General features: G+C 68.3%; 40 protein-coding genes and 1 pseudogene (2 of these 41 cut by a window edge). 27 read left to right on the top strand and 14 right to left on the bottom strand.

Going from position 1 to position 57671, the window contains the following annotated elements:
- Window positions 1–339, bottom strand: the beginning of a protein-coding gene (locus tag OG390_RS17860; RefSeq protein WP_406169105.1) for an ATP-dependent nuclease. The gene continues 1335 nt to the left of window position 1, outside the view; only the first 339 of its 1674 coding nucleotides appear in the window; its start codon is at window positions 337–339; its stop codon lies beyond the left edge, outside the window.
- A 353-nt stretch (window positions 340–692) separates the two neighbouring features.
- Between OG390_RS17860 and OG390_RS17855 the strand changes: the two genes are divergently transcribed.
- Window positions 693–1607, top strand: a complete 915-nt coding sequence (locus OG390_RS17855) for an aminoglycoside phosphotransferase family protein (protein ID WP_406169104.1) — start codon at window positions 693–695, stop codon at window positions 1605–1607.
- Window positions 1608–1610: 3 nt separating this feature from the next.
- On the opposite strand, the gene OG390_RS17850 is transcribed toward OG390_RS17855, so the two are convergent.
- A complete protein-coding gene (locus OG390_RS17850; protein WP_406169102.1) occupies window positions 1611–2987 on the bottom strand; it encodes a sporulation protein in 1377 nt (458 codons plus the stop codon).
- 206 nt (window positions 2988–3193) lie between these two features.
- On the opposite strand from OG390_RS17850, the gene OG390_RS17845 reads away from it, so the two are divergent.
- Window positions 3194–3751, top strand: a complete 558-nt coding sequence (locus OG390_RS17845) for an ATP-binding protein (RefSeq protein ID WP_406169100.1) — start codon at window positions 3194–3196, stop codon at window positions 3749–3751.
- Window positions 3752–4074: 323 nt separating this feature from the next.
- Window positions 4075–4371, top strand: coding sequence for a hypothetical protein (locus OG390_RS17840; RefSeq protein WP_406169098.1), 297 nt, complete (start codon window positions 4075–4077; stop codon window positions 4369–4371).
- A gap of 407 nt (window positions 4372–4778) precedes the next feature.
- Here the strand turns inward: OG390_RS17840 and OG390_RS17835 are convergent, their stop codons facing one another.
- Complete coding sequence (locus OG390_RS17835) at window positions 4779–5558, bottom strand: GntR family transcriptional regulator (protein WP_406169096.1); 780 nt, start codon at window positions 5556–5558, stop codon at window positions 4779–4781.
- Between the two features lie 165 nt (window positions 5559–5723).
- On the opposite strand from OG390_RS17835, the gene OG390_RS17830 reads away from it, so the two are divergent.
- The 4 genes from OG390_RS17830 (at window position 5724) to OG390_RS17815 (ending at window position 9219) form a co-directional block, all read left to right on the top strand.
- Window positions 5724–6071 (top strand): hypothetical protein, encoded by a 348-nt coding sequence (locus OG390_RS17830; protein WP_406169094.1) that lies wholly within the window; start codon window positions 5724–5726, stop codon window positions 6069–6071.
- The gene (locus OG390_RS17825; protein ID WP_406177723.1) at window positions 6071–7372 is read left to right on the top strand and encodes an FtsK/SpoIIIE domain-containing protein; all 1302 of its coding nucleotides are present in this window, start codon (window positions 6071–6073) and stop codon (window positions 7370–7372) included. The genes OG390_RS17830 and OG390_RS17825 overlap by 1 nt, the downstream gene beginning before the upstream one ends.
- The gene (locus OG390_RS17820; protein ID WP_031486518.1) at window positions 7369–7566 is read left to right on the top strand and encodes a hypothetical protein; all 198 of its coding nucleotides are present in this window, start codon (window positions 7369–7371) and stop codon (window positions 7564–7566) included. Before OG390_RS17825 ends, OG390_RS17820 begins: the two co-directional genes overlap by 4 nt.
- Window positions 7567–7863: 297 nt before the next feature.
- Entirely contained in the window at window positions 7864–9219 is a 1356-nt protein-coding gene (locus tag OG390_RS17815; protein WP_406177721.1) for a replication initiator, read from the top strand.
- A gap of 222 nt (window positions 9220–9441) precedes the next feature.
- Here OG390_RS17815 and OG390_RS17810 read toward each other — a convergent pair whose 3' ends face one another.
- Window positions 9442–11055, bottom strand: coding sequence for a recombinase family protein (locus OG390_RS17810; RefSeq protein ID WP_406169091.1), 1614 nt, complete (start codon window positions 11053–11055; stop codon window positions 9442–9444).
- A gap of 1020 nt (window positions 11056–12075) precedes the next feature.
- Here OG390_RS17810 and OG390_RS17805 point away from each other — a divergent pair.
- The 3 genes from OG390_RS17805 to OG390_RS17795 all read left to right on the top strand — a co-directional run bounded on the left by OG390_RS17805 (window position 12076) and on the right by OG390_RS17795 (window position 15470).
- The gene (locus OG390_RS17805; RefSeq protein WP_406169089.1) at window positions 12076–12582 is read left to right on the top strand and encodes a hypothetical protein; all 507 of its coding nucleotides are present in this window, start codon (window positions 12076–12078) and stop codon (window positions 12580–12582) included.
- 208 nt (window positions 12583–12790) lie between these two features.
- Window positions 12791–14368, top strand: a complete 1578-nt coding sequence (locus OG390_RS17800; protein ID WP_406169087.1) for a SulP family inorganic anion transporter — start codon at window positions 12791–12793, stop codon at window positions 14366–14368.
- 106 nt (window positions 14369–14474) lie between these two features.
- Entirely contained in the window at window positions 14475–15470 is a 996-nt protein-coding gene (locus OG390_RS17795; protein ID WP_406169085.1) for a formylglycine-generating enzyme family protein, read from the top strand.
- A 38-nt stretch (window positions 15471–15508) separates the two neighbouring features.
- Here OG390_RS17795 and OG390_RS17790 read toward each other — a convergent pair whose 3' ends face one another.
- Window positions 15509–17860 (bottom strand): sulfatase-like hydrolase/transferase, encoded by a 2352-nt coding sequence (locus OG390_RS17790; RefSeq protein WP_406169083.1) that lies wholly within the window; start codon window positions 17858–17860, stop codon window positions 15509–15511.
- 223 nt (window positions 17861–18083) lie between these two features.
- Between OG390_RS17790 and OG390_RS17785 the strand changes: the two genes are divergently transcribed.
- The 3 genes from OG390_RS17785 to OG390_RS17775 all read left to right on the top strand — a co-directional run bounded on the left by OG390_RS17785 (window position 18084) and on the right by OG390_RS17775 (window position 20147).
- Window positions 18084–18575 (top strand): SRPBCC family protein, encoded by a 492-nt coding sequence (locus tag OG390_RS17785; protein WP_406169081.1) that lies wholly within the window; start codon window positions 18084–18086, stop codon window positions 18573–18575.
- Between the two features lie 399 nt (window positions 18576–18974).
- Window positions 18975–19445, top strand: coding sequence for a hypothetical protein (locus OG390_RS17780; RefSeq protein ID WP_406169079.1), 471 nt, complete (start codon window positions 18975–18977; stop codon window positions 19443–19445).
- A 183-nt stretch (window positions 19446–19628) separates the two neighbouring features.
- Window positions 19629–20147 carry a DUF3471 domain-containing protein gene (locus tag OG390_RS17775; RefSeq protein WP_406169077.1) on the top strand — a complete coding sequence of 173 codons (519 nt, stop codon included), beginning with the start codon at window positions 19629–19631 and terminating at the stop codon, window positions 20145–20147.
- Window positions 20148–20702: 555 nt separating this feature from the next.
- Here OG390_RS17775 and OG390_RS17770 read toward each other — a convergent pair.
- Window positions 20703–21398, bottom strand: a complete 696-nt coding sequence (locus OG390_RS17770; protein WP_406169075.1) for a DUF899 domain-containing protein — start codon at window positions 21396–21398, stop codon at window positions 20703–20705.
- A 693-nt stretch (window positions 21399–22091) separates the two neighbouring features.
- Here OG390_RS17770 and OG390_RS17765 point away from each other — a divergent pair.
- The 3 genes from OG390_RS17765 to OG390_RS17755 all read left to right on the top strand — a co-directional run bounded on the left by OG390_RS17765 (window position 22092) and on the right by OG390_RS17755 (window position 26577).
- A complete protein-coding gene (locus OG390_RS17765; RefSeq protein WP_406169073.1) occupies window positions 22092–22499 on the top strand; it encodes a YciI family protein in 408 nt (135 codons plus the stop codon).
- An 8-nt stretch (window positions 22500–22507) separates the two neighbouring features.
- Window positions 22508–23653: an RNA polymerase sigma factor gene (locus OG390_RS17760; RefSeq protein ID WP_406177719.1), complete on the top strand. Its 1146-nt coding sequence runs from the start codon at window positions 22508–22510 to the stop codon at window positions 23651–23653.
- 287 nt (window positions 23654–23940) lie between these two features.
- Window positions 23941–26577 carry an amino acid permease gene (locus OG390_RS17755; RefSeq protein ID WP_406169071.1) on the top strand — a complete coding sequence of 879 codons (2637 nt, stop codon included), beginning with the start codon at window positions 23941–23943 and terminating at the stop codon, window positions 26575–26577.
- A 422-nt stretch (window positions 26578–26999) separates the two neighbouring features.
- Here OG390_RS17755 and OG390_RS17750 read toward each other — a convergent pair whose 3' ends face one another.
- On the bottom strand, window positions 27000–28466 hold the full coding sequence (locus tag OG390_RS17750) for a DUF1254 domain-containing protein (RefSeq protein WP_406169069.1): 1467 nt from the start codon (window positions 28464–28466) through the stop codon (window positions 27000–27002).
- A 300-nt stretch (window positions 28467–28766) separates the two neighbouring features.
- Here OG390_RS17750 and OG390_RS17745 point away from each other — a divergent pair, with 300 nt between their 5' ends.
- Window positions 28767–29123, top strand: coding sequence for a carboxymuconolactone decarboxylase (locus OG390_RS17745; protein WP_406169067.1), 357 nt, complete (start codon window positions 28767–28769; stop codon window positions 29121–29123).
- 295 nt (window positions 29124–29418) lie between these two features.
- Here OG390_RS17745 and OG390_RS17740 read toward each other — a convergent pair whose 3' ends face one another.
- Window positions 29419–29610: a hypothetical protein gene (locus tag OG390_RS17740; protein WP_406169065.1), complete on the bottom strand. Its 192-nt coding sequence runs from the start codon at window positions 29608–29610 to the stop codon at window positions 29419–29421.
- A 267-nt stretch (window positions 29611–29877) separates the two neighbouring features.
- On the opposite strand from OG390_RS17740, the pseudogene OG390_RS17735 reads away from it, so the two are divergent.
- Window positions 29878–30084: pseudogene (locus OG390_RS17735) on the top strand (aquaporin); the annotation flags it as partial.
- Between the two features lie 216 nt (window positions 30085–30300).
- Here OG390_RS17735 and OG390_RS17730 read toward each other — a convergent pair.
- Entirely contained in the window at window positions 30301–31428 is a 1128-nt protein-coding gene (locus OG390_RS17730) for a glycosyltransferase (protein ID WP_406169063.1), read from the bottom strand.
- 1293 nt (window positions 31429–32721) lie between these two features.
- On the opposite strand from OG390_RS17730, the gene OG390_RS17725 reads away from it, so the two are divergent.
- From OG390_RS17725 to obgE, 7 genes are all read left to right on the top strand, one after another.
- A complete protein-coding gene (locus OG390_RS17725) occupies window positions 32722–33270 on the top strand; it encodes a GNAT family N-acetyltransferase (protein WP_406169061.1) in 549 nt (182 codons plus the stop codon).
- A gap of 15 nt (window positions 33271–33285) precedes the next feature.
- Window positions 33286–34545: a hypothetical protein gene (locus OG390_RS17720; protein WP_406169059.1), complete on the top strand. Its 1260-nt coding sequence runs from the start codon at window positions 33286–33288 to the stop codon at window positions 34543–34545.
- Window positions 34546–34593: 48 nt separating this feature from the next.
- Window positions 34594–35385 (top strand): TIGR03936 family radical SAM-associated protein, encoded by a 792-nt coding sequence (locus OG390_RS17715; protein WP_406169057.1) that lies wholly within the window; start codon window positions 34594–34596, stop codon window positions 35383–35385.
- 261 nt (window positions 35386–35646) lie between these two features.
- A complete protein-coding gene (locus tag OG390_RS17710) occupies window positions 35647–39660 on the top strand; it encodes an Rne/Rng family ribonuclease (RefSeq protein WP_406169055.1) in 4014 nt (1337 codons plus the stop codon).
- Window positions 39661–39951: 291 nt separating this feature from the next.
- Complete coding sequence (rplU, locus tag OG390_RS17705; protein ID WP_028802589.1) at window positions 39952–40272, top strand: 50S ribosomal protein L21; 321 nt, start codon at window positions 39952–39954, stop codon at window positions 40270–40272.
- Window positions 40273–40286: 14 nt separating this feature from the next.
- Entirely contained in the window at window positions 40287–40541 is a 255-nt protein-coding gene (gene rpmA / locus OG390_RS17700; protein WP_028802588.1) for a 50S ribosomal protein L27, read from the top strand.
- 196 nt (window positions 40542–40737) lie between these two features.
- A complete protein-coding gene (gene obgE / locus OG390_RS17695) occupies window positions 40738–42174 on the top strand; it encodes a GTPase ObgE (RefSeq protein WP_406169052.1) in 1437 nt (478 codons plus the stop codon).
- A 614-nt stretch (window positions 42175–42788) separates the two neighbouring features.
- Here obgE and OG390_RS17690 read toward each other — a convergent pair.
- The 5 genes from OG390_RS17690 to OG390_RS17670 all read right to left on the bottom strand — a co-directional run bounded on the left by OG390_RS17690 (window position 42789) and on the right by OG390_RS17670 (window position 50241).
- Window positions 42789–45095, bottom strand: coding sequence for a CDP-glycerol glycerophosphotransferase family protein (locus OG390_RS17690; RefSeq protein ID WP_406169050.1), 2307 nt, complete (start codon window positions 45093–45095; stop codon window positions 42789–42791).
- A gap of 565 nt (window positions 45096–45660) precedes the next feature.
- A complete protein-coding gene (locus tag OG390_RS17685) occupies window positions 45661–47742 on the bottom strand; it encodes a hypothetical protein (protein WP_406169048.1) in 2082 nt (693 codons plus the stop codon).
- 344 nt (window positions 47743–48086) lie between these two features.
- Window positions 48087–48815: a L,D-transpeptidase family protein gene (locus tag OG390_RS17680; RefSeq protein ID WP_406169046.1), complete on the bottom strand. Its 729-nt coding sequence runs from the start codon at window positions 48813–48815 to the stop codon at window positions 48087–48089.
- 5 nt (window positions 48816–48820) lie between these two features.
- Window positions 48821–49096, bottom strand: coding sequence for a hypothetical protein (locus OG390_RS17675; protein ID WP_406169044.1), 276 nt, complete (start codon window positions 49094–49096; stop codon window positions 48821–48823).
- A gap of 44 nt (window positions 49097–49140) precedes the next feature.
- Window positions 49141–50241 carry a Tat pathway signal sequence domain protein gene (locus OG390_RS17670; protein WP_406169042.1) on the bottom strand — a complete coding sequence of 367 codons (1101 nt, stop codon included), beginning with the start codon at window positions 50239–50241 and terminating at the stop codon, window positions 49141–49143.
- Between the two features lie 371 nt (window positions 50242–50612).
- On the opposite strand from OG390_RS17670, the gene OG390_RS17665 reads away from it, so the two are divergent.
- Together OG390_RS17665 and OG390_RS17660 are read left to right on the top strand one after the other, a co-directional pair.
- Window positions 50613–57179 carry an RHS repeat-associated core domain-containing protein gene (locus OG390_RS17665; protein ID WP_406169040.1) on the top strand — a complete coding sequence of 2189 codons (6567 nt, stop codon included), beginning with the start codon at window positions 50613–50615 and terminating at the stop codon, window positions 57177–57179.
- A 53-nt stretch (window positions 57180–57232) separates the two neighbouring features.
- A protein-coding gene (locus OG390_RS17660; protein ID WP_406169038.1) for a hypothetical protein crosses the window boundary here: on the top strand, window positions 57233–57671 show its 5' portion. Its footprint extends 284 nt past the window's final position; the window shows 439 of its 723 coding nt (coding positions 1–439); it begins with the start codon at window positions 57233–57235; its stop codon lies beyond the right edge, outside the window.

Raw genomic sequence — 57671 nt, 5'->3', positions numbered from 1 at the left:
GTCGGCAGTCCACTGATCATTAACTAGGAAATGTCCAATTTTCCCCAGCTCGCCTCTTTCCCAGGAAGCTGATGCCGTGTCGACGGGTACGCCAGGTTCATCCGATTGCGAGTAACGATTGGGAAGGAATGATCGATTGTAGTTGTGGCTGTATCGCCCTTCGATTCCGCGTTCGGCAAGCCAGGTGACGAATTCCCCGCCGCTTCCCTCTCGCTGCATCGCAATGCTCTTTATCCAGTGCATTGGCTCTTGTGTGCCGGGGTGTACATAAACCGCTGTTACCAACTCTCGGAGCAGCGCAGACTTGCCGCTGTTGTTGGGTCCGGTGAAGACGGTCATGCCGTTGGGCGGCACCTCAACAACTGTGCCGTCGGATAGTTGCAGTGTGCGGAGACTGAAGGAAAACATGTTCCCCCCTCGGGCCAGTGGCCAAGCGTTCATTCACTCGTGACTCATCAAACCCGAACTGCACGCGGAGTGCTGGCTCTTCGCTGAGATCAGTTTGCGCTGAACTGGGTGGACTTCTCCTGCAAGCAAGGGAAGGACCCGGGAGCATCTGGCCAGTCCTTGCGGGTCCTCGTCAGCGAAGGAGGTCGGTGGGTACGGTCTATGTCGTGTCCGGAGCACGTCGGGTTGGTCACCCGTTGGCGTGCGCCGGTTGATCGCGCGCGACTAGGGGAGCTGGTACGGGCATGGCGGTTGACGCTGCTCGAACGCAAGAGGGGTTCACGTCGGCGAGGGCTGCGCGGGTGATGGCTGCCGCGTGCCGGGCTGCGGGGCTCGATGACAGAGGCGCAGAGTTGATCCGACTCGGGGAGAACGCTCTGTTTCGGCTGGCATCCGTGCCGGTGATCGTGCGCGTGGCGCGCGGGGAAGAGTGGCTACCCAAGGCCCGTGTAGAAGTGGACGTGTCGCGATGGCTGGGGGAGGAAGGGCTTCCGGCTGCTCGGATCGTTGAGGACCTGGAGCAACCGTTCTTGATCGATGGCCACCCCGTGACCTTCTGGCATTTGATCGTCGAGGGTGACCGCAAGGCGACGTACGGGGAGCTAGGCGGCGTCCTGCGGGATCTGCACTCGCTGACCGTGCCGGACAGCCTTGTACTCCCGTCGTTCGCCCCCTTCGACAAGCAACAGCTACGCCTCGACCGCGCCGTGATCCCGGACGACGACAAGGTCTTCTTGCGGAAGCGGTGGCGGGAACTACAGGACAAATACGCGGAGTTGAAGTTCGAGACTCCCAAGGGGCCGGTGCACGGGGACGCCCACGTGCAGAACCTCATGGTCGACGATCAGGGACGTGTCATCCTGATCGACTTCGAAGCCTTCTGCTACGACCATCCTGAGTGGGACCTCATGGTCACGGCCGTGGAGCACCACAGCCTTGGCTGGCAGACCGACGAACAGTACGCCGACTTCGTGGCTGCGTATGGGCGTGACCTGTACGACTGGCACGGATACGAGACGCTGCGGGGCATCCAAGAGTTCGGCATGACGACATGGCTCATGCAGAACGTGCAGGAGGACGAGGAAACGGCGGCCGAGTACCGCCGGCGCATGACCGGTCTACGCAACGATGGTGCGCCCCGGAATTGGCGCCCCTGGTAGCGGTTACTCGTCGTCCTCGTCCAGGCGGGTAAGCGCGTCGTGCACCTTCTCGTTGAAGGCAGCCACGACGGGGTTCGCCGCGTGCGCGGTGACCTCGTTCTGGAAGTCGGTTACGTAGCGCTGGAAGCGGGTGGACTGGAGGGAGTCGCCGCCGTCGACTGCGAGGCTCGCGGTGGTGACGGCGGCTTCCAACTCGCCGTTGAGTAGCTGGCTCTGGGCGAGCACCATGCGGCAGAAGCCGAGGGTGCGGGCGTACTTCGGGTCGGTGCTGTCCACGGCGCGCTGTGCCTGTGCGACGGCTTCTCGGCGCATCTTGAGGTCGCGGAAGCAGTGGCAGAGTTCGCCCATGAGCTCCGCTTCGTCGAAGTAGCTCAGCCATGCGGGGTCTTCGCCCGTGTCGGCGCGTTCGAAGTGGCGCTCTGCCTCCTTCATCGCGTGGGTCGCCGCGATGCCGTCGCCTGCGTTGGAAAGGGCGCGGGCCTCCATGGCTGAGTAGTTCGACAACGCGCGCGGGGTGGCTCGGCCCTTGGCGCCCTCGACGGCGGCGCGGGCTAGCTGGATGGCCTGGGCGTGGTTGCCGAGGTAATTGGCCTGGTGGCTGAGGTTGCCGAGGATGCGGGCCCCGAACATACGGTCATCGATGACCTGGGACAGGCGCAGTGTGGATGTCAGGTAGCGGTGGGCAAGGCGGTGGTTGCCAACGTCGTATGCGGTCCACGCGAGCAATTGAGAAATCTCGGCTGCGGCGCCGAATAACGCGGTGCCGACCTTCTCGCTGAAGCTCGCGTCCAGCAAGGGCAACACCTCGTGGCGGAAGTAGTGGCGCAGGGCTTTGTGACCGTGGCCTCCGCCGTACTTGAAGTCGAGCTGCATGAACATCCCGGCGGCGTCCCTGATCGCGCGGACGTCACGCATACCGACGTGTTGGTGAGCCGGCCTGTCGACGTGGATGCCATCGGGGCGCGCGATCATCCATGAGAGGACAGCGGAGTTGAGGTCGGCGTCCGCGATGATCAGTTGGTCCGACGCGGCTGCGTCGGCGCGCTCTTGGGTAGCTCCGTCAAGCATGGACAAGAGGTCGGGAACAGTGCTCGGGTAGCCGATTGGCTCCGGCGCGGTTGACTTGGTGTCGCCGAAGAAGCCGAGATCGCCGGGCGTGACACGGCGGCCAAGCTTGGCCGAGAGTACATCCGCCATGATCGCCGCCGTCTGCGGCCGGATGCTTGAGCCGTCTCGCCATCGCTTCACTGAGACGTGCGTGGTCCCCAACTCGATGCCTCGCCGGTCGGCCTCGTCGGTCATGCGTTTCGCGAGGCCCTTGTTCGAGACCTTCGCTTCGTCCATGACTGCGATCAACTGCGCGTTTGGCTCTCGGCTCATGCTCCCCTGCCAACCCGAGAATGACGGCGTGTGTTCATCCTGTCACACGAGTATCGCGCTGGGGGTTCATTCGCGAACCCCCTTTGCCTTTGCCGGTGTTCACCTGAACCCCCTGGTGAACGCTCCCGCCTCAGCCTCCTGCACCGTTCACTGGTCGTCACAGATCGGCGGGCTAGAGGGCTCGCCAGTGCTCGGGAGGGAACGCGGTGGAAGTGCAGCAGAGCAAACACACAGCGAACGCCTCGACGACGGGCGCTCCAGGCCGCTCGGTGCACGACCCGGCCGCTGGCCACTTCCGGGCGCTGACGCTCTACGCGGAGGACCGAGACTGCGTGAAGGCCGCGCGGGACATGGTCGGTTCGTACCTCCAGACCTGGGGGCTGGAGTACGCGGTTGATGACGCGCGGCTGATCGTGTCAGAGCTGGTCGGCAACGTCGTCCATCACGCGATTCCGGATGACTGCCTGGCGATGCCTGGTGCCGGGCGGCGCATCGACGTGTGGCTCATGAACTGGCCTGGGCTGCTGGGGATCGGCGTCTTGGATGAGGACTCGACTCCGCCCGACCTTCCGGCGGGGGAGTTCATCTCGCCAGGGCTGGCCGGTGACTTCGTTGAGGCGCTGTTGCCAGACCGGGGACGCGGGCTGCTGATCGTTCAGCGCCTGGCTGATGCGGTCTGGTGGTCGCCGGGGCTCAAGGGCAGCGGCAAAACGGTCTGGGCTCGCCTGGACCTCGATCGACTCTGGGCCGAGTCTTCGGCCTGACAGTCGCCGGGTCGCCGCCCCGGTCTGCTCCCCCGCGATCGGGAGCGGGCGGCGACCCGGTCACTGGCCGGAGTCTGACCACTCCGGCCTAAGGGGCGCGGCCTCTCCGACATCCGGAGTCTCCCCTCCCGCGTGAGGGGCCGCGCTTCATAACCCAATACCGAGACCGGGCCACCCCATCAGCCCTGGAAAGCGAAGGGTGGCCCGGCTGGGAACACGGCGGTTCCCGGTGCCTGATGGTACCGGGGCCGTCGCGCTGCGTTTGGGCCCTGGTTCAAGGAAGTTGATGATCCGTTACCTAGATCAGGGCAGAGGTGGGCAAGGTGACTGGCTCCGGTGAGGGTTGGCTGAGTGACGGTCTCGACGTGCCGGGCGTGGACTCCGGTCTCTGGGTGTCCGGCGTCGACTACATCGCGGGTTGGAGTGAGGCGCGGGAGGCTGCTGATCGTCTGAACCGGGCGCTCCTGGGTGCGGGCTTCGAGCTGTCCGCTGTACGGGCCGTCGCCTCGACGAATGAGGACGCGCGCGGTGTGGTGCGGCTGGCGGGCTGGCCGGGCGCCGTGGATCGGCTTGCCCAGCTCCTGGAGGCGCGGGCAGAGGGTGACGGTGGTGGCGCATGAGGCGCTTTTTCGCTGGTGAGCGGTGCACGTGGGCACGTCGCCGGCCGGAGAGACTTTGGGCGGGAGCTGCCATGGGGCGAGTGAACAGGGGGCCTTACGCTCGCCAGCGGATCGGGCAGTCCTTGGACCTGCCCGCAATAGCCCGATCGGCCCCCTGTTCTTCGAGGCTCGCCCCATGGCGGCTGCCTAAAGTCTCGGAGGCCGTCGACCCCCAGCCCCGTGGACCCCGGCCTGCGACGACTGGTCGACGCCTCGACTCCTTGGGTGTGCTGCGGTCGGGGGTGCCTGCCGTCCGGACGGGATCGGCGGCCACGCCGCACGCCCGGCCGGGGCGGCCGGGCGCCCCGGCGCGCCGCAGGCGCGCCCTTGAGGAAGTGAAGGCTGTTTCGACCGATCCCGGTTGGTGCTCAGGCGCGGGCGCGTCGTGCGGGCTGTTTGTCGGCGGTGATCCGGTAGGCGATTTCGGCACGGTCCGCGCCGAAGCGAAGCTCTTCGAGGAACAGAGGGCGGTCGTCGGTGTCGTGCGTGACGCGGGCGACGTGCAGGATCGGTGTCGCGTCCGGGAGCTTGAGCGTGGTCCGCTCGTCGGGCAGGGGCATGCGGGCGCGTACGGTCTCGGTCCACGTCAGTTTGTGGCCGTCCTCGGTGAGCCATCGGTAGATCGCTGCTGGGCGTTTGCAGGGCTCCTGCGCGAGCATCGGGATGGCGTCCGCGACCTCGAAGGGGATCAACGTGCGGTGCATCGCACGCGTGCCGGTGCCTGGATCGATGAGCAATCGGTCGCACCCGAACAAGGCTTCCTCCTCGCCGAGTCGGAGGAGCCGGCCGGTGTCCTTCGTGGTGTGGGTGCGGTAGGTGCTCGGCTCCTCGGCCTCCTGCCAGGTGTCGCCGTTGGGCATCACGAACTTGCCTTCGGCGGTGCGGCTGATGCGACGCTCGATGGTGAGGACGGGCTGTCCGCTGGAGCGTACGAAGCTGCCCTTGCCGTGGCGGACGTCGACCAGGCCTTCTGCGCGCAGGGCCGCGATGGCGTTGCGGACTGTGGGGCGGGAGACGCTGTAGCGGGCCATGAGCTGGGCTTCGGATGGCAACAGGGAGTCGGGCTCGAACTCGCCGGACAGGATCGCTTCTCGGATCGCGGCGGCCACCTGCTGGTAGAGGGCTCCGGGGCGCTGGATCTCTGACATCTCGGCATCTCCGGGTTGAGGTCGTAGTCACGTCGCACGCGCGACATCACTCGTCAGCATAAGTAGTTGCACTCTCGCCGTACAGGACTTCATAGTCGTAACTCGTAAGGACAAGTGACGTCAGCATCGGGGCTGGCGTCCCAACTGGCCAGGGAGGCCAACGAAATGCAGTCCATTCCCGTGGACACGGCGCGGCTCGGCGTACTGCGGTGCGCCAACGCGCCTGAACTGAAGTTCAGCAACTCCGAGACACAGGAGGTGAAGAAGGACCGGGACGGTAACCCGGTCTACACCGTGGCCGTGACCGTGCGGCCCGACGGTCGCCGCATCTCCGTGATCGAGATCGCCGTCAGTGGCGAACCGAAGGGCATCGAGCCGGGTCAGGTTGTCAAGGTCACCGGACTGACGGCGTTCGTCTGGTCGATGGGCGACCGCAACGGCGTCAGCTTCCGCGCCGATGCCATCACCCCGGCGTCGGGAACAGCCGTGCAGGGCAAGGGCGGTGATGCGTGATGGGGCCGATCCTGCTCGCCCTCGGCTTGGCCGCGCTGGCCTGGGTGCTCGTCGCCGGTGACCTGGTGCGCCGGCATCGTCCGGTCTGGCACTGGTACCTCGTCGGCTACCCGGTCACCACGTGCCGGGTCCTGGCAACCTGGCGCAAGGTCGCCATGCTCAACGACCTTGCCGTGTCTCGTCGACCGCCGCGCGGACTGCTGGGGGACCTGGTCGTCAAGGGCGATCCGCTGCGGCCGGTGGCCCCGAGGATCTCGTTCCCGCACGCCACCCGCATGGGCCTGACCGTAACCGTGCGGCTCCACGCGGGGCAGACTCCGGCGACGTATATGAAGGCGGCCGACGCCTTAGTGCACGCGTGGAAGGTCCACGCGGTCCGGGTCACCTCTCCGGAACGCGGGATCGTGCTGCTGACCGCGACGGCCACGGATCCGCTTCAGCGGCCCGGCCTCGTCACGGCTCCTGCCGAACTCCTCTCCGCGCTCATCGGTGCCTTGGAGAGCGGCGGCGCCTGGGTCATGAACCTGCGGCTCGTGCCGCACTGGCTGATCGCCGGTGCCACCCGCTCCGGCAAGTCCACCCTGCTGGCCCGGCTGATCACCCAACTCGCCGGGCAGCCCGTTGCCCTGGTCGGGATCGACTGCAAGGGCGGTATGGAACTCGGCCTGTTCGCCGGACGGTTGAGCGCGCTGGCGACCTGCCGACGGGAAGCGGTCGCCGTCCTCTCCGCCTTGGTGGTCGACATGCGGGACCGGATGAGCGCGTGCAGGTCGGCCGGAGTGCGCTCGATCTGGGAGCTTCCCGAGAAGCTTCGGCCGGTGCCGGTCGTCGTGATCGTCGACGAGATCGCGGAACTGTATCTCTCGGACGGCACCCGTGAGAGCAAGGCGGAAGCCGAACAGTGCTCCACGCTCCTGCTGCGCCTGGCCCAGCTCGGGGCGGCACTGGGCCTGCACCTCGTCGTCGCCGGACAGCGGGTCGGCTCCGACCTCGGCCCCGGCGTCACCGCCCTGCGGGCCCAGCTCGCCGGCCGCATCTGCCACCGCGTCAACGATCCGGGAACAGCAGAGATGACCTTGGGCGACCTGAACAAGGACGCCGTGGCCGTCGCTCAGTCGATCACGGCGGAGGAACGCGGCGTGGCCGTGTGCACCGGCCCGGACGGCGGCTGGAGCCGCGCACGCTCCCACCTCACACCCACCGAAGAAGCGGTGTCGACGGCTCGGAAGTACGCCGCCCTGGCACCGGAACTGCCCGCCATAGATCGCGCCCTGACGGCTCTGGAAGGAGACGACAAGTGATCAGCGAAGGTACGGCGTTCACGTTCGCGGTGATCTTCGGGATCATCACCGTCCTCCTCGTCCGCTCCCGCGACGTCCGCGCCTGGGAAGCGGTCTGCGTCGGCCTCTTCGGCCTCTACCTCGGCCAGACCCCCGTGGGCCTCACCGCCCACGAACTCGTCACCTGGATGATCAACGGCTTCTCCCACACCTGAGCAGAAAGGACACACGGCCATGCCCATGCCTCGCGTGAGGTGCCCCCACTGCAAAGGCGACGGAGCACGTAGGACCTGGACCGGACGGCGCCGGCGCTGCCGCGTCTGCCGGGGCACCGGAACCATCCGCTGAACCCCACCCCACCCGACGCACGCAGGGAAGGTGATCCCCATGACCAGCGGCGCACCACCACCCAACCACCGTGCCGCCTCGGCGGCCCACCCCGGAAGGTCACCACCATCACCCCGGAGTACACCCCGGCTGACCGGCGCGCCGTACTTACCCGCGCGGCGCGCCTGCGTCAGATCCCGGAAGCAGACCGCGACGCAATCCGCATCGCCCAAGACCCCAAGTTCCCGCGTTGGCTGGAGCAGATCACCGCAACTGGCGGCTGCTCCCACCCCGTCCACCTTTCCGGCTCGACCACCACCCTGGACGGCACAACCGGCGAGATCATCCACCACTACGACACCCGCACCGAACCTGGCGAACGACTCCTCGTCCGCTGCCGCAACCGACGCGCAACCGTCTGCCCGGCCTGCTCCCGCCTCCACGCGGGCGACACCTTCCACCTCGTCCGCGCGGGCCTGCTCGGCGGCAAGAACGTCCCCGGCGCCGTCCGCCACCGCCCCCGGCTCTTCGTCACCCTGACCGCCCCGTCCTTCGGGCCGGTCCACCGCGCCGGGGAGCCGTGCCGCCCCCGCCGCGACGGCGGAACCTGCGAACACGGGCGCCCCCTCGGCTGCGGCGCCTTCCACGCCCCGGACGCTCCGGTCGTCGGCCAACCGCTGTGCGCCGACTGCTACGAATACACCGCCCACGTGCTGTGGCACGCACACGCCTCCAAGCTGTGGGACCGGTTCGTCATTGATGTGCGGCGGCGCCTGGCCTCCTCGGTCGGCCTCGTACAGGCCCGCTTCGCGCAGCACGCCCGGCTGTCCTTCGCCCGCGTCGCTGAGTACCAGAAGCGCGCGGCTGTTCACGTGCACGCCGTCGTACGCCTCGACGGACCGGACGGACCAGACGATGGACCCCCGCCATGGGGCACTGCGGAACGACTCATCGACGCCGTGCGTGCCTCTGCCCGGCGGGTCATGGTCCGCACCCCTTACAGCCTGGCTGTGGGGGAGTTGACCTTGCGCTGGGGCGCCCAGCTCGACGCTCGGTCTCTGCGTGCCGACAGCGACGGGCCGGACGATGACGCCGTGGCCGCGTACATCGCCAAGTACGTCACCAAGGGAGCAAGCGACACAGGCGCCGGCGCCGACCACCCACTCACGACCTGGGCAGACATCGAGTCGGCACCCGTGGGCGAACACGTCCGCAGCCTCATGCGGACCTGCTGGCGCCTCGGCGGCCTCCCCGAGTACGCATCCCTCCGCCTCCGGGACTGGACTCACACCCTCGGCTACCGGGGCCACGTACTCACCAAATCCCGCGCCTACTCGACCACCTACGCAGCACTCCGCGCAGAACGCGCCCACCACATGGGACACGCCGACAGCCCCGACACAGTCACTGAACGGCACTGGCGCTACGTCGGCTCCGGCCACACCCCCGGCGCGGCCCTCATCGCCGCCGGAATCGCTGATGACCTTGATGAGTCCCGGCGGCTGGGCGTGGAGGCGATAGAGGGGGAGCGGTGCCGATAGGCGCTCTGCCCGTACGTGAACTGAGGCAGCCTGCGGCCCCGCCGCTGCCCCGGCACGGCCGCGAAAGGCCGACCAGTCTGATTGAGAGCGAGATAGTGATTGTCGACGACGACGGGACGGAAGAGCCGTTCGATCCAGCGTCATGGTTCGAGTGAGACAAGAGGCCGCCTCCCCTGTGCATCTCGGGAAGGCGGCCGTGTTCGTTGTGGTGACTGTGCCGGGTCAGAAGACTTTCGCGAAGTCGTCTTCCTTGATGATCAGACGCTCTCGCACGTCCCTCGGGATCATGAGTTTCATGTGGATGTGCGGAGCGCGGACGCCCTTCACCTTGGTCCGCGTGATCTTGCACCGCACGCCCACCCGAAGCAGGTCCGCGCCCATGGCCTCCATCCCGCCCTCCTCCCAACGTTCCCGGAAGGTCCTGCCGTTGTGGACGTTCACCCAACGGTCTTGTGTCGTCTCCGGGTCGATCGCTTCAAGGTCGGCAATCAGCTTGTCCAAGGTCTTCTCGGCCTGTTCCTTGGTGAATCGTGTCTTTGTGAACCGGCCTCCAGGCTCCAACTCCTTCATGTAGTAGGCAATCGAGCCCTCTAGCCGTTCAACCTCCCTGCGCGCCTCGGCTCCCTTGGCGTACTCCCGTGTCTGTACCGGCTCGTCTCCGAGGACGGACAACACGTCTGCAACAAGCTGCTCGTAGATCGCCATGGGGTTGGGTGCGCCGCGTCCACCGCTCTTGCATTCCTGACAACGGAGGTAGGGGTAGACCCCGAAGTTGTTCCTGGTAACTCGTACATACATGTTGGTCTCGCACTCGGCGCAGATGAGCACACCGAGGAACCTGGTGGCACCAGTCGGCTGGCGAGCCGGCTGCTTCTTCATCCGTTTGTCGAGTGCTTCCCCGAGACTGTTGAACTCTTCTTCGGTGAAGATGGGTTCCGCCACCTTGATGGGCTTGCCGTCATTGCCCAGGATCAGTTTCGATCGGCGCTGCCCTCCGTTCTTCAGCTCCTCCACCCGGTAGCCCAGGAGAGCGGGATTCCTGAGCCTGCGCAGCAGAGTGGCGACGGTGAGACCGGGGCCGCACATCCCGGACCGAACGAGCACCATGACCATGCGCCTGGCGGACACTCCACGGATCGCCATACGGCGCGCCCAGTGCAAAGCGCGGTACGCCGTGGGGTCGTGGACCAGGATGACCTTCCCGTTCTCGTCCACGTCCGTCGTGTAGCCGTAGGCCGGCTTCCCGATGAGCCAGTCTTGTTGGGTCTTCGCGTAGTCCCAGAGGCTGGCCACGCGGGTGCTGGTGTTCGCGGCCTCGATCTCGGCGATGCCACCGATGATGGTGACCATGATCTTCCCGGCCGTGGTGGTCAGATCGATGCTGTCGTTCTTGGAGATCAGGTTCTTCTCGTACTTCAGACACCAGTCGATCATGGTCGCCAAGTCCGAGAGTCGGCGTACGAACCTGTCGAGCTTCCAGAACAGGAGAACGTCGAACTCTGGCACGCGGTTGTTGAGCCAGTCGCCGAGTTGCTTGCGCTTCCAGGGCGGAACCTTCGTTGCGCTGACGTTCAGGTCACTGGCTACGCCAACGACTCGGCACCCCTTCTCCCTGGCCAGCATGCGCAGATCGAGTTCCTGGCGTACGGGCGATGTCGTGTCCTCCGTGAGCACGGAGAGCCGGACGGATAACAGTGCCCTCGGGGCGTCTTCGGGCAGCAACGCTTCAGCCCGCTTCAGCTCTTCCAGCAGGGCCAGATCGGTTGCGGTCCACTCTGCCTCGACGTCGTACGCCTTCTGCTCGGCCGCGGTGCGGCTGCGTGAGTGTTTTCCCATGCCAGGAAGGCTAGAGCTGGTTTTGCAACTGTGTCCATATGCCCGCAGATGGACACGCACATCCAAATCGGTCCGACGGGCAAGAAGCTGCTGCCTCTGACGGTCAAGAACTCCGCATCGGCGCCTGCTTCGAGCGGTCACGCCCACTGAGGTGAGCGAGTCACTCGTTCGGGTGGTTGAGGTCCTGGCGGGGATGAGGGAGGACGAAGTGGCCGCTGCGCTCGCTGCAGTCGGTGCTTCGCGTCCTCGGCAGCCTGCGCCGTCGGCCTCCTCCCGGACGCCGCTGCGGGGCCCTGGAGGCGCCTCGAAGATCGTCTCCGAGGTGGAGTGGGTCTGAGGGCCCGATTCCGGCTTGGTTGCGGTGACTAGTGGAGCCCCTTCCCCGCCAGGGAGGGGGCTCGTTGGTGTCTGGCGGTGATCGTTGACGCTCTCAGGGCAAACGGGTCTGGTGCACGATCGGGTGACATCTGAACTGGCTTGCCCTGTGGGGCCGGTGGGAAGGATGTCGCTGTGCCCAAGCCTTATCCGGAAGAGTTCCGCGAGGACGTCGTACGGGTCGCGAGGCGGCCACCCCGGCTCACGACTCCTCCTACTCCCACCACTTCAACAACGACTGCGGTGACTGGTGGGACAACGGTTGCGACAACTATGGCGACCACGGCGGATACGACCATGGTGGATTCGACCACGGCAACGGCGGCTTCGACCACGGTGGCGACCCTGGTGGGAACCATGGTGGCTACTGATCCGGCCCACTGAAAGTGCGGTGTGCGCCCTCGTCATGGGGGACGCACACCGTGCTCTGCCGACGCGCTCTATCGGAGTGGCGAGTTGTCGCAAGGGGAAAGTCCTTGCATATTTTGCCGAAGATACTGGGTGCACGCTGCGCGGAGGATGTGAGTGGCTCGTCCTGGCGGCTTGTGATGAGCGGTCGGAGTGAGCATGGCTGAGGAATCATCCCGCGCTGTGAACTCGAGGCGGCCACGAAATCTGCAAGAGATCGACCCACGCCTGCGGGGCATGGCGACCGCCGCCGTGGGAGGAACGCTCGTCATCTGGTGGCCCGCTTTCACCCTGGGTGCGTACAACGCCGTTTTCTTCGACAATGTGCTTGCCCTCTGGGCGGTGGCCACCTCGGTCCTGCTCTCGGGCGTGGTCTTTCGCAGCAGGGGTGCGCTGCCCTGGGGTGGGTGGATCGCGTTGTCCCTCCCCTCGGTCTGGATCATCCTGGCCATCGTTGCGCCGAGGGGCCATGGGTTTCCTTACCTTCATTACTTCGAGGCGGCTCTCTCCCTGGTGGGCGCCCCGATGCTGACATGGCTGCTCTCGCGGATTCTGGTCTCCGACTACGCTGCACTCCCGCTGCTTCAGCGTCTGGGCGCGGTCGCCGTCACGGTCGCGATCGGCGTTCTGGCCTTTCTGCTGGGGAAGTTCAACTATCTCTTCCTCACCTGCTCCGACTTCGATGTGAGTGGCAACAACTCACCTGCCGGATGCGCCCACGGGAAGCCGTTCAATCGGTTCTGACCGTCGAAGTCGGCTGTCGGCAGGGGTATGCCGCCATCCATGGACCGTGGCGGCGAAACATGTGGATGTCATGCGATTCATCCGCTTGTAGATGGTTTGAGCTCCCGACAATGGCGCGGTGACAGTAAAAGGGCGTCGGGTGTCCTTGGCGGTACCGCTCTTGGGGCAGTTACGGCGCTATTCGTGGCATGGCGTGCGGGGAGACGTCGTGGCCGGGTTCGCAATCGCGGTGACGCTGGTGCCGCAGGGCCTGGGGTACGGGCAGGTGGCGGGTCTGCATCCGGTCGCCGGTCTGTACACCGCGGTGGGAGCGATGGTGGTGTTTGCCCTGTTCACCTCCAGTCGACTGGTAGCGGTCGGACCGTCGTCGACCATGGCGATCATGACGTTCGCGGCGGTGAGCGGCCGGGCCAGCGGGGACGCCCATCGGACGATTGCACTGAGCGCGTGCCTGGCGCTGCTCCCGGGGCGGTTGCGGGGGCTCGCCACCTTCATGTCGGGGCCGGTGGTGCTCGGGTATCTGGCGGGCACGGCCGTGCAGGTCATGGCCGGCCAGGTGGGCACGCTGCTCGGCGTTCCCACCCACAGCAACCGTCCGATGGTGAAGCTGTGGCAGGTGCTCACGCATCTGGAGCAGACACACGTGGTGACCGCCGTCGTGGGAGTGTCTTCGCTGGTCGCGCTCATTGTGCTCAAGAAGGCCTTGCAGGCTGTGCCCGCGCTGCGCGCAGTGCCCCCCACACCGGTTGTGTGTGTGGTCGCCGTCATCGTGTCGGCCGCAGTGGACCTGGGGGGCCATGGCGTGGCGTTGACCGGTGGTATCTCCGGTGGCCTGCCTGCGCCGACCTGGCCGGACGTGACTGCGGGAGATGTGTGGGCGCTGCTGCCGGCCGCGGCCGGCATGGCCATGATCGCCTCGATCGAGGACGTGGCCGCGCTGCGCAGGGCAGGGGCATCGGAGGGGCGGGTCTCCCTGGTCAGAGAGTCGGTCGCCATGGGAGCAGCAAGCGCGGCTGTCGGCTTCCTCGGTGGCTTCGCGTCGATGGCCAGCACCCAGCGCACCCTCTCCGCCCGGAGCGCGGGAGCACACTCGCAGCTGTACCAGCTGGCGGGCGCCGGTTTCGTGGTCGTCGGCCTGCTGACCACCGGTCCGGTCATCGGGCTGCTGCCCAAGACGGTGCTGGCCGCGGTCGTCATGGTCTCGACCTCGCACCTCATCGACGTCGCCGGGTTCAAGGAACTGTGGCAGGGCTGGCGCAGCGAAGCGCTGCTCGCCCTGGCCACCATGGTTGCCGTGCTAGGTCTCGGTGTGCTGCACGGACTGCTTGTGGCCGTCATCCTCGCGCTGCTGCAGCTGCTCCGCCGCGTCACCTGGCCTCACGACGCCATGCTCGCCGTCACCGCCGACGGGAGGACTCGCGAGGTCGCTCCGGACGAGCCCACCGACGCGGATGTGCTGATGTACCGGGTGGATGCGCCGCTGTTCTTCGCCAATGCCGGCCGCGTCCAAGAGAAGATCCTGAGCCTGGCGGCAGCCCGGTCGCCCTTCCCGCGGTATGTGGTCCTGGACGCCGAAGCGGTGTTCCATGTGGACGCCACCGCCGCGGAGATTCTGGCGCAGCTCACCGTCGACCTGAGGGAACGCCACTGCGAGCTGGTGCTCGCCCGCCCGCGGGAATCGGTCCTGGCCGTACTACGTGCCAACGCCTATGCGTCCGGCGCCACGCGGCGGCTGCGCGTCTTTCCCACCGTAGGCGAGGCCTACGCCACGCTGCGAGCGAGCTGACCATCGCTGCCGTTGTGGGTCCGCCCGGCGCCGTGTCGTCGTTCGGACAGTTCAGCAGCTGGCCCAGAATCGCGTGCAGAGCAGTCACGTCCCTTTGGAGGCCGGAATGACGTCGGACAGTGAAGTGCGCTCCGTCTGCTGCGGCCCTTCGCGGCCGGGTCCTGCCCTGGCGACGGATGCCGACGCGTCGCCGGCCGTATCCGCGTGGGTGTCCGCCGACGGAGACAGCGCGGATCTGGCGGGCATGGTGCATCTGGGGGCGGCCACCTTTCTGATGGGGTCCCAGGACCGATGGGCGGTCCCCGGTGACGGCGAGGGCCCTGTCCACGAGGTGTCCGTGGGCCCGTACTGGATCGACCGGTGCGCTGTCTCCAATGCCGACTTCGGAGCATTCAGCGCTGCCACGGGATACGTGACGGAGGCGGAGCGGTACGGCTGGTCGTTCGTCTTCGCCGGGCTCCTGCCACCCGGCTTCCCCGACACCCGGGCCGTTGCTGGGGCCCCCTGGTGGCGGCAGGTGCACGGTTCTTGCTGGCGCCACCCCGAGGGGCCGGGCTCGGACCTCGCAGACCGCGCCGACCACCCGGTGGTGCACGTCTCATGGAACGACGCCTCGGCATACGCCGCGTGGGCCGGCAAGCGCCTGCCGACCGAGGCGGAGTGGGAGTACGCGGCTCGCGGCGGCCTGGAGCAGGCCGCCTTCCCCTGGGGAGACGACCTGGAGCCGGGCGGCGAACGCCGGATGAACGTGTGGCAAGGCCGCTTCCCCGACCACCACACACGGCCCGACGGCTGGTACGGCACGGCCCCGGTGACCGCCTACCCACCCAGTGGCCACGGCCTGTACAACGCGTGCGGCAACGTATGGGAGTGGTGCGCCGACTGGTACGCACCGGACTACTACGCCCGCAGCCCTCGGGAGAACCCCGGCGGCCCCGCTTTCGGGACGAGCCGCGTGATCCGTGGCGGCTCGTATCTGTGCCACGTCTCCTACTGCCGCCGGTATCGGGTGGCCGGCCGCAGCGCCAGTACTCCGGACAGCAGCACCGGGCACCAGGGCTTCCGCTGTGCCACCGACGCCGGGTCCCGCAACGTTCGTTGAGGGACCCGGCGTCGGCGGGGGCGGCACGCAAACCCCTATCAGTCGCGGTGGAACATGCCGATCAGTTCCTTCTCCACATCCGAGAAGGCTTCTCCGCTGACGTCGACCACCACCTGACGGATCGTACCGCCGAGGAACTCGAACGGCGTCTCGTAGTCGCTGGAGACCGGCTGGCCGCCGTCGCGGCCGACGGCTAGACCCTCTCCGACAAGGGAGAAGTTGCCGGGCTGGGTCTGGATGTCGGATTGGGCGACCTGGCGGTCGTCCATGTAGAGGGCGAGGGTCCCGTGCGTACTGCCCTGCTGGTCACGTTTGCCGGCCCGGAACACCGCCGAGAACGTGTGGTCCCCGGGGCTGACCGGCTCCGGTGAGCTGACCTTCTGTTCCATGCGGCCGAGCCAGTTGTAGACGTAGTGCAGGTGCCCGTCCTTCAGGTACAGGCTGTGGCCGCCGAAGCGCCCGCCGTGGGAGAAGAGCACGCCGCGGGCCTCGGGCGTGTCCGTACGGATGTCGGCGAAGATGGTGTAGGACCGGCCGCGGATGTTCACAGCCACAACCTCGGGGACGCCAGCGCAGCCGGGGTAGTAGACGTACCGGTCACGGGGCTTGGAGAGCTGAGGCCGGGGCGTGTTCAGGATCTCCATGGGGCTGCGGTCGTCCAGCGGCAGCCCGTGGTACTTCTCGGCCTCCGCCGACCACAGACGCTTGAGTTCTTCGAGTTTCTCGGGGTGCTGTGCGGCCAGATCCCGGTTCTCGGAGCGGTCCTCACGCAGGTTGTACAGCTCCCATACGTCCTCCTCGAAGTGGCTCCAGTTGGACGGTGCCGGCGGATGAGCGGTCGCGGCGTGCCAGCCGTCGTGCCAGATGCCTCGCGTACCGAGCATCGTGTAGAACTGCGTCTGCCGGGGGTCGGGCGCCTGCGCGTCCTCGATCACCTTGCGGAAGCTGGCGCCCTCGATCGGGCTCTGTTCGAAGCCCTTGACGACGGCCGGAGGCTGGATGCCCATCAGGTCGTAGATCGTCGGGACAATGTCGATGGCGTGCACGTACTGGTGGCGGGTCTCGCCCCTGTGCTTGATGCCCTTGGGCCAGGCGACGATCATCGGGTCGGCGATACCGCCCTCGTACGACACCCACCGCTTCCAGTACTTGAACGGGGCGTTGAACGCCCACGCCCACCCGCTCGGGTAGTGGTTGTAGGTCTTCGGACTGCCCATCTCATCGAGATGACGCAGGTTCTCCGCCATGTCGTCGGGCACGCCGTTGAAGAAGTTCATCTCGTTCATCGAGCCGTTCGGCCCGCCCTCGGCGCTGGCACCGTTGTCCGAGACCGCGACGATGATGGTGTTCTCCAGCTGCCCGGACTCTTCCAGATAGTCCAGCAGGCGACCGATCTGCGCGTCGGTGTAGGAGACGAACCCGGCGAAGACCTCGGCCATCCGGGCGAACAGGCGCTTCTCTTCGTCGCTCAGCGACTCCCACGGGTGCACGAAGTCGGTGAGCGGCCACGGCTGCCCCGAGGGGCCGGTGGCCTCCGGCTCGCCGTGCGGGTTGATTGGGGTGAGGTCGGTGCCCTCGGGCACGATCCCCAGCTCGATCTGCCGCTGCAACGTCATACGGCGGTAGACCTCGTACCCGTCGTCGAACTTCCCGGCGTACCGGTCGGCCCATTCCTTGAAGATGTGGTGCGGCGCATGGCCCGCGCCGGGGCAGAAATATGTGAACCAGGGCTTCTCCGGGGCGATGACCTTGGCCTCCCGGATGAACTGGATGGCCCGGTCGGCCAGGTCCTTCGACAGGTGGTAGCCCTGCTCCGGGGTGGACGGCGGTTCGACCGGGTGGTTGTCGTAGACCAGGTCGGGGTAATACTGGTCGGCCTCACCGCCGAGGAAGCCGTAGAAGCGTTCGAATCCGCGGCCGAGCGGCCAGTGCCGTTTCGAGGACGCCAGGTTGGCCTCGTCCGAGGGAACGAGGTGCCACTTGCCCAGGGCGTAGGTGTTCCAGCCGCGCTCGACCAGCACCTCGGCCAGACTCGCGTTCTCGAACGGGATCCGACCGTTGGATCCGGGGAATCCGCTCGTCATCTCCGCGACGCAGGCCATGCCGTTGCTGGTGGCGTTGCGCCCCGTCAGCAGGGACGAACGGGTCGGGGAGCACAGCGCGGTGGTGTGGAAGTTGGTGAATTTCACCCCCATGTCGGCGAGCCGGCGCATCGCCGGCGCCTCCACCAGCCCGCCGAAGAGGTCGAAGGTGCCGAAGCCGATGTCGTCCCACACCAGGTACAGCACGTTCGGCGCACCGTCCGGTGGCTGCGGCTGTTTGTACGGCTCCCAGTCCGGCACCGACTGCCGGATGTCTTCCTGGATCACGCCCTTGAAGGGGATGGCCATCCTTGGTGTCTCCTTCCTGTCTCCTGGCACCGTGCGGCGACGGCCTGCCAGAGAAGACGTCCCCTCTCAGGCGTGACAGGTAGGCCTGTCGAACATCAGCTCATCCCATTGGCCGCACCCGCGCTGAAGACTGTCCGGCGCCGGGCGACGATGAGCAGGAGGAAGCGCCCTGAACGATCACGCGCGCCTCCGCCGCGTCGGTATCGGAAGGGGCCGAGACAGCATGTCCTACCAGCTCCGTCCCGAAGACCTCGGCTTCCTCGCACGCGCCCCCTTCCGGCAGACCTGCACCCGAAAGCTCCGTGCCCCTGCTGACGCGATCTTCGAGCAGCTCGCCGAACAGCCGGAGAACTGGCCCCGCTGGTTCGCCCCTGCCAACGACGTCTACTTCGAGGGCTCACCCCCGTACGGTGACGGCTCCACACGCTACTTCCGCCTCTACCGTGCCATCCGGGCCCGTGAACGGATCATCGCCTGGGACCCCGGCGAGCGCTTCGCCTACTGCGCCTACGAAGCCAACGCCCCGGGCGTCTCGGCGCTGGTGGAACAGTGGACCTTGGCACCCTCGGCCGACACGGCAACCATCGTCACCTGGACTCTCGCCGTTGACTCTAAAACCCCCGTGCACCTGCTCCTGCGGGCAGGCCGACGCCACATCGACAGCCTCTTCCGGGAGGGAATGCAACGGCTGGAGGCCCTGTGCCGTGACGGATGACGACTGCCTGCCGCCGCATCGCGGAGCCAGGAGTGGCCACATGCCCCCAGATGGACACGTACATCCAAATCGGCCCGACCGGCAAGAAGTTGCTGCCTCTTGAGGCCCAGCACCTTCGATCCTTCCGATGCGACTGCGGAGGGCCGCGGGGCCATGGCCCTGGTTGTGTTGTTCGGGGAGGTGGCTGGGCGATGGTCCGCGACCACCGTCGTCGGCCGACGGCCCCACTCGTCCGTTTCAGCACCGTCCGTAGGCCGCTTCAGTCACTTGTAGCGGCCATTGGAGGGATGCTGACCGCGTTGCTGCTACGACCGCCTCGCGGCAGGAGATCGTTCGTGGCGGAGCGCGCGCACGCCGTTCCTCCACCTCACACCTTCTATCAAGGAGGCGTACATGCGAATGCGGTGTACTTTCACCGCGCTCGCGACGATGCTGGCCCTCGGGGTCGACATCCCGTCAGCCATCGCCGATAGCCCACACTTTGTCGGCAATCTAGGGTGCGACACCGAAAACAAGAACAACGTTGGCCTGATTTGCAGCGGCAAGGTGGCCGGACTGGGCAGCACCACCACCTTTGTCTTCCTGACGGCGGACCAGGTGACGGCCACCTTCGAGTGCGTCAACAGGGGTGGCAACGTCGCGCCTGGCCAGCCCGTCGTCGAGGAAGACGTGACTGGCCCGGTCAGCACTTTCCCCAACCCTCGCAAAGGCCAGATCACCTTCAGCGTGAAAGCTCCTTCCGCCGCCCCCTCCGAACCCGCGCGACGCATGCCCCAATGGCAACTGGACGGTGCGCCAGACCGGGCTGAACTTCGTGAACGTCGTGCTGCACGTCCAGCAGTCCCCGGGGACGCCGCCGGATGCGAATGAAGTCCTGACGCACGAGTTCGGCAACCTTGACCCGTGACCCTGTCCTTCAAGGCAACAACCGAAGAGAGCCGCACTCGCGGCTCTCTTCGGTTGTCGCCGCGGCTGGGCGTCGTATTACGCCACTCCATCGACCTCGGGACCGCTCCGTCCGCTTCCGCATCAATCTCATGCAGGAGCAGGGTCGTGATCGACCTCGACTCGGGGAGTCAACGCCGGCATCCGGGTCGGCTCGGGATCGTAGTGCTGACTAACGGACAACCCATCGGCGTGCCCGAGGCGGTAGCCGCCGCGTTCTTCGACATCGCCCAAAATGGAAAGCAGACAGTTGACTGGCTGGCCTTCTACAGGAAAGTGGTGCAGGCCGCCGCCTACACGGGCATCTCCCCGACGAACTACGCCAAGCCGCCCGCCAACGCCACACCGGCCAAGGCCGACGACGTCTATACGGGCACCTATGCGAACGAGTACTACGGACCGGTCACCGTTGCCAGCGACAACAGCGGCAACCTGAGCATGACGCTGGGCCCGCAAAAGATGTCGTTCCCCTTGAGACAGTACACGGGTGACACTTTCAGCTACCAGACACAGGGCGAGAAGGCCGTCGGCCTGTCCGGTGTCACTTTCCACACCCACTCCGGCAAGGCCACGAGCGTCACCATCGAGCACCTCAACGCCAACGGACTGGGCACCTTCAGCCGCTGAGGACCCCCGCCCAGAACGGAGCCGGATCAAGACGGATATTGCTGTCTCTGACGGTCAAGAACGCAGGTCCGACGCCGGCTTCGAGTGGTCACGCGCACCGAGGTGGGCGAGGCGCTCGAAGGGGTGACCGAGGTCCTGGCGGAGATGAGTGAGGACGCGGCGGCCGCTGCGCCGGCCGCTGTTGGCGCTTCGTATCCTCGCTCCCAGGTGTCGGCGACCGCCTCTCGGACGCCGTTGCCGGGCCCTGGACGCGCCTTGCAGATCGTGTCCGAGGTGGAGTGGGTCTGAGGTCGTTCCAGTCTTGTGGGCGGTTGTGCGATCGGTAGAGCCCCAGCCCCCTTCCCGATGGGGAGGGGGCCCGCTGGCATGGAGTCCGTGAGTCTGGCGCTGGTGGGTCCTGTAACCGCGGCTGAGTTGTCAACAACCGCAACTGAAACCCCAGCAGCCATCCATAGCGGCACCCACATGCTGGGCGTCAGCGACGCCGGGCGATGGTCTCCCCGTCGTGCACCGGCAGCATCACCGAGTTCGCCCGCTCACGGGGCCGTGATCAGTTCAGCCGCCGCCAGAGCCCGAGCCGTAGAGCGCAGCGATGTCCTTGGACGTCGCCCACCGGCTGTAGGTGGGCGACTGAGGCCAGCCTTCGGGCGAGTCCTGCCATTCCTCCTGCCGCCCGTACGGTAGGACATCGATCAGCGCGAAGGTGTGACTGAGCTGCTCGGTACCCCGACCGTTGGTGTGCCAGGTGCGATAGACGGTGTCGCCGTCGCGCAGGAACACGTTGACCGCGAATCCTCCGTCGGGCGGTGCGCCGACGTGGGCCCCGAATGAGCTGTTGGCAGTCGAGTACCACGGCATCCGGTTGCCGACCCGCCGCTTGTAGGCGAGTGCCTCTTTGATCGGGCCCTGGGTGACGACGACGAATCGCGCATCGTAGTTGTCCAGGAACTCCAGGCGGGTGTACTGCGAGGTGAACCCCGTGCAGCCCGGGCACTGCCATTCCTGGCCGGCGAACCACATGTGGTTGTAGACGATCAGTTGCCTCTTGCCTTCGAAGACGTCCGCCAGCCGAACGAGGCCGTCCTCGCCCTCGAGGGAGTAGTCGGGCATCTCGACCATCGGCAGGCGACGACGCTCGGCGGCGATGGCGTCAAGCTCCCGCGTCGCGGCCTTCTCCCGGGCACGCAGTGTCTCGAGCCGGCGCTCCCAAGTTGCGGCGTCGACGACGGGTGGTAGCACGTGGGTGGTCATGGTCCCCTCACAGAGCTCATGCGCAGCTTTCGCTTGTGCAGAGGTAGACCCCACCGGGCTCCGGAACTCATCGGTCGCAAGCCGACGAGGCAGCAGGATGCCCAAACCAGGCATCGTCACTGGTAGGGAGGCTCAGGAAGGCGACAGAGGGCCTCCACCCTCCTCAACTCCTCCAAGAGCGTCTGGGCGGTTGCGAGTGGCTGCCTGCGGACACGCACATCCAAATCGGCCCGACGGGCAAGAAGCTGCTGCCTCTTACGGTCAAGAACGCGGCGCCGGCTGCGGGCGGGCACGCCGCACCGGGGTGAGCGAGGCACTGGTTCGGTTGGTTGAGGCCCTCGCAGGGGCGAGCGAGGACGAAACACGGGTGAGCAGGGTGCGGCGGACCCGGTGGAGTGGGTCGTCCTTGTGCCCACGGCGTCTGCACCCGCACCGGCGTGCCGGAGGATGGGGCATCGGGCAGGGGCCTGGACGTGCCGGCTGTGGCCCTTGGAAGGCCTCGTTCCGTTGGAAGGCTTCGTTCCGTTTCGCCCTCGCGCCACGCCGTGGACCCGGACACCACGAGACGGCTCACCCGGGCTCGTCGACGAGAGCCAAAAAAGTTCGGTCGGCGATGTCGAGAACCCGTGACTGGCTCCGTCCCCGGGGTGAAGGTGACCAAGATGGGTCGCACCAGTACAGAGGAGAAGCACGATGGCCAAGTACTTGCTGCTCAAGCACTACCGTGGCGCTCCGGCTGCCGTCAACGACGTGCCGATGGACCAGTGGACGCCGGAGGAGATCTCGGCCCACGTGCAGTACATGAACGACTTCGCGGCCCGGCTCGAGGAGACCGGCGAGTTCGTCGACGGTCAGGCGCTGGCCCCCGAGGGCACGTGGGTCCGGTACGACGGTGAGGGCCGCCCGCCGGTCACCGACGGCCCGTTCGCCGAGACCAAGGACGTCATCGCCGGCTGGATGGTGATCGACGTCGACAGCTACGAGCGCGCCGTCGAGCTGGCCGGGGAACTGTCGGCCGCCCCTGGGGCGGGCGGGAAGCCGATCCACGAGTGGCTCGAGCTGCGCCCGTTCCTGGCCGCGCCGCCCACGATCACGGAGTGACCTCATCGATGGACGAGGCCCTGCTCCGGAGCCTCACACCGAGCGTGCTCGCGATCCTCGTCCGCCGCGGAGCCGACTTCGCGGCGGCCGAGGACGCCGTGCAGGACGCGCTGGTCAAGGCGGTCCGCGGCTGGCCGGCCGAGCCGCCGCGGGACCCGAAGGGCTGGCTGGTCACCGTGGCCTGGCACCGGTTCCTCGACGCGACCCGGGCGGACGCCGCCCGCCGCCGGCGTGAGGACCTCGTCGAGGAGGAGCCGGTGCCCGGGCCCGCGTCCGCGGTGGACGACACGCTCCAGCTCTACTTCCTGTGCGCCCACCCGTCGCTGACGCCGTCGTCCGCGGTCGCGCTCACGCTGCGCGCCGTCGGCGGGCTGACCACCCGCCAGATCGCCCAGGCCTACCTGGTGCCCGAGGCGACCATGGCGCAGCGCATCAGCCGGGCCAAGCGCACCGTCTCCGGCGTGCGGTTCGACCAGTCCGGCGACGTCGCCACCGTGCTGCGCGTCCTCTACCTGGTCTTCAACGAGGGCTACTCCGGCGACGTCGACCTCGCCGCCGAGGCCATCCGGCTCACCCGGCAGCTCGCGGCCGCGATCGACCACCCCGAGGTGGCGGGGCTGCTCGCCCTCATGCTGCTCCACCACGCCCGGCGCGCCGCCCGGACCGCGTCCGACGGCAGCCTGGTGCCGCTCGTCGAGCAGGACCGCGGCCGGTGGGACACCGAGTCGATCGCCGAGGGCGTCGAGATCCTGCAGGCGGCCCTCGCTCGCGACCGGCTGGGCGAGTTCCAGGCCCAGGCCGCCATCGCGGCACTCCACGCCGACGCTCCCACCGCCGAGGAGACCGACTGGGTGCAGATCGTCGAGTGGTACGACGAGCTCGCGCGCCTGACCGGCAGCCCGGTCGTCCGGCTCAACCGCGCGGTGGCCGTCGGCGAGGCCGATGGACCGCGCGCCGGTCTGGCGGCGCTCGCGGCGCTGGACGACTCACTGCCCCGCCACGCCGCGGTGGCGGCGTACCTCCACGAGCGCGACGGCGACCTGGAGACGGCGGCACGGCTGTACGCCGAGGCGGCACAAAAGGCACCCAACCTCGCGGAGCGCGACCACCTGACGCGCCAGGCCGCCCGGCTCAACGCCCGTCGGTCTCGCTGACGGGCCGCGCTCGGATCCTCCGCAGCACTCGGCGCGGCCCCGTGGCCGGAGCGGTCGCCTCACAGTCGAGGTGGGTGACGCGCTCGATCAGGTGATGGAAGCCCTGGTCATGTGACCCGTCCGAGCCCCTTCCTGATGCGGAGGGGGCTCAGTGGTGTGCGGCGGCTTCGAGGCGAGTCGGTGTGCGGTGGGCGCACTCGGAGACGACTGAGCACCTTCTGTGACCGGTGGCATTCGTGCTGCCCCGCGCTGTTGCGGAGGGAAGCGGCCCGGCGTTGGAATCAAGTGTGAGGCACTTTGGCGGCACCGAGTCCGCCGGCCGCCCCGCCCCCGGGACGGGGGCCGGCCGGAAGGGGCTCAAGAGCAACGCCCTGGGCATGTTTTCCTCGGTGGTCATGGGCCTGGCCTCCACCGGCCCGGCGTACAGCGTCGCCGCCACGCTGGGCATCATCGTGGCCGGGGTCGGGCTGCAGGCCCCGATCGTCACCATGCTGGCCTTCATCCCGATGCTGCTGGTCGCGTACGCCTTCCGGGAGCTCAACGCGAGCAACGCCGACTGCGGCACCACCTTCACCTGGGCCACCCGCGCCTTCGGGCCGCGCACCGGCTGGATGGGCGGCTGGGGCATCGTCGTCGCCGACATCATCGTCATGGTGAACCTCGCCGAGATCGCCGGTGTCTACGGCTTCCGGCTGGTGGGCCTGGACGAACTGGGGGAGAGCCGCCTGTGGACCACCGTGGCGGGCATCGTCTGGATCGCCGTGCTGACCGCGATCTGCTACGTCGGCATCGAGCTCTCGGCGGCCGTGCAGCGCTGGCTGCTGTGCCTGGAAGTGCTGATGCTGATCCTGTTCGCCGTCGCCGCGCTGGTCAGGGTCTACAGCAGTCCTCCCGCGACGGCGATCCACGTCTCCGCCTCCTGGTTCAACCCCTTCGAGGTGTCCTCGGCACGGGCCCTGACCTCGGGTGTCCTCGCGGGCGTCTTCCTCTACTGGGGATGGGACACCGCCTTCGCGGTCAACGAGGAGACCGTCGACAGCACGCGCATCCCCGGGCGCGCCGCAGTCCTCGCCACCGTGCTGCTCCTGGTCATGTACGGGCTGGTGTCCACGTCGGCGCAGGCGTTCGCGGGCGTCGGCACCTCGGGCATCGGGCTCGGCAACCCGAACAACTCGGACGACGTGTTCTCCGGGCTGGGCGATGCCGTGTTCGGGAGCCACGAGACGGGGCTGGTCCTGTCGAGACTGCTGATCCTGATGGTGCTGACCTCGGCGCTGGCCTCCGCCCAGACCACCATCCTGCCCCTGGCCAGGACGGTCTTCTCCATGGCGGTCCACAAGGCCCTCCCCGCCCGGTTCGCCCGGATCCACCGCAGGTTTCTCACCCCGACCTGGGGGACCATCGGCATGGGAGCGGTTTCGATTGCCCTGCTGGTCCTGCTGACGTCGTTCAGCCAGAACATCGTGGCCGACTCGATCGACTCGGTCGGGCTCGCGATCGCGTTCCAGTACGGAGTGACCGGTTTCGCCTGCCTCTGGTACTACCGCAAGGTCCTCACCCGCAGCGTCAGGGACATGGTCTTCAAGGGCGTGTTCCCGGCGCTCGGCGGGCTCATCATGCTCCTGCTGTTCGTGTATGCCACCTTCGTCGTCTACGCGAACCCGCGGTACGGCTCGACCAGCGTCGACCTGCCACTGATCGGGCCGACCAGCGGGGTCACCGTCCTGGGCCTGGGCGCCCTGCTGATCGGTTTCTTGCTGATGCCGGTGGTCACCCGTGGCCACACCGTGGCCCTCAAACTCCAGCGGAGCCTGCTTCCGCGCCACCTGCCGCCGCACGCCGCCGTCGACTCGGCGAGCCGCTATCTGCCCGCCGACAGCGGGTCCGGGGTGGGCGGCGACTGGTACGACCTCATCCCCCTGTCGGGCACCCGGGTCGGCCTGGTCGTCGGGGACGTGCTCGGTCATGGCCTGCGCGCCGCGGCCACCATGGGACGCTTGAGCACGGGCGTGCGCGTCCTGGCCCGGCTGGACCTGAGCCCGGACGAGCTCCTGTCCCGCCTGGACGACCTGGTCGAGCAGACCGCGCACGAGCGCGGCCCGGGCCATGGCCCGGGTCACCGACGGCCGCAGACCGACGCGGCCCTGGGCGTGACCTGCCTGTACGCGGTGTACGACCCCGTCTCGGGGAAGTGCAGCCTGGCGCGGGCCGGGGAGTCGGTGCTGGCGGTCGTCGAACCGCACACGGGCGTCGTCGACTATCCGGAGCTGCCGCCCGGACAGCCGCTGGGAATCGGTGGCCTGCCCTACCAGAGCACGGAACTGGAGCTTGCGCCGGGCAGTCTCGTCGCCCTCTTCACGGGCGGCCTCCTCCAGGCAGCCGACGGCCGTGACGCCGGGCTCGCGCAGCTGTCCGATGTCCTCGCCGGCGACCGAAGGTCCTTGGAGGAGCTGTGCGACCGGGCGGTGACCACCCTGCTGCCCGGGGCGGTGGACGAGGACGCGACGCTGCTCGTGGCCCGCACACGCCTGCTCGACCGGAACCAGTTCACCCAGTGGGAACTGCCCCCGGACCCGGCGGCGGTGGCCACCATCCGCGCCGCCGTCAGCAAGCAGCTCCGCGACTGGGGGCTGGACGACCTGACGTTCACCAGCGAGCTCATCGTCAGCGAACTGGTCACCAACTCCATCCGCTACGTCGGCGGCTCGACCCAGGTACGCCTGATCCGCGACCGGACGCTGATCTGTGAAGTCTCCGACACCGGCCACACGGCGCCCAATCTGCGGTACGCCGCGAGCGATGACGAGGGAGGCCGGGGCCTGTTCATCATCGCCCAGATGACCCACCACTGGGGCACGCGCTACACGCCCACCGGCAAGACCATCTGGACCGAGCAGGACCTGCCGCCGGCGGACGGCCATTGACACCTGCCGAGATCCGAACAGGCTGCGGCCCGGCCGCCGTCAGGAGCGGAGTCCGGAACGAGGGCGACCCTGGTGCGCCGGTGAGGAGCGGGGCAGAGCGGCCGGCCTCTCGGTCTGCTGCTGACACGCCAACCTCCCGTAGGGACAGGAGGCTTCGTGGAACAACGGCAGCAGGGCGAGAGCTCTGCGCGACTGCCGCGAGTGCTCCCGCCCGCGTCACGGGCACGACGAAGACGGGCAACAGCATCAGCAGCAGTCCCGGCAGCAGCATCCGGCCGTGGCGTCCGACAGGTTCCAGTACGTGATCGCCGGGGCGATCGCGTCGACCCTCCGGTCGTAGGCGGCGGCCAGCAGGCAACGCCCTCTGGAGCCGGGCGGCAGGCCGGGGACCCCGTACGTCAGGGCGCGATCATCGAGAGGCGTCAGCCGACGCGGTGGAGCGGAGGGCACTCCCAGGTGGCGTCGACTACCTCGGAGCGGGGCCGGTACATGCGCAGGACCACGAACCAGGCGCCCTCCTGAGCCGTGGGCAGCCAGTTGGATTCCTTGTCCTCATCCGGCGGCTTGCGCTGGAGGTAGATGGTCAACGCCCCGTCGGCGGCCTGCTGCAGGCCCGGGGTGCGGTCGCCGATGGAGTAGCGGTCGGCGGGGTTGGGGATCAGGTTCATGTCCTCCCCGTAGGCCGTGAGCGACCAGAAGGCGTCGACCGGTGGCAACTCGTCCCTGCCGAAGTGCAGTTCGTAGCGGCCGGCGGCGGTCAGCTTGTTGCCGTCCGAGTCGTCGAAGTTGACGAGATACACCGCCTCGGCAGGGTCGTTGGCGGTGATTCCCACCAGCGACTGGTCGGCGGCGCGCCTGAGGAAGTCGTCGCCGAAGCGCCCCATCTCCGGGGGCGGGTAGCGCCAGCCGTGGACGAGGTGCGCCCAGTCGCCGCTGAGAATCTGCTGTTTCAGCATGGGCACTCCGACAGCGGCTGCCCGGATCAGGCTCCTTTTGACCACGTCGGGCTGGGCCTCCACATCCAGACCGGGCCCCACGCCGATCTGCGCGAACTGCTTGAGCAGGATCTCGTGGTGAGCTGGTGGAGGATTCTCGGCCAGCATGGCGTTCAGCGTCTTCCATGGCCCCAGCGGATCATCCTCGGCCCTGATCGGCTTGGGTACGTCACGGTTTTCCGGGACCTTCGCATCCGGCTTGCCGAACAGGCTCAGAGGGGTCAGCCGGTACTGCTCCTGCAACGCCCGTACGTTCGCCACGTCGTTCGTGGCGCTCACCAAGGTGCGGCCCAGGATCAGGATCCACGGGCTGGGCGCGGTCTTGAGGGGCCGCACGTCGGGCGGGAGGTCCCCGCTCCACCCCGGACCGGTCAAGGCGAAGTTCCCGGCTGTCGAACCGGTCGTGCGCTGGCCGACGTAGTCGAAATTGTCCGAGGTGATCCCGATCAGCTCGAAGGTGAAGTAGCGATCGCCCATGTCCGGGTGGGAGAGGATGACGGGCTCGTCACCGAGGTTCACCCAGGCGACCGAGTACAAGGTGTCGTTGTTGGGGCACCCACCGTCGCGGTAGGACGCGTCGAGCAGGCGCTCGGCGTGCCAGAAATGGTTGACCGGGGCGTACGGCACCGTCGCCGGGTTTCGCGGCTGTGTCACCCAGTCGTACCGCAGCTGCGCGTTGTAGATGTAGGGGAACCCGTAGACGAACGCCTGCTCACCGAGGGTGTAGGCGTACTCGCCGCGCCAGTCGCCGACCCGTCCCGTGATGATCGGACCTACGGCCTGGCGCAGCGTGGGAAAGATCTGCGGCAGACGGCGAGCGCGCTCGATGGTGGCCCTGGGATGCCGAACCGCCTGTCCGGCCGCACGTGCCACGTTGACCGCGGTTTCCGCCACATCTCCTGTTCTCCGGGAATGCGTGCGCGATGATTCGGACATATCGGCCCCACTTCATCGGAACGGAAAGAGACAACGCGGCAACACACGCATCCCCCTTGCGTCGGCTGAGCGCCTGCCGCACCTCCCCGAGACCATCCTCCTCCGTCCCCGGGAGAGACGCAGCGCGAGTCGTGGGCGGCCCCGCATGCTTGAGGCTCAGGGGGCCCATATGGTGGAAGAGCAAGCAGCCGTCGCGTGGGTGCCTGCTCCGCGGGTGTCGCGTGCCGGTTCCGCACAGCACCGGAAGGCGGTCCGGAAATGGCCATAACGTCAGACGCTCCCGTTCTCGACACGCTGGCAGCCATGACCATCGACTCGATAGAGCGCTGCGGCATGGACGAAAGCACGCTCATCCTCACTCGCATCGCCGCGCTCGCGGCCATGGACGCACCGGCGATCTCCTACCTCGCCCACGTGGATCCCGCTGTCAAGGCCAACCTGACGCTGGAGCAAGTGCAAGACGTTCTCGTGGCGATCGCCCCGGTTGTGGGCACGGCACGCGTCATGGCTGCAGCGGCTCACATCACCGAGGCGCTCGGCTTCGCCGTCGCGGTGGCCGAGTCCGACGCCGAGGCCATTGCCGAAGCCGACGCCCGGAGCCGCAGCAAGCCCTGAACGGGGTTGCCGCTGACCGGCGAACGGGCCTGCGGCCGACGGCCACGCTCATCGTCGTGAACCAGGCGGAGGGCCGCAGCCCACGTTCTCACCGGACCCCGCCAAGACGTACAGCACATACGCCGCGACCTACGCCGCAACTGCCTGGCGCTGCCCTCCTCTCCCGGGTTCGGCAAGGGTTGGGATCCGCTGCCCTGCGGAGCGGCGGGGATCACATACAGTCGGCCGAGCACGACACGGCCATCGTGTTCGTCTACGAGCCGACACAGGCCGACTACCAGGCCGCGGTGCGCCGTTACACGTACGAGACCTGGCCCGGGAAGGGGGTCTGCTCGTCCCGTCGGCCCTGATCCTGCTGCTGGTGCTGTTCTTCTCGGAGCTCAGGGGCTTCGCGCCCGCGATGACGGCCCTCGTGGTCGGCTGCGGAGTGATCGCCGGCGTCGTGGTCGGCCACAAAACCCTCATCCGCCTCGCGCGGGAACAGCACGCGGACATGGAGGAGTACGGCACCTGCCGAACGGTGGTCGACGACGAGGGGTTGACCACCACGGGCGGGACCCTGACCAGCAGCATCGACTGGCAGGCTTCCCCTGGTACGTCGAGACCGGCGAACTCTTCGTCCTCACGACCCGGCGGACCAGGATCTTCTTCGTACTGCCCAAGCGCGGAGCCCAGGATCCGGCCGACGGGGACCGGCTGCGCGCGGTCCTCGACCGGAACCTGCGTCGGTTGTAGGACCGGCGCCGCGTCGCACCTGAGTCCTCCCGGCACCCGTTGGGGGGGCCTCAGCGTGATCCAGGCGGGGGAGCTGTCGTGGGACGTCGGCGTGCAGCTGCCGGCCAACTCGCCGGCCGCCGTCTTCGGTCTGGGCATGCTGATCACGCTGCTCCGTCCGGTGTCCGGCGCGCACTTCAACCCGGTCGTCACCCTTGCCGCCTGGTTCACGGGGCGTCTTGCCGACCCGGCCGGGCAGGGGGTTGCCGCGGTTGGTCCGATTCGCGATGAGATCGAACAGCGCATCCGTGGCTTGCTGGTGAGCTGGACGCTTGATGGAGTCGGCACGCGTGGAGCGCGGGATTCTGCCCCCTCCCTGACCAGGAGGGCGCAGCCGTGTGGCTGCCGATTCCCCTACCGATGTTCGGCCTCCGCGCGGAACGACGGCTGTCCTGCCGTCGGGTCAGTTGCCGACGAGGGTCCGCGCGCCCGCCCCGGAGCCCAGGCGGAGCTTGGCGCGCGCGAAGTCCCTGTTCGCGTTCACCCGTTCACGATGGGCCTCGGGCAACTTTCCGCCGTCCAGGAGCTTGTCGCAGCACTCCAGGGATTCGCGGTACTCGCCGACCCAGTACGACGCCACCGCAAGCTCGTCCAGTGCTCTCCAGTCGTACCAGCCATGCTCGACGAACAGGATGTCCTTCGGCTGCGGGATCTCCACCGCGCGCCGCGCGAACATGTATGCGAGCGGCCAGCGCTCCCCGTTCGTACGGCACAGGTGCGCGAGCTCGCCGAGCGGTTCGACCCGCGTGGGCCTGAACTCGTGCGCCTCCAGAAAACGGGACATGACCTCGGGCATACGGCGCTTGAGATCCAGCGCGAGCCGGGCCGCGTAGAGGTGGGCACAGAACGCTTCCTCGGCGAAGCCGCCCATGGTCGCGCGCCGGTCGTACGCGGCGAGCGCCTTCCCGGGTTCGCCGGCGTCCCGCCAGCTCTGGGCGAGGTAGAAGTGGTAACGGGCGTTGTCCGGCTCCTTGAGGAGCCCGTCCTCGAGGACCGCGGCATCGCGGAGGTACTTCTCCCGTTGGCTGCCCCGGAGACGTCCGCCGCCGCCCACGATGACCATGCGCGCGCCGTCGAAGGTCGCCCTGCTGAAGCGACTGTCGCACTCCAGGTACTCGTGCAGCACACCTTCATACCGCCAGGCGAGGCGAGTCGACACCATCGTCGCGCGCCAGTGGACGAGGGAACCGTGCCTTACTTCGAAGTCGTAGCAGTCGTGGGTCAGTTCCGGCATCGTGAAGCCGGGAGCGGTCTCCATCACGTCGTCGGCGTCGATGAACAGCAGGTAGTCCGCACGGTCCCGTGCCAGATCGATCGCCTCGCTGCGGCTCAGGTCGAAGCCCTTCCAAGGGCTCTCGTGCAGCGTCCCGGGCAGGTCGGCGAGGGTTTCGCGGATGACGTCCTGGGTGCCGTCGGTTGAGCCCGTATCGAGGATCACCCAGGAGTCGACAAGGGGGCGCACGGATTCGAGGCAGCGTCGGATCACATGCGCCTCACTCTTGACGATCATATTGAGGCAGACCGTTTTCATGACTTTTTCTTTTCCGGGATGAAAAGGATCGGTCGGTGACTTTAGTGAATGATAAAATCCCATGCAAGGACCGCGGCTGGAGGTTTGACGTCCATAGAGGCGGTGGCTCGACCTGTCTGCCATCCCGGCCGCCCGCGCCTCTGTGTAAGTGGGCAGTTCCTGCTGCCAGGCGTGGGAGATTTTCATGGTAATAACCGCGCCGCTTCCCCTTCCTTGATGCACCTGTGGGTGGGGCTCTTCGGAGATTCCGTCATTTCCCTGCGGCTCCCCACTGTATTGGCCGTGGCCGGAGACGCGTCCGTCGTGAGTCTCGTCGGAGACCGGTTCTTCAGGTAGCGTGCCGGATTCTCGCCGGAATTCTCGCCGGAATTCTCTTCGCGATCGTGCCGTCGGTGTGTCGCTATCGTGCCGGCGGTGCGTCGCCATGGCCAGGAAGCCCGCAGCTATGCAAATGCGAGGGCCGTTCGAGCATGACGCCCCGTGCCTCTCGACTACGCGGGGGCGGCCAATGTGATCAAGCAGCGCCGCCAGCCGGGAGACGCGGTCGTCCACGACCGCACGAACACCTGGGAGCTAGTGCCGCGTCAGCCGAGGTTCGCCCCGTCGCGACGCCCGGCACGCTCCCCCACTGCCTCAAGGGCGTGGGAGGTGCCCCCACTCGCCGCACCGGCCGAAAGCCCAAGTACATCCAGTACGAGGACTTCCGGCCGGCACTCCCCCAGCCCTCGGCCGGGGGGACCCCCAGAGCACGCACCGGACGCCGCTCCTTGACGGACAAATCTTGGCTGACGCGGCACTAGACGGCGGAGTCCAGTACTACCTGCCCCGCGACCTGAAGCTGCGTGACGTCTTCCTGGCCAGGACCCCACCGCGATCAACGACCTCTGCAAAGAGAAGAGCTGGTCCTGGAATGCGGGGAATGTCGTCGCCCAGCCGTCGCCGGTGCGGTCGGCCGGGAGCCTCCGAGTGCGATCCGCTTGAACGCCGTAGGTGCGGGCCCTGCACCCAAGGTGGACGCACACCTCCGAATCGGCCCGACGGTGGTCGTCGCCGCAGCGCACACAGGGGTGCCCGGCGGGTCTGTCGTCGACCTGCCGGGCACCCCTTGTGCGCGTTGGCCGGACCCGTGGGACGAGCGGCTGCGGGTCCGGTGCATGCCACCATGACGGTCGCAGCAGGCCAAAGGCCTGCCGGGCCGGCAAGGCCGCCAAGTTCTCCAACATCGCGAAGGCGGCCGGGGCCACGAAGAAGTAAGGCCTGCGCGCACAGCGGTCGCCCCGGCACACTGCCCCCATGCCACAGCTGACGTCGCCTCATGTCCGTTACCGGGCCTCCTTTCTGGAGGCCGTGCGGGAGAACGTCGCCGAGGGGGAGTTCTTCGGCGACACCATCAAAAGAGAGCTGGACGTGTACGGGGACACCTGGCACGAGCCGGACGGCTTCGCGCGGTACGTCGCCGCGATACGTGAGGAGGAGCTGGAGGAAGGGCACCGCCCGGAAGGGTTCGTGCCCGCCAGCTGGTACTGGTACGTGGACGGGGATTCTTGCCTCGGGCGCATCCAGATACGGCACCGGCTGACGCCCTGGCTGCTCGAGGTCGGCGGGCACATCGGGTACGGGGTACGGCCGAGCGCCCGTCGCAGGGGGCATGCCACGGCGATGCTCCGGGACGTGCTGCCGTACGCCCGTGCCCTCGGACTCGACCGGGTGCTGGTCACCTGCGACTCCACGAACGTCGGCTCCCGCAAGGTGATCGAAGCGGCCGACGGGGAGTTCGAGGACGAGCGGGACGGGAAGCTCCGGTACTGGGTGGCCACCGACCGCATCCATCGCGGCGGCTGACGCGTCTACGCAGGTATGGATCTGGAAAAGCCGCCTGCTGAGCGGCCCGTGGCACAGGCCGAGGGCACGCCCCCGGCCGTGCCGCGGGCCGAGGGGTGCCTCGCCGTCGCGATCCGCATTCCCGTGCGGATCGTGGTGCTCGTCCTGGTCGTGCCGGTGCGGATGGCCTGGGACGCGCTGGTCGTGGGCGGACGGTTCCTGCGGGACACCGTGCTGCGGCCGGTGGGGCGGGTGCTGGCCCGGGTGGCGTGGGCGGTGTTCGTCTGGCCGTGGGTGGCCTTGTGGCGGTACGTTCTCGTGCCGGTCGGCAGGGCGCTGGCGTGGCTCGGGCATGTGCTGGTAGTCGTACCCGCGGTGTGGCTGTACCGGACGGTGCTGACGCCCATCGGGCACGCGATCGCGCGGGTCGCGCGGGGCGTCTGGGCCGCTCTCGCCTGGGCGGCGCGGGGGATCGGTGCCGCTCTCGCCTGGGCGGCGCGGGGGATCGGTGCCGGGATCGCCCGGGTGCTCGGGGGCATCGCGGTCGGGCTCGCCCGGGTGTACACACGGGTGCTCACGCCCGTCGGACACGCGATCGCCTGGCTGTTCAAGGGCCTGGGGCCGGCGCTCGCGGCCGTGGGGGTCGCGGTGTACACCGTCGTGGCCTGGCTGGTGCGGTACCTGGTCGTCGCACCGGCGATGTGGCTGTACGAGTGGGTGCTCGCGCCCGTCGGCCGGGGGATCGCCTGGCTGACGCGCGGTCTTGTGTGGCTCGTACGGATGATCTTCACCGGCATCGGGGCCGCGATCCACTGGACGCTGCGCATCCTGCTGGTGCTGCCCGCGCTCGCCGTGTGGCGCTGGGTGCTTGTGCCGGTCGGACGCGTGCTCGCCGTCATCGGCAGGGAGATCGGCGAGGCCCTGGGGCACGCCTGGCGCGTCGCCGGGCACATGTCGCTCGCCGTCGGGCGGTTCCTCGGGCGACTCTTCCGGTGGATCTTCGTGGAGCCGGTGCGCTGGGTGTACCAGGCCGTGCTGACGCCCCTCGGGCACGTCATCCGCGACGCGGTCCTGCGTCCCGCCGCCGAGGCCGCGCGCAGCGTGAGGCGGGCGACGCGGCAGGCCCTGGCTGCCGCCCGCGAGTCCACCCGGCAGGCCCGCGCCGATTTCCGGCGGATGCTCTTCGGCGCACCGCGCGAGCCGGAGCGGGTGCCTTTGTCGAAGCCCCATCGGGAACCACAACCCGGCGAGACACGTACTCTAGGTAGCAGTACGACCGCTCTCACGAAGGACTGAACGACACTGGGCAAGCGACAGCCCGAAGGCCCGCCGCCCGCACCCGCGGTGCAGCGCATCCGACTGCGCTACACCAAGCGCGGCCGCCTCCGGTTCACCAGCCACCGTGACTTCCAGCGCGCCTTCGAGCGTGCGCTGCGCCGTGCCGAGGTGCCCATGGCGTACTCGGCGGGGTTCACGCCGCATCCGAAGGTGTCGTACGCCAATGCCGCACCCACCGGCACGGGCAGTGAGGCGGAGTATCTGGAGATCGCGCTCACCGAGACGCGTGACCCGGACAAGCTGCGCGAGCTCCTCGACGAGTCGTTGCCCACAGGGCTCGACATCATCGACGCGGTCGAGGCCCGTACCGCGGGTCTCGCCGACCGGCTCACCGCTTCCGTGTGGGAGCTGCGCCTGGACGGCGTGGACCCGGCAGACGCGGAGCGCGCGGTCGAGGCCTTCAAGGCGGCCGATGCGGTCGAGGTCCAGCGCAAAACGAAGAACGGCATGCGGACGTTCGACGCCCGCAGCGCCGTAGCAAGCCTCGATACGCACAGCGAGACGCAGAGTCCACAGGCTGATAGGCCGACCGACCAGCCCTGTGCGATACTGCGGCTGGTTGTTCGGCACGTGACGCCTGCCGTACGACCCGACGACGTCCTGTCCGGTCTTCGCGCCGTGGCCGACCTGGCGCCGCCGGTCGCCGCAGCGGTGACCAGGCTGGCGCAGGGGCTGTTCGATGAAGAGACCGGCACGGTGACCGACCCGCTCGTGCCCGACCGCGAGGCAGTCACGGCCGTCCCGCCCTCTCACGAAGAGGCGGTCGCCGCATCTGCCGCCGCGAAGGCGCCGGCGTAAGGAAGGTCCCGCGTAAGGACAGATGTCGTAGCGCCGCCCTCGTATCCGGGAGCCACCTGGGTCGGGCAGCGCACCGACCAGAAGACTTTCGCCAGGCCGTACGCACACATGGCGTACGGAACCGGCGAGACAGGACACAGAGAGCTCCCGTGCGGCGCCCGCGCCCCGGACGGCGGCACCGCGCATCGCGCGAGCCGCGGACGTCACCGGCACTGCCGGACCAGGCGCGGCGCCCGGGAGCCTGACGGGAGATCCACCCGCATGCTCGAGCCCACCGAACCCACTGAGGGTTCCGAAAACAACAACACCCCGAGCGACACCCTGCCGCCGCGGCGCCGCCGCCGTGCGGCGTCGCGCCCCGCAGGTCCGCCGGCCGCCGCCTCCGAGGCCGCGGCCGAGACCACCGCGCCGGCCATACCGGCCGTGGCGTCCGCCGACCTCGCGCAGGACGAGACCTCTGTGCAGGCCGAGGTTGTCGAGACAGAAGAGGCGGAAGAGGCTGTCGAGGCCGTAGCGGCGGCTGAGGCCGAAGAGACCGCCGCGGTCGAGGCGACGCCGGAGCCGTCCGCGGTCGAGACCGAGGAAGCCGCCCCGCGTCGTACGCGTCGTCGTGCCACCCGCCGGGTGTCCGCACCCGCCGGTGCGCCGGTGACGGCCGAGGCCGCGGAGACCGTGGTGCCCGCGGCTGCGGCCGAGGCCGAGGCCGAAGAGACCCCTGCCGCGCCCGCCGTCGTGGAGGAGGCGCCCGCCGGTCGTACGCGTCGTCGTGCGACGCGTCGTACCTCCGCGCCGACCGGGGCGCCCAAGGCGGCCGAGATCGTGGAGGCCGCTGAGGCCCCTGAGGCCGTGGCGACGGCTGAGTCCGTCGAGGAGCCGGCGAGCGCCGAAGTGTCCGCCGAGGCCGAGGCCCCCGCCGCCGTCGAGGAAGCCGCACCCCGCCGCACCACCCGTCGTCGTGCCACCCGGCGCGTCTCCGCACCCGCCGGTGCGCCCGAGGGCGACGCCGCCGACGAGCGTGTGGAGGCGCCCGTGACCAGCGAGAACAAGCCCGCCGAGAGCACCGAAGGCGCCGAGACCGAGGCCGCCGAGGACGGTGCACCGCGTCGTACCCGCCGCCGTGCCACCCGCAAGGCCGCCGTCGGTTTCTCCGCGCCCGCGCCGAAGGAAGCCGAGTCCGCGCAGCGGCCCAAGCGTGCTGCCGTCGCCGTGTTCCAGGCGCCCGTGTTCACCGAGCCGATGTTCCAGACGCCCGAGCGGGCCGCCGCCGCGGCTGCCGCCGAGGCGGCGGAGGAGGCCGCGGGAGTCACCGAGACCCCCGAGGCCGCCGAGGTCGTCCAGGAGGAGACCGGGCCGCGCCGTCGCCGTCGTCGCCGGGCCGTCGAGGAGGAGCCCGCGGCCGTGACCGCGGAGGCCGCCGACGAGGCCGAGGAGCCCGCTGAGGACGCCGAGTCCGCCGAGGAAGCCGTCGAGAGCGACGAGGGCGAGGAGGAGTCCGCGGGCTCCCGTCGCCGTCGCCGTCGTGGCGGCCGTCGCCGTCGCCGTGGCGAGTCCGCCGAGTCGGACGCCGAGGCGGGCGAGGACGAGTACGCCGCCGAGCAGGCCGCGCAGGACGCCGAGGACACCGCCGAGCAGGCCGAGGAAGACGCCGAGGAGGCCGAGGAGCGCGAGGAGTCCGGCGGCTCCAGCAGCAGCCGTCGCCGTCGTCGTCGCCGTCGTCGCTCCGGTGACTCCGGCACCGACGTCGAGCCCGGTGAGAACGACCCCGAGCGCACCGTCGTGAAGGTTCGCGAGCCCCGCAGCAAGAAGGACGAGCGGCCCGGCGATGGCACGGACGAGGTGCAGTCCATCAAGGGTTCGACCCGCCTCGAAGCCAAGAAGCAGCGTCGTCGTGAAGGGCGCGAGCAGGGCCGTCGCCGCGTCCCGATCATCACCGAGGCCGAGTTCCTGGCCCGCCGCGAGGCCGTCGAGCGTGTGATGGTCGTCCGCCAGAGCGGCGAGCGCACCCAGATCGGCGTCCTTGAGGACAACGTGCTCGTCGAGCACTACGTCAACAAGGAGCAGTCGACCTCGTACGTCGGCAACGTCTACCTGGGCAAGGTCCAGAACGTGCTGCCGTCGATGGAGGCCGCCTTCATCGACATCGGCAAGGGCCGCAACGCGGTGCTCTACGCCGGTGAGGTCAACTTCGAGGCGCTGGGCATGGCCAACGGGCCCCGCCGCATCGAGTCCGCGCTGAAGTCCGGTCAGTCGGTCCTGGTGCAGGTCACCAAGGACCCGATCGGCCACAAGGGCGCCCGCCTCACCAGCCAGGTCTCCCTCCCCGGCCGCTACTTGGTCTACGTGCCCGAGGGCTCGATGACCGGCATCAGCCGCAAGCTGCCCGACACCGAGCGTGCCCGTCTGAAGACCATCCTCAAGAAGATCGTCCCCGAGGACGCGGGCGTCATCGTGCGCACCGCCGCCGAGGGCGCGAGTGAGGACGAGCTGCGCCGTGACGTCGAGCGACTGCAGGCGCAGTGGGAGGACATCCAGAAGAAGGCGAAGAACGGCAACGCTCCGACGCTGCTCTACGGCGAGCCGGACATGACCGTCCGCGTCGTCCGCGACATCTTCAACGAGGACTTCTCCAAGGTCATCGTCAGCGGCGACGAGGGGTGGGAGACCATCCACGGGTACGTGTCCCACGTCGCGCCCGACCTGGTCGACCGTCTGTCGAAGTGGACCTCCGAGGTCGACGTCTTCGCGACGTACCGGATCGACGAGCAGCTGATGAAGGCGCTGGACCGCAAGGTCTGGCTGCCCAGCGGCGGTTCGCTGGTGATCGACAAGACCGAAGCCATGGTCGTGGTCGACGTCAACACCGGCAAGTTCACCGGTCAGGGCGGCAACCTCGAAGAGACCGTGACCAGGAACAACCTGGAGGCGGCCGAGGAGATCGTGCGCCAGCTGCGGCTGCGTGACCTGGGCGGCATCGTCGTCATCGACTTCATCGACATGGTCCTGGAGTCCAACCGCGACCTGGTGCTGCGGCGTTTGCTCGAGTGCCTGGGGCGCGACCGTACGAAGCACCAGGTGGCGGAGGTGACCTCGCTGGGTCTGGTGCAGATGACGCGCAAGCGCGTCGGGCAGGGCCTGCTGGAGTCCTTCTCCGAGACCTGCGTCCACTGCAACGGCCGCGGTGTCATCGTGCACATGGAGCAGCCGACCTCCGTCGGAGGCGGCGGCAAGCGCAAGAAGCGCGGCCGTGGCGGTGCCGAGCAGCCCGAGCACGAGCACGAGGCCGTGGCCACGGAGACGACCGAGGCCGCTGAGCTCGTCGAGGTGGAGACCGAGGCCGAGGTGGCTGCCGAGGCCGCCGAGCCCACCGCGCTGCCCGCGCCCGAGTTCGCGCCGGACGAGGAGCTGTACGGCAGCGCCGCCGAGGCGGAGGCCGCGGCCACCCGTGGCCGTTCGCGGCGTCGGGCGACCCGGCGCGCGTCGGCTCCGGCGGGTGCGCCGAAGGCCGAGGGGCGTCCCCCGACGAAGCGTGAGGAGCGCGCCGAGCGCGCCCTCAAGTCGCGGGAGGCCGCCGAGTCCGAGCCCGTCGCGGTCGAGGACCCGGTCGTCGAAACGCCCGAGGCACCCGCGGTCGCGGAGGCCCCCGTCCAAGCGGAGGCCCCCGTGCAGGAGGAGGCCGCTCCCAAGGGCCGTACGCGCCGACGGGCGACCCGCAAGGTGTCGGCCCCGGCCGGTTCGCCGAAGGCGGCGGAAGAGGCGGTGACGGTCACGGAGCCGGTTTCCGTGCCGGAGCCCGCCTCGGAGGTCGTCGAGCCGAAGCCCGAGCCTGCCGTCGAGCAGGTCGCCGAGGCGCCTGCCGAGAGCCCCGCCCCGGCCCGTCCGCGTCGCCGCGCGGTCCGCAAGGCCACCGCGCCCACCGCGTCCGAGGAGGCGGCTGTCGTGGTCGTCCCGTCGGGGACGGCGTCCGTGGAGAGCGCCGAGGTCGTCGAGCCTGCCGCCGAGCAGGTCGTCGAGACGGCCGAGGCGGCCGAGTCCGAGGCTCCGGCCGCCGCCAAGAAGGCGGCCGCCCGTAAGACGGCGAAGAAGGCGACGGCGAAGAAGGCCGCCACCAAGAAGACCGCTGCCAAGAAGACGGCCGTCAAGAAGGCCACGGCCAAGAAGGCGACCGCGAAGAAGGCGACCGCGAAGAAGGCCGCGGCCACCAAGGCGACGGCGAAGAAGACCGCGGCGGCGGAGCAGACCCTGTCCTCCGTCTCGGCTTCGGCCGACGAGGGCTGAGCCACTGGCTCCGGAGCGCGCGAGCGCTCCGGAGACCGGCTCGAACGACGGCCCCTGTCCTGCGGGTTCGCAGGACAGGGGCCGTCGCCGTGACCGGCGGCACACCTGTGGGGCCCGGCCTGGTTTGACCCTTTCGGTCGTGGCCCCGTAACCTTGACCGTCGGCGTGTCCATAGACGCGCCGCATTCCCGTAAACCTCTTCCTCCCGGCGCTCGGCGCTTCGGGAGAGGCCGTTCGCGCGAGCGCGCGGCTGGACTGCGGGATTCCGTTCCGAGCGAGAGAGAGATCCGCGTGTACGCCATCGTGCGCAGCGGTGGTCGCCAGCACAAGGTTGCTGTCGGCGACATCGTTGAGGTTGACAAGATTTCCACTGCCAAGGTTGGCGACACGGTCGAGCTCTCGACCCTGCTCGTTGTCGACGGCGACGCCGTGACCAGCGACCCGTGGGTGCTGGCCGGCATCAAGGTCCAGGCCGAGGTCGTGGACCACCACAAGGGCGCGAAGATCGACATCCTTCGCTACAAGAACAAGACCGGCTACCGCCGTCGTCAGGGCCACCGCCAGCAGTACACGGCGATCAAGGTCACTGAGATCCCCGCGGCTGCGAAGTAAGGGACTGAGGAGAGATGGCACACAAGAAGGGCGCATCGTCCACTCGGAACGGTCGCGACTCCAATGCTCAGCGGCTCGGCGTGAAGCGCTTCGGCGGTCAGGTCGTCAACGCCGGTGAGATCCTGGTCCGCCAGCGCGGTACCCACTTCCACCCGGGCAACGGCGTCGGCCGTGGCAAGGACGACACGCTGTTCGCCCTTGACGCCGGTGCGGTGGAGTTCGGTACCCACCGTGGCCGCAAGGTCGTGAACATCGTTCCGGTCGCCTGATCCAGTCCCCTTAGGACGCAGGCTCCGTAGAACAGAGTTCTTCGCGAGGCGGACCTCACTTCCCGATCGGGAAGGCGGGTCCGCCTTTCGCGTGTTACGCAAGAGACATTCCGTACGGAAGGCAATCCCGTACGCGTCCGTACGCAAGACATTTCCGTACGCAACCTAAGTAACCGAAGTGCTGGAGGCACCCCCCATGACCACCTTCGTGGACCGCGTCGAGCTGCACGTCGCCGCGGGTAACGGAGGCCACGGCTGTGCCTCCGTTCACCGGGAGAAGTTCAAGCCGCTCGGCGGCCCCGACGGCGGCAACGGCGGCCGTGGCGGTGACGTGATGCTGGTCGTCGACCAGTCCGTCACCACGCTGCTCGACTACCACCACAAGCCGCACCGCAGCGCCACCAACGGCAAACCCGGCGAGGGCGGCAACCGTTCAGGCAAGGACGGCCAGGACCTGATCCTGCCGGTGCCGGACGGCACGGTCGTGCTCGACGGGGCGGGCAACGTGCTCGCGGACCTCGTCGGCCACGGCACGTCGTACGTCGCCGCGCAGGGCGGCCGTGGCGGCCTCGGCAACGCGGCGCTGGCCTCGGCCCGTCGCAAGGCGCCCGGCTTCGCGCTGCTCGGCGTGCCCGGGGACCTGCAGGACATCGTCCTTGAGCTGAAGACGGTGGCGGACGTGGCCCTGGTGGGCTACCCGAGCGCCGGCAAGTCGTCGCTCATCTCGGTCCTGTCGGCCGCCAAGCCGAAGATCGCGGACTACCCGTTCACGACGCTCGTCCCCAACCTGGGTGTCGTGACCGCGGGCGAGACCGTCTACACGATCGCCGACGTGCCCGGACTCATTCCCGGCGCGAGCCAGGGCCGGGGCCTCGGCCTGGAGTTCCTCCGCCACGTCGAGCGTTGCAGTGTCCTGGTCCATGTCCTGGACACCGCGACTCTGGAGTCCGACCGTGACCCCGTCTCCGACCTCGACATCATCGAGGAGGAGCTGAAGCAGTACGGCGGTCTCGACAACCGCCCGCGCGTCGTCGTCCTCAACAAGATCGACGTACCGGACGGCAAGGACCTGGCCGAGATGGTCCGCCCCGACCTGGAGGCGCGCGGCTACCGCGTCTTCGAGGTGTCCGCGGTCGCGCACACGGGCCTCAAGGAGCTGTCCTTCGCGCTCGCCGACCTGGTCGGGCGGGCGCGCGCCGCCAAGCCCAAGGAGGAGGCGACCCGGATCGTCATCCGCCCGAAGGCGGTCGACGACGCCGGCTTCACCGTGGTCCAGGAAGAGGACGGCCTCTTCCGCGTGCGCGGCGAGAAGCCCGAACGCTGGGTCCGCCAGACCGACTTCAGCAACGACGAGGCCGTCGGCTACCTCGCCGACCGGCTCGCCCGTCTCGGCGTCGAGGAAGAGCTGATGAAGACGGGCGCCCGGGCGGGTGACGGCGTCGCCATCGGGCCCGAGGAGAACGCGGTCGTCTTCGACTGGGAGCCCACCGTCATGGCCGGCGCGGAAATGCTCGGCCGCCGCGGCGAGGACCACCGCTTCGAGGCGCCTCGGCCTGCGGTGCAGCGGCGGCGGGAGCGGCAGGTGGAGCGGGACGAGGCGGAGAAGGAGTACGACGGCTTCGAGCCGTTCTAGCCTGTGCTCGTCGAGAACGTCCCGGTCCGGCTGCGGACCGGGACGTTCTGTCCCTGACGGGGGCCTTCTTGTGTCAGATCAGGGCGCTCTTGTAGTAGATGCCGGGCCTCCTCCGCGAGTCCGTGTCGGAGGTGGTGGAGGCGAAGCCGCTGCACAGGCGCACGGCGGTCGGGTTACTCGGATCGGGGACCCGGACGCGTCGACTGGAACAGCGGGAGCGTGGTCGACCAGCAGTTGACCAAGGCCGCGTCCTCTCTCGCCTGTCGGGAGTCGGAAGGCATGGCCGGTAGTTACCCAAAGCCGCGAACCCGCCTAGAATTCGCCCGGATGTGTCGAGGGGCATGAGGCACAGATCCCCGTTGGCCTCACGTTCGGCGCTGGCGTACGTCTGCGACTCCCCGGGCAGCTGCCAGCTGCCAGCGACCAACTGCACTGTGAAGAGGTGGCCTTGCGCATTGTTGAAAGCGTAGGGCATGCGACAACCCGTGCCGAAGCAATGGCATCGCCGGAACGGCCGCCCGCGCCGGCGACGGCGCGAGTCAGCCTCAGCATCTGCCCAGGTGGGCGACCCGACACAGGGTCGGGCCGCCGCAGTCAGGCGTTGGCCGGCAGGGTCATGCGCCGACGAGACCGTGCTGCTCGCCAGATCGCTGTGCTACGACGTGAGCCTGCACGGCATCGTGATTCGGCGCCGGAGCCGGGGTCCGCTCGTCCAGCGGCACGACGGCCGGCCTGGGTTCCTCGCCCAAGAACAGCCTGCGCACGACACGTTCGGCCGCGTTTCCGTCGTCGAACTGCACGAAGCGCTCGCGGAACGCCGCCCGCAGTTCGCCAGCCCGCTTGTCATTCCAGGCACCCGATCGGAAGACCTCGATGAGCTCGTCCTCGTTCGTCGCGGTCGCGCCCGGCGTCTCGCCCGGGTTTCCGGAGAGGATGTCGAAGTACACGCCGCGGGCTCGGCTGTAGACCTCCCAGTCGTCCGCATAGGTGACGATCGGACGGTCCAGGCAGGCATAGTCGAACATGATCGACGAGTAGTCGGTGATGAGTGCGTCGGCCGCCAGGCAGAGATCCTCAACCACCGGGTAGGTCGACACGTCCTTGATCAGACCGCGTTCCTCCAGCGCCTGGAGCTGCGGGTTGGCGCCGTAGAAGTAGTGCGTGCGCGCCAGGACGACATGGTCGGGGCCAAGTTCGCGGCAGAAGCGCTCCAGGTCGATCCGAGGGGTGTATCCCTTCTGGTAGTCGCGCACCGTGGGGCAGTACAGGATGGCGGTCTTGCCGTCGGGGATGCCGAGTTCGGTGCGGATGCGCTGGACGTCCTCGACGGTGGAGTGGAAGTACACGTCGTTGCGCGGGTAGCCGTACTCGATGGCCTCGAAGGCGCAGGGGTAGACGCGTTCCCAGATCTCCGTGGAGTGCTGGTTGGACGTCAGGCTCAAGTCCCAGCGGTCTGCCCGCTCGAGCATCTTGCCGAAGCTCATGTTCTTGGCGGCCGCGGGGAAGCGCTGCTGGTCGATGCCCATCTGCTTCAGCGGCGTGCCATGGTGCGTCTGGAGATGGATCTGGCCGGGGCGCTTGACGATCTCGTTGGGGAAGTTGACGTTGTTGATGAGGTACTTGGCGCGTGCCATGACCTCCCAGTAGCGGCGGGAGTTCGCCACCACGTAGTCGACGCCGGCGGGGATGTTCTCCTCGTCGCCGCGGCGGACGACCCACACGCCGTGGATGTGCGGGGCCAGTTCCTTGGCCTTGTAGTAGACGGCTGCGGGGCTGCAGGCGACTCCGCGGTTCCAGTAGGCCGCGTAGACCGCGAGGTTCTCGTCGATCGGGCGGCGCATGTGCAGGCGGTAGAGCCGGTTGTACGCTCTCCTGCCGACCTTTGTCTTCGCCGTCGTGAGTCGTCTGAGGGCCTTCTGGCGGGTGGAGGACGCGAGCGTCACCGCGGCGTACGCGGTGTAAGAACCGCGGCCAAGGATGTCGAACTTCACACCCAGGCTGCCCTCGGGGACCACGAAGTCCTTCGGCTTGTGTCGCTTGTACTGTTCGGCGGCCAGCTTGAAGAACTGCGTTCGGTCCTTCGGGACGATGCGGTCCTCGCGGGCCAGGGTGAACAAGAAGTGGCTGGCCATGCGCTCGAACAGGAGCGCCCGCACGGGCTCCAGCTGGGGGCGCTCGTCGAGGAAGTCGAAGAGACGCGCGTACTGCTGGAAGATACCGAAGTGCTTGCGCCCCGGCGTGCGCATGGAGTTGCCCTGGCGGCGCTGCCGGTATTCGACGCAGACGTGGTCGAGGGCGGCGATACGTTCGGCCGTCAGCATGGTCTTGTAGACCATGAGTGCGTCTTCGTAGATGCCGTCGGTGAAGGTGAAACCGTTACCGACGTAGAAGTCCCGGCGGTACGCTCGGTTCCACACCACGGCGAACATGTTCAGGTACTCGGGGCGCTCCAGCGCCGTGAAGACGTCCGTACCGGCGGCGGATAGCAGTTCTCCAGCGGCGCTTTCCTGAACCCGGTTGTTCCAGTACGTACGGACGTGGTTCAGCAGCAGAATGTCCGGGTTGCCGGTGACTTCGAGCTGCTCTGCCATGGCCTGGAGTGCGCCCTCGGCGAGAGTGTCGTCGCTGTCCAGGAAGAGAATGTACTCACCGCGTGACTTCAGCGCACCTGCGTCGCGCGCCTTGCCTATTCCCTGGTTCTCCGTGAAATGCACCGGAATGACGCGGCTGTCGATTTCCGCGTACTCGTCGAGTATTCGGCCGCAGGAGTCCGGGGAATGGTCGTCCACGGCGACGATCTCGAAATCGGTGAACGATTGCCCAAGGATGGAGTCCAGGCAGGCCCGCAGGTAGCCCTGCACCTGATAAACGGGCACGACAACGCTAATTTTTGGCGAAGCGTTATCATTCGGCACGGGCATACTGTGGGGCTCCTGGGGTCGCAGGCCAAACCGATCTGCGCCTCGCGTTCCGGCCGCTGCGGACCACCGCGGGACGCAGAGGTTACAACTGGGTTACGGAAAGCGGCATCCTGGCGCACGCTCAGGCGCGACCGAGGCTGCCGCCGGAGCGTGGCACGGTCCACCACGCTCCCCGGGCCGCACGGTGCAGCGATCTGTGCGGCGCACCTTCTGAGACGCGTACAGTTCGCGGTCCGTTCCATCCCCTGTGGTTTTTCTGTCTGTTCCTGTTCCGCGCGCCCTGCCGGTGGTGTCTACGGGAGTGCCCATCCGCCGGACCAGTGTGTCCTTGTAGGAGATGCTGGCCCTTTTGCGGGTGTCCGTGTCGGAGACGACGGAGGCGAATCCGCTGCAGAGGCGGACTGTCTGGGCCGACGGGAAGAGCATGTCCCGGAAGGACTTCCGGAAGAAAGCCGACGACTCGTGTTGAAGCGCCGTCCGGTGTGAGCCGTCCCCGATGACGAGAGCCGGGCCTTGGGCCCGGCTCTCGTCATCGATGGCGCTCCGTGCCGCCAGGGTCGACGCGCTACGCGTTGACCGAGTCCTCCGCCCCATTGGCCTCCGGAGACTCCGGCTCCATGTCCTCCGCGGCCCCACGCGGTGAGGGGATCGCCGCGGAGAGTCGGGACTCCATCCGCACGCTCCGTTCGTCGGCCTTGGTGCACAGGGCGTCGATGGCCGCGTTGAAGCGGACCAGGGACGGCGGGTCCGACGGGCCGAGCAGGTGTTCCTTCAGTTCGGCGCGGGCTGCGGTGAAGGTGTCCTTGTCCGGGTGGCGGACGGACTCCAGGAGGGCCGGGACGCCGTCGGCGGCGGGGGTGAGGACGGCGCCCGCGGAGACCGTGGGGAAGCCGGTGCGGAAGGCCGCCTCCGTCATGCCCGAGGTGTTGGCGACGGCGTACGGCTTCTCACTGGAGAGCCAGTCCGAGACGACCGACGAGACGTCGCTGATCAGCAGGTCCGCCTGGTTGAAGCAGGCGAAGATCGCCGGACGTGCGTCCGTGATGATCTGGTGCTCCCACTCCGGGAAGGACGCCCAGTAGGCGGACTCCCAGGCCGCCGTCGCCTCGGCGATCTCCGCCTCGCGGTCGCCCTGCGGCGCGCCCTGGAGCAGCATCCGCTCCATCTCGTCCGCGCTCTCGCGGAAGGCGGTCGAGGTCGCCTTGTCCAGCTCGACCGTACGGCGGGTCAGCTCGGCCGCCGCCTGCGGGCCGGGGCGGGCACCGGACCGCTTGGTGTTGGCCTCGCGGATCATCGTCTTGATCCGCTCGTTCGCGGCGCCCGCGCGCGGATCGACGGACCCGGTCATCGGGTGCGGCTTGTAGAGCAGGCGCACACCGTCGTCGGCGAGGAGCTGCCGCACGATGTTCTCGCCGGCCAGGACCACCGAGGTGTTGCCGGGGTTGCCGTCCCAGCCCTCCCAGGTGGGGGCGTACAGGACGGTCGTGTACGCACCTGTGGGCGTGCCCGAGCAGGGGCGGATCGGCGCCAGCTGGGGCCGGCCGACCTCGACGATGTCCTTGTTGTCGACGCCGACGTCGGCCAGCGCGTACCGCTCGCGGGCCGCGGGGCCGGCCACCCACACCTCGTCGTACGCCTTGGCGTACGGGTTGCAGGAGGACAGCTTGTCGCTCTCGCCGTGGTTGATGAAGGCGTGCTTGATCGTGGGGATGCGCAGCACCTGTGAGGTCTTCGCGGCGTTGGCCGGGTGCAGCATCATCTTCAGCGTCGAGTTCTCCAGTGAGAACATCGTCGCGACCTTCGGGAAGCAGATGATCGGGACGTCGGTCGCGTCGATCTTCTGCACCATGAAGCGCTCACGCAGCACGATCAGCGGCTTGGCGTCGAGCTGCGAGAGCGTGGAGAGCCACATGTTCGCCTGGTACGCGGACGTCGTGCCGCCCGAGAAGTACATGGCGACCGTCGGCTGGTAGTCCGCCAGCCACTGATCCAGCCACTCCATGACCTTCTGCTCGCTCTTGGCGCGCTTCTTCGGCAGCAGCCAGGTGCCGAGGTACGCGATGCCGCCGATGATCAGCGCGAGGGCGATACCGACGCCGATGCGGCCCCAGTACGCGTCCGTGGTGGCCGCGGTGACCAGCAGGCCAGCTGTCGTCGGCAGGGAGAACGTCAGTAGGCGGTTGCCCTGGCGGCGGGCCAGGATGCGCGGCGGCGCGGTGGTCAGACGCAGCGCGGTCGCGTCGATGTTCCGGGTGACGACAGGCAGCGTACGGGTGCGGCGCACCAGGACCGAGACGGCCTGGCAGGCGAAGTGCAGCGCGTAGAAGACGCACAGCCCGACCAGCAGCGGCGCCTGCTCGCGCGTCGGGTCGATGCCGTCGATGCGCAGCAGTCCTACCAGGATCAGCATGTCGCGCAGCAGCTGGCGGACGGTGACGTCGAAGCGGACCTTGCCGAGAGACGCGAGCAGGCCGGGATCCCGGTACTGCAGGCAGACGTCCAGGGCGAGACCCGCCGCGCTCGCGGCGATGAACACAGGGACGTTCGGCAGCAGCGCGGAGACGATCTGGGCCGTGAAGAGCGCGAACATCGCGAGCATCGCGGAGAGCTGCACGATGCGGCGGAGGGAGAGGCCTGTGGAAGGCACGGGCTGGGCTCCTGCGAAGGGATACGGCGGATGGGGGGAGCGTGGGAGGTGCGGCCCGCCCCTGGGTACGCCCGGGAAGGGGCGCCGCAAGAAGAAGACCGACCACCGACCGTATGACTTCTGGCCCCGGCTAGCAATCTTCCGTGGGGACAATCACTAAATAACGAACATATTGCTTGGAAGTCTGTGAGTGAGCCCTGAAAGCGCGGGTGCCCGCCCTGGAACCAAGGCCGTCCGCCCTCCGGAAACCGACGTCGTTCCCTCACGGGAAAAGCGGTCGTCCGCCCCTCGAAAGGCGGCCGGTGCCCGCCTTCTCGCCGTCGGATGCGCTGTCGGTCCTGCTGTCAGGCCTTCAACTCCGCTTTGTCTCCCATCACCACGACCGGGTGTTGCTCGGGGTCGAGGGTGCGCAGCAGGTACTGCATCGCCGACTTGGACAGGCTCACGCACGCCGACGTGCCGCTGCCGTGGTCCATGTGCAGCCAGATACCGCCGCCCTTCGACTGTCCCTGTGGCCGGGTCGGGTCATTGGGCGGAGTGCCCTTGACCCGGTTGTAGTCGATGGCGATGACGTAGTCGAAGTCGTGCCAGTACCCCTTCTTCCAGTAGTGGGGGGCTTGGAACGATGCGGACTTGGTGTACGGCAGCTTGGCTGCTGGGGCGTCGAGCACGCCGCCCGCGTCGCTCAGCGTGAACACTCCCACTGGGCTGCGCCGGTCGCCCTCGTGATGGTCTGTCGTCCACCCCTTCCTCCCGTTGTGCGCCGCCCAGGAACGTGTCCGCTTCCAGGTGGAGTCGTGCTTGCTGAAGAGCACGACGGTCGAGTTGGGGGAGTTCCTGCCCGCGCCGTAGACGGCGACCACCTGGCGGGAATCGGCCGTTACGCGTTTCCACAGCCGGTCGCTGACGTCGGGTATTCGCTTCAGGGCCGTGTTCCGTGGCTGCGCGTGGTCCGCCTGGTCGCTGGTCGCGGCGGCGGGCCCGTGGTCCGAGCTGCCGCACGCCGCCAGGGACATCGCCAACGCACCGCAGGCCGCCACCGCGGTCGCCCGTATCGCACTGCCTTTTCGCATGGGCTTCATGGTCGCAGACCGTCCCAGACGAGTACGCGCTGTCCCCACGTGCGACCGCCGCCGGTGGCCCGTACCGGGTCTTCTCGAAACGGCGCCGATGCGGCGCCGCCGCGGCGGTCGCGGGCGCGCCGCAGGTTGTCCGCTGCCGGGCGGGCCAGTTGTTCCCAGCCGTCAGCGGCCTCCGCGCGCTCCACGGCAGGCCTCGGGCAGTTCCTGGCGCCCGGTACCCGTGCATCGACGTGCGCGAAGGGGTCCACGCGGACGAGTTCTCCTGCGGACACCTTCGGTGTACTCCGGATGTGCCGTGTTCAGGGGCGGGTGTACGTCAGACCAGTGCGTCCTTGTAGTAGATGCTGGCCCTTTTGCGGGAATCCGTGTCGGAGACGACGGAGGCGAATCCGCTGCAGAGGCGGACTGTCTGGGGGTTGTTGGGGTCGGGGATCTGGATGGCCATGCCTTCGGGCTCCCGGTAGGGGAGGGAGTAGCCGGCCTTGGTGAGTTTCTGCTCGGTCATGGCGCCGGTGTTCCAGTCGATGCTGGTGATGTAGGTGTTGCCGTCGGGTGAGACGGATCCGTCCGTGCCGTATGCCGTGCCGGCCAGGAGGTAGAGGTAGCTTCCGTAGCTGGTGAAGCCCTGGAAGGTGTCGGGGTAGCCGGGCTGGAGGTCGGCGGGCTGGGCCACGTCGGCGAGCGTGGTTCTGCCGCCTGCCTTGAAGTCGGCGAGGTCGTAGAGCCGGTAGCGCCATGCGCCGCTGACACGGCAGCGTACGACGAGCCGGTTGTTGGCCGGGTCGATGGCGGCGGTGGTGCGGTCGACTCCGCTTTCGAGGGTGTACTGGATGAGGGCCGGGGAGTCTGCGGTCAGTACTGTGCCGTTGGTGAATTTGAACCGGGCGAGCCGGTCGCCCCATCCGGTGTATGTCGTGCCGTCGGGATTCAGGGCGGGGACGGAATGTGTTTCGGTCCACAGGTAACTGCCGGAGTTGGTGGATTCGACGCCGATCTGTACGCCGTGTCCGAATCCGCGGAGATACATGGTGCCGAGAATTCGCCCAGCGGTGTCCAGGCGGGTCAGGCAGAGGTCTCCATTGGCGGTGCGGTCGTTGCCGGAGTATGTCTGGGTTTCGCCGGGCAGTTGGAGGCCGCCGTCGACCAGTTGCACCGCGAAGATGTGTCCGCGGGTGTTGTCGAATGCGAAGGACTGCAGGACGCGTGTTCCGGACAGCCAGACTTCGCGCAGCAGTGCGGTGGAGGGGGCGGTGAGGTCGAACCGCTGGGTGGCGGTCACGGATCCCGGGGTGGCGTCTTCTTTCGAGGTGCGACGGGAGTGTGCGACTCCCTGGGCCACCCCGACGGCGACGGCCGGAACGGCTGCCGCGCCGGCGGCGGCCGCCGCCATGCGCAGAATCTGTCTGCGATCGAGCATGGTGATCGAAGCCCCCCTCGAAAAGGAAAAATGCCACTGCCCGCACCCTTGGCGCGCAAATTGGGCATGCGGTGCCAAGGGGATGCCGACTGTGGTGCCGGCGCGCCATTAAAGCACCTGGTATCGGGGTGCGACAGCGACGCCTGAATCGGCGTTCCAGTTGGTCATGTATCGGTAAAGCCTCTCCTGCGAGGCGGGCTGATTTCGCCTTCAAGCGGGGGGTATGCGGCCATTGGTGAAGTGATCACGGTGATTATGATCCGGCCCACGCGTGTTCGCCTTGTGTTGGTCCTGTGTTGCAGCTGTAGCGCGAACGTCGCTCTTTTTGACTGTTTGTGGCCGGTATGTGACCGGCCTGAGGGGTGGGGTTCATGGCGAGATCTGTCAGACGCGGCTTCGTCGTGGCGGTCTCCAGCGTCTTGCTTTCCGGGCTTCTCTCCGCGCCGGCGCTTGCCGCTGTTGTCGCCGCCGCCAAGCCGGTGGACAAGACGGTCAGCGTGTCGGCGCGCAAGGGTGAGGCCGTGCCGGGGCAGCAGGCCGAGCCGACCATGACGAAACCGCCCCGGACGACCTGGCCCAAGCGCGCCGAGGCAAGCGTCGACTTGAGCGGGGCGAAACCCGGGCACCCCCTGGCCGTGGCTCCGTCGGGGGCGGTAGTAGAGGCCGGGGGCGGCAGCAAGGCGGCCGAGTCCGCCGTTGTTTCCGTCCAGACGCCCACGGCCGCGCAGCGCCTCGCCGCGGGTACACCGCCTCAGGCCGAGTTCGACGCGCGGAAGAAGGGCGCCAAGGCGGCCCTCACATCCGGCAAGAAGCTCGATCTGGCCCCGTCGGCTCCCGCGCCGACGAACGTGGACGTCGAGGTGCTCGACCGCGCGAAGGTCACGTCCGTCGGCGGTGTCGGCATGGGTTTGCGTCTGGCCCGCACGGACGGGAAGGCGGCCCCGGGCCCGGTCCGCGTCACGATCGACTATTCGCGCTTCAAGTACGCCTACGGCGGCGACTTCGCCTCCCGCCTGCGCCTGGTGCAGATGCCCGCCTGTGCGCTGACCACGCCGAAGGAGCAGGGCTGCTCCCCGGACCTCCGCCGCTTCGTCCCGGTCCACAACGATGTGAAGTCGGGCAAGCTGACGGCCACGGTGTACGCCGACGCCGACGCCAACGCGACGACCACGGGCGGCTACCAGACCCAACTGCTGAGAAGCGCCACGACCGCGGCCACCACGACCTCCACGGTGACGACGCTGACGACGGGCTCGTCGTCGGACGAGGGTGACTACCGGGCCACCAAACTCAGTCCCAGCGGTTCGTGGGACGTCTCGATCGGCTCCGGGGCGTTCACCTACAACCTGCCGGTCACCCTGCCCAAGGCCCCGTCCGGTGCGACTCCGTCGCTGTCACTGTCGTACAACTCGCAGTCCGTGGACGGCCGTACCTCCGAGACCAACAACCAGGCCTCCTGGGCCGGGATGGGCTGGGACCTGCAGGTCGGGTCCATCGAGCGGCGGTACAAGAACTGCTCGCAGGACGGCATCTCCACCGTCGGTGACATGTGCTGGGCCTCGCCCAACTCCAGCCTGGAGCCGGACGGCGCGGAGTACGTCATCAGTCTCAACGGAGTGAACTCCGAGCTGATCCAGGACGGCAACGGCACCGGCTCGTACCACATCAAGGACGATCCGGGCTGGCGGGTGCAGCACCTGACGGGCGGTCACGGCTCGGACGACGAGTACTGGGTGATCTCCACCCAGGACGGCATGCGCTACTACTTCGGCTGGGGCCGCAGCGAGCGCACCAGCGCGGCGACCGACTCGGTGCTCACCATGCCGGTGGCCGGCAACGACTCGGGCGAGCCGTGCCACAGCACGTTTCCCGAGCCGTGCACCCAGGCCTGGCGCTGGAACCTGGACCGTGTCGTCGACCCGAACGAGGTCGAGAACGCCTACTTCTACGACAAGCAGACCAACTACTACCGTTCGGTCATCAACACCGACAAGGCCCGCGAGTACGACGCGGCCAGCTATCTGGCCCGCATCGAGTACGGCTGGGCCTCCCAGATCTCCGGCGCGCAGCTGCCCGCCGAGGTCGTGCTGAAGCACGTGGGCCGCTGCGTGGAGCGGATGAGCGAGGCGAACCCGCTGGACAACGAGCCGGCGGCGTGTCCGGGTATCTCCTCCAACCCGGACTCCTACCCGGACGTGCCGACCGACCTGATGTGCGACGGCACGTCGGCGGACAACTACTGCGCGGGCATGACGTACTACCCCACCTTCTTCAGCACGGACATGCTGTGGGACATCAAGACGTACGTCCGCGACACCGACGCCGATGCCTGGGCCCCGGCGATGCAGTACCAGATGAAGCACGGCCTGCCTGACCCCTCCGGCTCGGTCGGCAAGACCCTCTGGCTCGACTACGTCCAGCGCAAGGGCTACGGCGACGGCCCCGACCTGACCCTGCCGGTCATCAACTTCAACGGTGAGTGGAAGGACAACCAGGTCGGCTCCGGCCTGCTCAACTTCCGCCGGGTCACCAAGGTCTACGGCGACCTCGGCTCGGTCACGAGCGTGACCTACAGCCAGCCCGACGCCTGCGACATCAACAACCTGCCCAGCGAGTCGTCCAACACCCAGCTGTGCTTCTGGCAGAAGTGGACGCCCGAGGGCGGCACCGAGCAGACCGGCTGGTTCAAGAAGTACCTGGTCACCCAGGTCTCGGTCGATCCGGGCGTGGGCCAGGGCGCGAACAGCGACGGCGACCCGACCATGACGACGACGTACGAGTACCACGGCGGCGCCGGCTGGCGGTTCACCAACGATCCCCTGATCCCTGACGCGGACGAGACCTGGTCCGACTGGCGCGGCTACCCGCAGGTGGAGGTCTTCACCGGCACCAAGAGCAACGCGGCCTCGACCTACCACTGGCTCTACCGCGGCCTGGACGGCGACCGCACCTCCAAGACGGACTCGTCGTTGCACCGCAGTGTGTCGGTCACGGACGGTTTCGGCGACTCCTGGACGGACTCGGCGTGGCTGGCGGGCAAGACCCTGGAGCAGAGCAGCCGTGACGGTGACGGCTCCTCCCACCAGCGCGTCCGCAAGGAGTACTGGGTGCACGACACCGCCCAGTACGACGGCCTGCCCGACGCCCGCTTCGTCCGCGACAGCAAGACCACGACGGACGAGCTGACCTCCCAGGGCTGGCGCGAACACACCGTCAAGGACGAGTACGACGACACGTCGTCCACCAGCACCACCTACGGGCTGCCGCTGCGCACCAACGACTGGGGCCTGTCGAGCTTCGACGACAACCGCTGCACCACCTACGGCCGCGCCTACAACACGTCCACCTTCCCCAACTCGAGCGTCAAGCGCTGGATGGTCTTCCAGGACGAGGAGCGCCACTACGCAGCCGACTGCGCCTCACGCGGTTCCGCCAACCAGGACGCGTACACGGTGACGCTGTACGACGGCTCCACGTCGGTCGCGAACAACGACGCGAGCCTGGTCGACGGCAACGCGACCGAGCAGCGCACCTACACGGACGCCGCCGCCTACCACTCCACGAGGACGGACTACGACAGCGCGGGCCGCGTCATCGCCACGTACGACGGCAAGAACGCCAAGACGACCACGACCTACTCTCCGGCCACGTCCTGGCCGACCAACGGCGTCACGGTCACCACGCCGGACCCCGACGGCACCGGCCCCGGCGCAGCGATGTCCACGACCACATGGTCGTCGCGCCTGTGGGGCACCCCGTATCGGATCCTGAACGCCAACGGGCAGACCACCCGCTTCGTGCACGACTCGGTGGGCCGCTACAGCACCGTCTACAAACCGACGGAGATCGCGAACTACCCGAGCGGTGACCCGTCGATGAAGTTCACCTACACCACCCCGACCGCGACCAACAGTGACGGCGTGCCGGACACGGTCACCGGACCGCCCATGGTGGCCACCGGCGTCCTGCAGTCCGGCACCACGTATGTGAACTCCTACCAGTACCTCGACGGCCTGGGCCGCACCCGCGAGACCCAGTCGACGGCCCCGGACGGCAACGGCCGCACCGTGGTCTCCACCCGCTACGACACCTCCGGCAACGTCACGGGTACCTCCGCGGCGTTCTACAACTCAAGCGCGGCGGGCTCCGGAATGGTGCTGCCCACGGTCGCCGACCTGCCGTCCTACACCGACCCGATCATCGACTGGGCGGGCCGGGCGAAGGAGGTGCAGACCCTGGTGAACGGCACACCGCAGCCGGACAACCACACCCGGACGTACTACTTCGGCGACTACACCACCGTCGTGCCCCCGACCGGCGAGCGGACCGATACGTTCACCGACGTCTTCGGACAGATCACCCAGGTCGTGGAGCACGGTCCGACCGGGCCCTCCTCCACCTCCTACGCGTACACGCGCAGCGGCCAGCTCAAGAAGATCACCGATGCCAAGGGCAACACCACCACGTACACCTATGACTGGCTGGGGGAGCGCAAGGCGACCTTGGATCCGGACTCCGGGTCGTCGTCGACCACGTTCGACGAGAACGGAAACGTCGCCACCACGACCGACGGCAACGGCACGACGCTGAGCTACGCGTTCGACGCGCTCCAGCGGCCCACGACCGTCAGCGAGGGCACGACGACGCTGTCGAGGTTGTCGTACGACAGCGCCCCCGGCGGCGTCGGCCTGTCGGCTTCGGCCACGACCTACGCGAACGGCAAGGCATACACCACGGCCGTCACCGGCTACGACGACCGCGGCCGCGTGCAGGGCAAGAAGTACACCGTCCCGGACGACGGTTCCGGCTTCGCCGGCACCTACGACATCGGCTACGGCTACGATTTGGCCGACCACACCACATCGGTGAGCTACCCGGCACTCGGCGGACTTCCCGCGGAGACCGTGACCACCTCCTACACCGCGCAGGGCCTGCCGCAGAAGGTCTCCAGCGCGCTGGCCACCTACCAGTCGTCCATCGGCTTCGACCGGCAGGGTCGTCTCAACGCCCGTACCTACGGCACGAGCGGCGGTTCGGACGCCACGGTCAGCCGCGCCTACGCCTTCAACGACGCCAACGGCAGCGGGGCGCTGAGCAGCATCGAGACGACGGTGACCGCGGACAGCACCACCAAGGTCGCGCAGGACGACACGTTCACGCGTGATCTCGGAGGCCAGGTGACCGGTGTCACGGACGGCGTCGCGCACCAGAGCGAGTGCTACACGTACGACGAGCTGAACCGGCTTACCCATGCCTGGACCACGGAGGCGACAGACGGTTGCACGGGCGCGGCGGCGCCGGACCTGAGCAGCGGACTCGACCCCTACGACGCGGCGTACTCGTACGACGAACTCGGCAACCTGAAGTCGGTGAAGGACACGACGGCGACGGGTTCGACGACCAAGGACTACACCTACCCCGGCTACAGCGCGGACGGCTCCACGTACACGGCGGGGCAGCCGCGACCGCACGCGGCGACGAAAGCCGGCTCCGACACCTTCGGCTACAACGAAGCGGGCCAGATGACTTCGCGCACCGTCCAGGGTGTGTCGTCGGCGCTGCACTGGAGCCCCCAGAACCGCGTCGACACCGTCACCCAGCACACGTCCACAGGCGACGAGGTATCGACCTATGTGTACGACACCGACGGCAACGTCCTGATGCGCACCTCCCCCGACGAGGACGTGCTCTACCTCGATGGCCATGAACTACACAAGGCCGCGGGCGGCAGCGCCGAGGCGACGCGCCTGTACGCGGCGGCGGGCACCACAGTCGCGATACGCGAGGCCGACGGCACCGCCGACGGCAAGCTGACCTGGCTCCTGGGAGACACCCAGGCCTCCACGTCACTGCTGATCACCATGGGCGGCGTGATCACACGGCGGCGCTATACACCATTCGGGAAGCAGCGCAACGCCGGGGGCGACCTGCCGTCGGGGCTGGACCGCGGGTTCGTGGGCCAGCGGGAGGACGACTCCACAGGCCTGTCGATCCTTGGCGCCCGGATGTACGACGCGGACCTGGGGCGGTTCCTCAGCCCCGATGAGCTCAACAAGCCGTATGTGCCGCAGGAGATGAACGCGTACAGCTATGCGGGCAACGACCCCGTCAACTACGGCGACCCGTCGGGGTTGGAAGACGGCAGGGCTTGCCGCTGCGGGACCCGGCCGGTCCTCAAGCCCAACCAGCCCGCCCCGGCCGGCCATGGCACGCCGGGGGCGCGGGGCAACGTCGGCAGCAAGACTCCGCACGGCTGCGACCAGGCCTGTCTCGATGCGGTCAACGCGCTGGTCGGCACGTGGAAGAAGCAGAACATCGACAAGAGGCTCGCAGTCGAGCTGCGCTCCTACGTGGAGATCCTGGGCGGGAACATCGACCCGTGTATCCCCGGTGCCGACGTCAGTTCGGGCAATGCCGCGGGATGCCTGGACAAGTACGGCTACACATCAGACGTCACATGGCAGGACATCCTGAACGAGTGGCTGTCGGGGCGTGGCAAGGTGCTCGCGTTCGGCATCGGTAGCAAGGTGACCCAGCAGCTCGCCACGGGCCCGCACAACACGGAGCTGCTTGAGCAGATCCGCAAGAGGATCACCGATGCGGACTTCGACATCTCTGCCAAGGAGCTGGGCGGGGACGCGGCCTATGTGGACGGTACGGGTCTCGGCAAGCTGGGCGAGTTCCCGAAGGACGTTCTGGGGATGCTCACCGACGGCGGCAGGGGCAAGGGCACACCCGACGCCTTCCTCGGCTCCTTCAACGAGGTGTACCAGGTCCTGAACGTGGATAAGAAGAGCCGACAGTTCACCGTAGGCTTCGCCGCCTACAACGCCACCGGCACGGCCTCCCTGACGCACTTTCTTCCGGACATCGGCCAGGGCAACCAGATGGCGACCGTCCACCAGACGTACTACTGGACGATCACTGTCCGCCAGTAGGGCCCGGGAGAAGCCGGGGAAGCCCGGGGAGCGCAGGGAAACAAGGAGATCGAATGGACGAGGTCGCGGACTCGCGGTCGGCAGGTTCCATCTGGCCGGCGGTCGGCGCCGCCCTGCCTCTCCGGCTGCTGGCCATCCTCGTCCTCGTCCTCGGGACGGCCAGCGGGCTGTCGCACCTCCTGCCCGCCCGGGTAGGCGTCACGGAACTGTCCCGCGACGCCAATCCGGGGGGCTCGCTCGTCGTGCACGTCCACCAGACCGACCTGCTGGAGGTGCGGGCCACCTGGTCGACCGGGTTCCTCGGCGACAAGGAGATCGTCCACCACTTCGATGAGCTGCCCTTGGCGCCGGGCGGCGTCGCGGCCTTCGAAGAGTCCGTGCGGCACACGCTTCGCGCCGACGGCAAGTCGGTCACGTTCGCTGGGGACGACCCGCTCGCCGGACTGGGTGGGCTTTCGATGTTCGTGCCGGTGCTCTACTGGCGTTTCATCC

Source organism: Streptomyces sp. NBC_00996 (assembly GCF_045162675.1).
Taxonomy (GTDB): domain Bacteria; phylum Actinomycetota; class Actinomycetes; order Streptomycetales; family Streptomycetaceae; genus Streptomyces.
This window is presented reverse-complemented; position numbering and strand designations above follow the sequence as displayed.

Bases quoted from the DNA above. Each gene is read 5' to 3' on its own strand.
- OG390_RS17855 (WP_406169104.1), top strand. From the start codon at position 693: ATGGCGGTTGACGCTGCTCGAACGCAAGAGGGGTTCACGTCGGCGAGG.
- OG390_RS17850 (WP_406169102.1), bottom strand. From the start codon at position 2,987: ATGAGCCGAGAGCCAAACGCGCAGTTGATCGCAGTCATGGACGAAGCG.
- OG390_RS17835 (WP_406169096.1), bottom strand. From the start codon at position 5,558: ATGTCAGAGATCCAGCGCCCCGGAGCCCTCTACCAGCAGGTGGCCGCC.
- OG390_RS17830 (WP_406169094.1), top strand. From the start codon at position 5,724: ATGCAGTCCATTCCCGTGGACACGGCGCGGCTCGGCGTACTGCGGTGC.
- OG390_RS17825 (WP_406177723.1), top strand. From the start codon at position 6,071: ATGGGGCCGATCCTGCTCGCCCTCGGCTTGGCCGCGCTGGCCTGGGTG.
- OG390_RS17810 (WP_406169091.1), bottom strand. From the start codon at position 11,055: ATGGGAAAACACTCACGCAGCCGCACCGCGGCCGAGCAGAAGGCGTAC.
- OG390_RS17805 (WP_406169089.1), top strand. From the start codon at position 12,076: ATGGCGACCGCCGCCGTGGGAGGAACGCTCGTCATCTGGTGGCCCGCT.
- OG390_RS17795 (WP_406169085.1), top strand. From the start codon at position 14,475: ATGACGTCGGACAGTGAAGTGCGCTCCGTCTGCTGCGGCCCTTCGCGG.
- OG390_RS17790 (WP_406169083.1), bottom strand. From the start codon at position 17,860: ATGGCCATCCCCTTCAAGGGCGTGATCCAGGAAGACATCCGGCAGTCG.
- OG390_RS17785 (WP_406169081.1), top strand. From the start codon at position 18,084: ATGTCCTACCAGCTCCGTCCCGAAGACCTCGGCTTCCTCGCACGCGCC.
- OG390_RS17780 (WP_406169079.1), top strand. From the start codon at position 18,975: ATGCGGTGTACTTTCACCGCGCTCGCGACGATGCTGGCCCTCGGGGTC.
- OG390_RS17770 (WP_406169075.1), bottom strand. From the start codon at position 21,398: ATGACCACCCACGTGCTACCACCCGTCGTCGACGCCGCAACTTGGGAG.
- OG390_RS17765 (WP_406169073.1), top strand. From the start codon at position 22,092: ATGGCCAAGTACTTGCTGCTCAAGCACTACCGTGGCGCTCCGGCTGCC.
- OG390_RS17760 (WP_406177719.1), top strand. From the start codon at position 22,508: ATGGACGAGGCCCTGCTCCGGAGCCTCACACCGAGCGTGCTCGCGATC.
- OG390_RS17745 (WP_406169067.1), top strand. From the start codon at position 28,767: ATGGCCATAACGTCAGACGCTCCCGTTCTCGACACGCTGGCAGCCATG.
- OG390_RS17730 (WP_406169063.1), bottom strand. From the start codon at position 31,428: ATGAAAACGGTCTGCCTCAATATGATCGTCAAGAGTGAGGCGCATGTG.
- OG390_RS17725 (WP_406169061.1), top strand. From the start codon at position 32,722: ATGCCACAGCTGACGTCGCCTCATGTCCGTTACCGGGCCTCCTTTCTG.
- OG390_RS17720 (WP_406169059.1), top strand. From the start codon at position 33,286: ATGGATCTGGAAAAGCCGCCTGCTGAGCGGCCCGTGGCACAGGCCGAG.
- OG390_RS17710 (WP_406169055.1), top strand. From the start codon at position 35,647: ATGCTCGAGCCCACCGAACCCACTGAGGGTTCCGAAAACAACAACACC.
- rpmA (WP_028802588.1), top strand. From the start codon at position 40,287: ATGGCACACAAGAAGGGCGCATCGTCCACTCGGAACGGTCGCGACTCC.
- obgE (WP_406169052.1), top strand. From the start codon at position 40,738: ATGACCACCTTCGTGGACCGCGTCGAGCTGCACGTCGCCGCGGGTAAC.
- OG390_RS17690 (WP_406169050.1), bottom strand. From the start codon at position 45,095: ATGCCCGTGCCGAATGATAACGCTTCGCCAAAAATTAGCGTTGTCGTG.
- OG390_RS17680 (WP_406169046.1), bottom strand. From the start codon at position 48,815: ATGCGAAAAGGCAGTGCGATACGGGCGACCGCGGTGGCGGCCTGCGGT.
- OG390_RS17670 (WP_406169042.1), bottom strand. From the start codon at position 50,241: ATGCTCGATCGCAGACAGATTCTGCGCATGGCGGCGGCCGCCGCCGGC.
- OG390_RS17665 (WP_406169040.1), top strand. From the start codon at position 50,613: ATGGCGAGATCTGTCAGACGCGGCTTCGTCGTGGCGGTCTCCAGCGTC.